Genomic DNA, 45,986 nt, shown 5'->3' on the forward strand with positions numbered 1-45,986 from the left:
ACTGGTGTGGCCGCCTCCGGGATACTGCGCGCTGAAGATGTCTATTCCAATTCCATAAAAGCTTCAGCGTCCAAAATTCGGGAGATCCAACTCATGCTGCGCAACACTTTACTTGTCCTCGCCATCGCGTCCGCCCTGGCCGCCTGCGGCAAGGAGGCGAAAGACCCCAAGGCCCAGGCCAAGGACAATAAACCGAGCCAGCTGCTGGTTGCGCCCCAGGATTTGCTGACGGTGCAGAGCGATTCGCTTGCCTCCGGTCCGGTGATCACCGGCTCGATTCAGCCGGAACGCCGCGCCGACCTGCGCGCCGAAGTATCCAGCGTCGTGCTGCAGGTATTGAAAGAAAACGGCGACCCGGTCAAGCGCGGCGACCTGCTCGTGAAACTCGACGAAACCGCGATCCGCGACAGCCTGCTGTCGGCGGAGGCCGGCGTCAGCGCCGCAAGCCAGGCGCTCGACCAGGCCAACCGCCAGCTCGAGCGCCTGAAAACCCTGCGCGCCTCGGGCATGACCTCGGCCGCGGCCCAGGACGAAGCCGAAGTGCGCCGCAACAGCGCCCAGAGCGAACTGTCGGCGGCGCGTTCGCGCGCGGCCGCCGCGCGCCAGCAGATCTCGCGCACCCAGGTGCGCGCACCCTTCGACGGCATCGTCAGCGACCGCAAGGTATCGAACGGCGACACCGCCACCCCGGGCAAGGAACTGGTCAAGGTGATCGACCCGACCAGCATGCGCTTCGAAGGCCGCGTCTCGACCGACAAGATCGCCACCGTGAAGGTGGGCCAGCCGGTGCGCTTCCACATCAACGGCTACGGCAGCCAGGAATTCACCGGCGTGGTCAAGCGCATCGACCCGGCCGCGAACGACATCACGCGCCAGGTCGAAGTGCTGGTGGGCCTGACCGGCGAGCAGCCGCGCGTGGCCGGCCTGTATGCGGAAGGCCGCATCGACGCCGCCAGCTCGAACGTCCTGATGCTGCCGGAAAGCGCCATCGTCAAGGCGGGCGACAAGAACTACACCTGGCGCGTGAAGGGCGGCACCCTGGGCCGCGTCGACCTGCAGGTCGGCAGCCGCGACCAGCGTACCGGCAACATCGAGATCAAGACCGGCCTGGCTGCCGGCGACACCGTGCTGCGCAATCCGAGCTCGAACCTGAAGGATGGCCAGAAAGTGGAACTGACCGGCACCGCGCCACGCGTCGCCAGCGCCGCCGCGCCTGCCAAAGGAAACTAAACCATGTTCCTTTCCAATTTCTCGGTTAAAAAACCGATCGCGACGATCGTGCTGATCGTCGGGATGATGTGCATGGGCCTGCTGGCCCTGTCGAAGCTGCGCGTCAACCAGAATCCCGACGTCGAACAGCCGGTGATCGTTGTCAACATCCCGTATCCGGGCGCTTCGCCGGAAACGAGCGAGCGCGAGATCGTCGACCGCCTGGAAAAACAGCTGCAGAGCGTGCAGGGCGTGGACGAGATCGAGTCCTACGCGAACGAAGGCAGCGCCACGCTCGTGCTGATCTTCGACTTCGGCCGCAACATGATCGAAGCCTCGGACGACGTGCGCAACGCCATCTCGGCGGTGCGCTACAAGCTGCCGGTCGAAATGCGCGAGCCGATCCTGCGCCGCGTCGACCCGTCGGCGCAGCCGATCATGAACCTGGCGCTGTCGTCCGACGGCCAGAGCCATGCCGAGCTGTCGCGCCTGGCCGAGGACGACCTGGCCGACCGCTTCCGCGCCATCGACGGCGTCGCCACGGTGAACGTGAACGGCGCCCTGCGCCGCGAGCTGTCGGTCTTGCTGCGCGCCGAGAAGCTGCGTGAATACAATGTCTCGGTCAGCGAAGTGGCGGCCGCCCTGCGCAACCAGAACACCAATGCGCCGGTCGGCAAGGTGCGCGGCCAGATGGACGAGAAGGGCATCCGCCTGATCGGCCGCATCGAGCGTCCGGAAGACTTTGCGCAGATCGTCGTCAAGCGCAGCGGCGACACCATCGTGCGCCTGAACCAGGTGGCCGACATCCAGGACGGCTTCGCCGACATCGACAGCGCCTCGATCCGCAACAGCAACCCGAACGTCGGCATCTCGATCATCCGCGCCCGCGACGCCTCGACGGTGTCGATCGCCAACAAGGTGCGCGAGGAAGTCGAGAAGATCAACAAGGAGCTGCCGAAAGGCACGGTGGTGGGCATCACCCGCGACGGCGGCAAGGAAGCCCAGAGCAGCCTGAACAACGTGATCGAGTCGCTCGTGTTCGGCGCGGTGCTGACCGTGTTCGTCGTGTATGCCTTCCTCAACTCGTGGCGCTCGACCCTGATCACCGCGCTGTCGCTGCCGACCTCGGTGCTGGCCGCCTTCATCGCGGTCTGGCTGTGCGGCTTCACCCTGAACTTCATGACCCTGCTCGGGCTGTCGCTGGCGATCGGCGTGCTGATCGACGACGCCATCGTGGTGCGGGAAAACATCGTGCGCCACATGGAAATGGGCAAGGACCGCCGCACCGCGGCCCTGGTCGGCACGTCCGAAATCGGCATGGCGGTGGCCGCGACCACCTTCTCGATCATGGCGGTGTTCATCCCGGTCGCCTTCATGCCGGGCATCTCCGGCGAATGGTTCCGTCCGTTCGCGCTGACCGTGACCTGCTCGGTGCTGGTGTCGCTGTTCATTTCGTTCACGCTCGACCCGATGCTGTCGGCCTACTGGGGCGACCCTCCAGGCCACCACCATGCGCCGAAGAAGGGCATCACCAAGGTGCTCGGCCGCTTCAACGACTGGTTCGACCACCAGGCCGGCCGCTACGGCAACGTGATCGCCTGGGCGCTGCACCACCGCCGCTGGATGGGCTTCATCGCCCTGGCCAGTTTCGCCGGCGCCATCGCCTTGCAGGCGAGCTTCGGCGGCACCAGCTTCCTGCCCAAGGGCGACGGCAACAAGATCATGATCGAGGTGCGTACCCCGGCATCGTCGAGCCTGCAGTACGCCCGCCTGAAGATGGAGCAGGCGGCGACGCTGGCGCGCACGATAAAGGAAGTGCGCGACACCGACGTCTTCGCCCGTCCGAGCGGCGGTTCGATCTACGTCGAGATCGGCAAGAAGAACACCCGGGACCGCAGCGCCGCGGAGATCGCTACCGAACTGCGCGGCAAGATCGCCAGCCTGGTCGGCGCCGAGTACACGGTGCTCGATGACCTGAACGGCGGCGGCAAGCCGGTCCAGATCGAGTTCACCGGCGCCGACTCGCGCAAGCTGATGGAACTCACTTCGGCTTATATGGAAAAACTGCGCCAGGTACCGGGCGCGGTCGACGTCACCCTGTCGCAGCAGGACCCGAAGAACGAGCTGCAGATCGAGCTCGACCGGGGTCTCGCGAACTCGATGGGCGTGTCGGTGGGCGACGCCGCCACCGCGCTGCGCGTGGCCTTCGCCGGCATCGAAGTGGGCGACTGGGTCGACCCGACCGGCGAGACGCGCGACGTCGCGGTACGCCTGCATCCGGAAGACCGCGTCAACATCGAAAACATCGAGCGCCTGCCGATCATGATCGCCGGCACCAACACCATGGTGCCGCTCGAGCAGATCGCCCGTATCAGCATGGGCAAGGGACCGTCGGAGATCAAGCACAAGAACGGCAAGCGCGTGATCACGGTGTCGGCCAACGCCCAGGGCCGCTCCAGCGGCGAGGTGACGAAGGACGCGATGGCCCTGGCCAGGAGCTTCGACTTCCCGCCAGGCTATGGGCTGGACCTCGGCGGCGCCGGCAAGGACCAGCAGGAGTTGTTCGGCGAGATGACGACCGCGCTGCTGGGCGGCATCGGGCTGATGTACCTGATCCTGGTGATGCAGTTCGGCTCCTTCACCGCGCCGCTGGGCGTGATGATGTCGCTGCCGCTGTCCCTGATCGGCGTGGTGCTGGCGCTGCTGCTGACCGGCGGCACCCTGAACCTGATGAGCTTTATCGGCATCATCATGCTGATGGGCCTGGTGGCGAAGAACGCGATCCTGCTGCTCGACGCCGCGCGCGCCTTGGAAGCGGAAGGCTACGACCGCGAGGAAGCGCTGATGAAGGCGGGCCGCATGCGTCTGCGCCCGATCCTGATGACGACCTTCGCGCTGATCGCCGGCATGCTGCCGGTGGCCCTGGCGCTCGGCCCGGACGGCAAGTTCTACCAGCCGCTGGCGGTCGCCATCATCGGCGGCACGATCACCTCGACGCTGCTGACCCTGCTCGTGGTGCCGACCTTCTACGACAGCATCGAGATCGCCCGCGACCGCATGGCGGCCAAGTTCCACCGCCGCGCCGAGCGTTACCACGCGCTGCCGGCCTTCCTCATGACCTTCGTCGAAGCGGTCCTGACGCTGACCTTCGTGCGCCTGGTCTACCGCGTAATCATGAAGGGCGTCGGCTACGCTACCGGCCGCGGCCGTGCGAAACCGGTGCCGCTGGCGAAAGCGCCGGTGGCCAAGGTGACCGAGGGCGTCTGATTCGGACGCTGGCCTTAGCCTGTACGAAAAAGCCTGCGCGAGCAGGCTTTTTTATTTTTCATCGTCACGGCTCGCTGTTACGGCTTGCTGTTACGGCGTGGGCTGGCACGGCTTGCCGCCAGTGCCGGTCGCGCGTTGCCGCCGGGCCGCCGGATCAGCGGCCGGCGTCGGTCTTGGTGGATGCGGGACCGGTGCCGGTCGTGTCGCCCGTGTGGCCGCTCGCCTTCGTGCCCACGCCGCGCGCCTGGCCGGTTTCGGGGCTCGGCGCCGCGCCCGGCGTGGCGCCGGCCTGGGGCTTGGTGTCGGCGCGGGTCGAACCCGGGATCGAGCCGGTGGCGCCCGGCGTCTGGCCTGCCAGGGGAGAGGCGCCGGTGCCGGTCGCACCGGTACCGCCCGTGCCCGAGGTGCCGTTCGCGCCGGGGCCCGCCTGGTCGGGCGCGACCATGTCGACTCCGCTGGCGCCGCCCGATGCACCCAGGCTCTTCTTGTCCGTGCTCTCGTTTTCGCCGACGGTGCGCGGCGTGATGTTCGTGTTGTATTCGGTCGAGGACAGGCCCGCGTTGCCGGTATTGCCGGTGCCGCCGGCGACGCCGGCGGCCGAGCTGTTCCCCTCTCCCAACTGTCTCTGCTCGACGGAAGCGGCATCGCCATCGCCGCCGATGCCGGAATCCTTCTTGGTGCAGGCGCCCAGCGTTGCGGCGAGGAAGGCCGCGCTCAGGACGATTTTCGGTAATGCTTTGATGGTGTGCATGGTGGACTCCTTCGTTATTCGATGGCTTGCCGCCGCCGCGTTCACGCGGCGGCAGCTCGAGGCTAGGCTTGATTGTGTCAGGAGTTTGCAGGGGAGACTGTGCGCTGTTTGACAGAGTGCAAAGCCCCCAGACGCGGGGCGGATGCCAGGGCACAGCAGAAACGAAAAGCCGGCGATAGTCAGTGCCCCTGCATGAATGCCATCTGGCCGAGGCCAGACGGTCAGGCTGCGCAAAGGTTTCAAAACGCGTGGAGTCAGGAGGCTCGGCGCCCCCCCTCACACCCTACAAATCGCTCCAGCCGTAGGGGTGGAGGAGGCCAGTGGCCTCCTCCACGGCTTCACCGGAGTCCCGACTCCACGCGTTCACCGCCACGGAACTCGCTGCAATAGGAAACAACGCGACATCGACGAGAACGCGACAAAAAACCGCTCCAATGCGAGTCGACGTGAACTTTCAACCGGTGAGTCGCCTCTCGGCCGTAGCTGGAACAAATGCGGACAGCGTCAGAAACGACATGCCGGGCACACAGGGGCAAGGGAGACAACAGAAAGGACGAGAGAAGGGGAGAGAAAGGAAGAGCGTAAGAACGACAGAGGGGATAGCAGAAGCAAGGGCAGAAGTAACGATCAAACGAACTACAGCACGGACAAGCGCTCAAGCGCTCAAGCGCAGGCCTCCCCAATGACAACCAAGCTGTCAGACGCCGGCATGGAAGTGCCGGCGAGCACAAATGCGGAGCCCTCGTTGTGGGGCTCCGCTTTTGGGCGACAAGGACCGATTAGCGGCCAGTGCCCGAGGTGCCGGTGGTGCCGGTGGTGCCAGTGCCGGTGCCCGACGAGTCGGTGCTGCCGGTGGTGCCGCCAGTGCCGGTGGTGCCGGTCGTGCCCGACATGCCGCTGGTGCCGGTGCCGGTGGTGCCGGTTGCGCCCGTGCCGGTGGTGCCGGTCGCGCCCGTGCCGGTGGTGTCGCCGGTGGTGCCCGTAGCGCCGGTGCCGGTGCCCGTGGTGCCGGTGCCGGTTGCGCCGGTGCCGGTATCACCCGTGGTGCCGGTGGTGCCGCTAGTGCCCGACGTCGAGCTCGGCGACGTTGCCGAGGTGTCGCCGGCGGTGCCGGTGGCGGTGTCGTTCTTCTTGCATGCGCCCAGCATGGAAGCCAGGAGGGCGGCGGTCAGCAGGATTTTTGGTGCTTTGGTCATTGCGTTCATTGTTAAACTCCTCGTTCACGTCTATCTTGTGCCGTAATTTCCAGGTGAGGCTGCTGGAAGGCTTACGACGCCAGTTCAGCTCCACCATGAACCTCTTGAGAGCGGATGCCCTCGTCCGTGTTCATTGGTGAAACCATCAGGGAACCGACGCAACACGCGGCCCCGTATAGCGCACGAATTCAACGGTAAAAATTTAGACTGCCGTGACTACCGCCAGTTCGTCGAATTGTGCGCTTCTTGCTTTATTCCGCGGTGCAGCTTGCGGATTTTGATACCGGTCAAACGGATTTCCGTTCTTCCCGGCCCACCGGTGTTGCCCGGATGGTCTTTGCGTCGCCCGCTTCGCGGCCGGCGACTGATTCGAGTAGCGCAGGGATCTCGTCGGGGATCTCGCGCGCGAGGTAGCCCAGCACGCCCATGCGTTCGGCGAGGCGCTCGCCGGCGCGCGCATGCAGCGCGACACCCCAGCAAGTGGCCTGTTCCAGCGTGGCGCCGCGTGCGGCGAGTCCTGCGATGATGCCGGCCAGCGTGTCGCCCGAGCCGGAAATGGCCAGGCCCACATTGCCTCCCTCGTGCTGCCATAACGCGCCACCTGGCGAAGCGATGACAGTGCGCGCGCCTTTCAGGGCGACGACGGCGTTCCATTCGGCGGCCGCGGCCCGCGCCGGCTCGTCCGGGCCGGACGCGATGTCGGGCTTGGCCATGCCGGTCAGGTGCGCCATTTCTCCGCAGTGCGGCGTGATGATGACCGGCTGCTCGAAGCGGAAGGCCGCGCCCGGCGCACTGCCCGCCGGCGCATGCAGCAGCGTGCCCATCGCGCAGGCGTCGAGCACGACGGTCGTGTCGCTGCCCTGCATGCGGGCGAGCAGGCCATGCACGAGTTCGGCGGCGGCCGCTTCGTCCTGCATGCCGGGTCCGATGAGGATGGCATTGACGCGGTCGGCCAGCGGGTCGAGGCGGGCGATCGCTTCCGGCAGGAAGCCGCCGGCCTCGGTTTCGGCCAGGCCGATCACGCGCGCCTCGGGCATGTTCGAGGCCACCAGCTGGGCCACGCTGGCGCCGGTGGCGACCGTCAGCTTGCCGGCCCCGGCGCGCAGGGCGGCGGTGGCGGCGAGAATCACGGCGCCCGGCATTTCGCGCGAGCCGCCGAGCACCAGCACATGGCCGCGTTCTTCCTTGTCGCCGTCAATGCCGGGCATGGGCAGGGGCCAGTCGCGCAGCAGTTCGGTGGTGACATCGATCGTCGCGGGCAGGGCGTGGATGGCGTTCATCGTGTGCGGCCTCACGCCTTGGGCGCCGTCGGCACGTCTTTGCCGACGGTGACCGGAGTGCCGCTCGCCTCGAGCGGAGCGACGAAGTTGACCAGGCGTACCATGAGGGCGCCATGCTTGCCTTCCTCGGGGTCGAAACGGTAGGAGGTGACCGAACAGTTCGGCACGTCGCCGGCGCGGTCGAAGGCGAGGATGCTCGCTTCGTCGAGGCGCTCGATGAGGTAGCGGAAGCAGTTGACGATCACCTGGTGGGCGACGATCACGACGCGCTCGTTGCAGTAGTCGCGCGAGAGCGTGTCGAGCACGCTGCGCAGGCGCAGGATGACGTCGCACCAGCTTTCGCCGCCGGGCGGGCGGAAATAGAACTTGCCGACGTGCTGGCGCTGGGCGTACAGGTCGGGGTATTTGTGGGCAATGCCGTGCGTGGTGAGGCGGTCGAGGATGCCGAATTCCTTCTCGCGCAGCCGCTCGTCGGCGTTGACCGCCAGCAGCGATTCGCGCTCGAGGCGGCGGATCAGGATCTTGGCGGTCTCGGCCGCGCGCACATAGGGCGAATGGAGGACGACGTTGGGGCGCTCGTCCTGGGGCAGGGCGGCGAACCAGGAAGCGAGGGCTTCGGACTGGCGGATGCCGAGCTCGGACAGGGGCACGTCGACGTCGCGCTCGGCGATGTCGATCTCGTGCCCGGCGGCGGCCTCGGCGAGATCACGCGCGACGTTGCCCGCACTTTGCCCGTGCCGGATCAGCCAGAGTTCCTGAGGCCACTTTTGTTCCATCACCCGCCCGTCGTCGATGTTGACATGACATCATCATAGACGGATTCGTCAGGGGGTCCGCGCACGATTCCGTGCGCAAACAATCAGCAGTGGCGCGGGTTTCAGGCAGCGTGTTCCCCGGCGTCCAGAGGGATTTCCGCGTCGCTATTAAATACTTGGAGATCGGTCTCGCCGAGGATGCGCGAGGTAACCGTGCCGGCCGTAATCGACCCGCTCACGTTGAGCGCCGTGCGGCCCATGTCGATCAGCGGCTCGATCGAGATCAGCAGGCCGGCCAGCGCCACCGGCAGGTCGAGCGCCGACAGCACGATCAGTGCCGCGAAGGTGGCGCCGCCGCCGACCCCGGCCACGCCGATCGAGCCGAACACGACGACCGCCAGCAGGGGCAGCAGGAAGCTTGCCGTCCACGGATCGATGCCGACGGTCGGCGCGATCATCACGGCCAGCATGGCCGGATAGATGCCGCCGCAGCCGTTCTGGCCGATGTTGGCGCCGAAGGAGGCGGCGAAGTTGGCGATGCCCTCGGGCGTGCCCAGGCGCGTGGTCTGGGTGGCGACGCTCATCGGGATCGAACCGGCGCTGGTGCGCGAGGTGAAGGCGAAGACCAGCACCGGGAAGATTTTCTTCAGGTAGCGTCCCGGGTTCAGGCCGGCCAGGGCGACCAGCGCCAGGTGCACGCAGAACATCAGGACGATGGCGCTGTACGAGGCAAGCACGAAGCCGAGCAGGTTGACGATGCTTTGCAGGCTGGACGCGGCGACCACCTTCGTCATCAGCGCGAACACGCCGTACGGGGTCAGGCGCAGCACCAGCGTGACCATGCGCATCACGATGGTGTGGGCGACCTGCACGAAGTGGCTGAACGAGGCGAATTCGTTCGGCTTCTTCGCCGCGATGCCGGTAGCGGCAATGCCGACGAACACCGAGAAGAACACGACCGCGATGGTCGAGGTCTTGCGTGCGCCCGTCATGTCGAGGAAAGGGTTGGCCGGAATGAAGGAGAGCAGCATCGAGGGCAGCGAAATCTCCTGCGCCGTCGACAGCGAACCCTGCAGGTATTCGCCGCGCGCGACCTCGGCGGCGGAGGCCGTCAGGCCCACGGCGGAGAGGCCGAACAGCTTCGCCATCAGGATGCCGATGCAGGCCGCGACCGCGGTGGTGGCGATCAGGATGCCGATGGTGAGGGCGCTGATCTTGCCGAGCGCGGCGGCATCGCGCAGCTTCAGAATGGCGCCGATGATCGAGACCATGATCAGGGGAATGACGATCATCTGCAGCAGTTTGACGTAGCCGCTGCCCACCACGTCGAGCCAGGCATTGGTCTGCGCCACTTCGCTTGACGCCGCGCCATAGAGGTACTGGAAGGCCGCGCCCAGCAGCACGCCCAGGCCCAGGCCGCTGAAGACCCGCTTCGTAAACGACGCGTGGGCCGCCTGCATGCGGTAGAGAAGGAAGCAGGCGAGGAGCGCGACGGCCAGGTTGAGGAGCACAGGAAGGTTCATGACGGCCTTTTTTTTGGGACAAATGTGATGCGTAAACTAATCGCAGCATTTTATAGGCAAACCGGTTGCTTCGCAGGAAGATAAGCCGGCGCGACGGCCCCGCGTCACGCTGGTCGAGGACTGCTTTCTTTCCTGCAAGTGGCTTGAGGAAAATCAATTTGCGTCACTGCTGCGTTTGCGCAGACTCGTACGGTGTGCGCACGCTACGCTCCCTGCATCGACCACTCTTCCAAGGAGCATCCGATGCGTCCCTCTCTCTTTGCGCGCCTGGCCGCCTGCCTGTTGCTGGCCTTGCCGGCCCTGGCCTCGGCCGTTCCGCGCTACACCGTCACCGTCCTTGCTGGCGAGGGCAGCCGCGCCTGGGACGTCAACGCGTCCGGCCAGGTGGTCGGCGAATCCGGCGGCAATGCCTGGCTGTATTCGGGCGGCGCGTTCACCCTGCTAGGCAGCGGTGCGGCATTCGGCATCAACGACCGCGGCCAAATCGCCGGCACCTCCGGCGACAACGGTTTCCTCTACAGCGACGGCCGCATGACCTTGATTACCGGCTGGGGCGGCACCACGGCTTACGGCATCAACAACGACGGCACGGTGGTCGGCATGGCCGAGTACCCGGCCGAGGAGGCGCCGTTCGAGCGCCATGCGTACAGCTACCGCGACGGCGTCATGACCGACCTCGGCACCCTGTACGGCCGCCACAGCCATGCCAATGCCATCAACAACCTCGGGCACGTGGTGGGCGCCAGCGACGTCGGCGGACCGCCGAACTGGCCGCTCACGCCCTTTCTCTACCGCGACGGCACCATGGCCGACCTCGGGCCCTTCTGGGGCCCATGGAGCCAGGCGCTGGCCATCAACGACCTCGACCAGGTGGCCGGCTACTACGGCTACGCATCGGTTGGCGGCGACCTGTACCCGACCAGCGCCTTCCTGTGGGACGACGGCACGCTGCTCGACCTCGGCGAGCTCTCCGGGGCTGTCTACAGCTATGCCGCCGGCATCAACAACCTCAGCCAGGTTGTCGGCTCGTTCGGGGACGGTGTCGCAAGCAGCGCTTTCCTCTACGAGAACGGCACGCTGCTCGACCTGAACACCCTGATCGATCCGGCCTCCGGCTGGGTGCTGTCCGAGGCCAGGGCCATCAACGACCTGCAGCAGATTGCCGGCCGGGCCTGCCGTGCCGGCGCCTGCCATGCGGTGCGGCTCGACCTGGTGTCGGCGATTCCCGAACCGGCCACCTGGGGCATGCTGCTGGCCGGCGGCAGTTTGCTGGGTTGGCGGCGGCGCGCGTGGCGGATGCGAGCCTGAATCGTTGCCGCCCTGGCCGACTCGTGCCGTGTTATTGCTTGTGTGACTTGCCGTGACCCCGGTTCGCCTGCCGCAAGTGGGAAGACAATCCGGGCGAATGGAATCGCCCGGATTGTCAGGCCGGCTGACGGAACGGTCACCGGCCGCGCCAGCTGCGTTCGCCAAGGCGCACGCTGGCAGGCAGTTCCGGATGCTGGATCAGGATCTGCTCGATCGGGCCGTCGGGCATGTACTGGACCGTCAGCCTGCCGTCGCGCGAGGCCAGCACCTTGTCGCCGACAGGGAGCAGTTCCCGGCGGAAGGCGCGGTTCAGGTCGAGGTAGAGCTTGTCGTCGATCATGCTCAGCCGCACGTCGCGGCCGTTCTCGAGCCGGTACTGTCCGGCGACGTCGCGTTTCAGGTCCATGGCGTCGCCGCTGCTGATCGGGGCGGCGGCGAAGGCGCTCGAGGCCAGGGCGGCGGAAATGAGGGCAAGGCAAGGCAGTACACGCATGGTCTTCTCCTTCATCGAAAGTGAGTGGTTCGCTGGGTAGTCACTGACTCGGCCACTGAGCGGCCACCGAGTCGGTCACCGAGGTCATCACTGCGTTGGTCGCTGCAGTGCCGGCTGCAGCGCTAACGCTCGTTCGAAAGGTTGGACAAGGCAGTTTTTAACAATGCTTCGCGTATGTATCAAATTTCTCTACTGAAGTATTTCCTGCTGGATCGCAGCAGTTGCCGCCATTTGCCGGCAGAGCGGGAAGGGGTCGGCGGGGCGTCTATCTGTGGCGCATAAGGCACAGTCCGCTCGCACGATTGGGATTGCAAACCGGATCGGGGTGGAAGCAAGCTAACCTGTAACAATCCGACAACCCCCGAAAGGCTGTGCCGTCATGAAAATTACGTTCGTTGGACACGCCTCGATCCTGATCGAGACCTGCGGCATCAGCATCCTGTCCGATCCGTGGTGGCGCGGTCCCTGTTTCGGCGCGCAGTGGTGGGTCTATCCCGCCCCGGCCGTCGACACGCTCAAGGACGTCAAGCCCGACTACATCTACATCTCCCACGGCCACCACGACCACCTGCACCCCGGCACCCTGAAGCAGTTCGGCCGCGAGACGACCATCCTGGTGGCGCAGTCGTCGAACATGGCCGCCTTCATCCGCGACATGGGATTCACGGTGATCGAAGTCGGCGACGAGGCGATCGCCCTTGGCGGCGGAGACGTCAGCTGCCGCATCGTGCCGACCTATTCGGACGACACGCTGATGGCCATCAGCGACGGCCGCGAAGTCTGCCTGAATATCAACGACGCCTTGCATTCGGCACCCCTGGCGATCCAGGAATCGGTTGCCGCCAGGCTGAAGGCGCTGTATCCCGTGATCGATTACGTGTTCTGCGGTTACGGCACGGCGTCCCACTTCCCGAACTGCTACGTCATTCCCGGCAAGAACAGCGCCGCCACCGCCGCCCACCGCCAGACCTATTTCAACCGCCAATGGGCGAGGCTGATCGACCGGCTCGCGCCGAAATACGGCTTCCCGTTCGCGGCGGACGTGGTGTTCCTGGAAGAGGACCTGCAGTGGGCGAACGAGCCCATGCACAACGGCGAGCGCCCGGTCGCGGCCTTCCGCGAGCTGTTCCCGGCGTCGCCGGTATCGGTGGTCGACATCGCACCGGGTTATGTCATCGAAGACGGGCTCACGCGCCATGCCGCACTGTGGAAGCCGCTGTCCATCGACGAGCTGCGCGCCGACCTGGCCGAGCAGATCGCCCGCGCCAACCGCTATGGCAGCGTCACCGGCGAGGCCATCGACGAAGTCCTCACGCTGCTGCAGAAAACGATCGACACCCACCACGACTATTTGCTGAGCTACGAGGGCAATTACCGCTTCCTGATCCGCTTCCGCAACAGCGAGGCCGCGGTGCTGATCGAAAAGCGCGGACGCCACCTCGACCTGCAACGCGTCGATACGGGGGAGGGCAAGCTGCCGGCTTTCGACGTCATGTACACGACGCGCCTGCAATACCTGCGCAACAGCCTGGCGCAACGCTATGGGAATGAAATCCTGTTCGTCGGATCGGGAGGGATTTTCGAATACGCCGACCGCGAAGCGGCCAGCAGGAACCTGCACCGTGAGTTCCAGGTTTTGCTGAGGAAGCCAGGCAAGACCCGCTTGCGCCGCTACGGCAACTCTTCGAAGCCCGTGTACAAGCTGAAGCAGGCCGTCAAACGCATGCTGGGCCACAAGAGCGAGAACCTGTACGACCTGAATGCCTGGACGGTGTATGCGAACCAGGCGCCGCCGCATGCGCACCCGCCGGCGGCGCACTGACTGTCGCCATCGGATCGACGCAACAAGTGCAAAGAGCGCAACGAGCGCAAAGAGCGCCGCAGAATGCAAAAAGCCCACGACCGTAGCCGTGGGCTTTTTACTTATTCGTGGTAGGCCGTGCGGGATTCGAACCTGCGACCAACGGATTAAAAGTCCGCTGCTCTACCAGCTGAGCTAACGACCCGAAAGAAGCAGGATTATAGGGCGCTGCCGTCGTGCTGTCAAACGTGCAGCGCCTGAATGTTGCCCGACAGTCTTATTTCAGGACGGCCAGCCGGTCTTTCGCGGACTGGGCGGCCTGGGTGCCGGGGAACTTCGACACCAGGGTCTGCAGGGTTTTCTTGGCTTTCACTTTATCCTTCAGCTCGGCATAGCTGGTGGCGATGTTGAGCATCGCGTCCGGCGCCTTCGGGCTGCTGGCGTAAGTCGTGGTGACGACTTCCTGGGCGGCGATCGCGTTCTTGTAGTCGCGCTGGGCGTAGTAGGCGTTGCCCAGCCAGTATTGGGCGTTCGAGGCGTAGGCCGATTCCGGATAGCGCTTGACGAAGTCCTGCAGGGCGGTGGCGGCACGCTTGTAGTCGCCGGTCTTGAAGACTTCCATCGCGCTGTCGTAGGCCTGCTTTTCGGACGGGAGCACCTCGGCGGTGGCGCCGTCGATGGTTTCCTGGCGCGGCTCGAGTTTCTTGATGCGCGCATCGAGGTCGGCGTACAGGGTGCGCTGGCTGTTCTGGGCCTTGGTCACTTCGTTGGCCAGCACTTCGATCTGGCCGCGCAGTTTCGCGATCTCGGCCAGCATCTGCTCCTGGTGGTTGAGCATGTCAAGCGTGGCGGTCTTGTCGGATTTGGCGTCGAGACGGGTGGTCAGGTTGCGCGTGATGTTATCCACTTTGGCGCGCAGATCGAGGATGGCGCGGCGCGCCTCATCGTCGTCCAGCAGGCCGGCGGACGCCTGCAGCGGCAGCAGAAGCGCCAGCAGCAGGGGGGCAAAGCGGGACGGGGACAGTTTCATCATGTCGTACTCTTTCTAAACCGGTGTTCCAGATTGAAAAACGGGGCGGTAGCAGTCTGCACTGCCCCCGCCCCCCTGTCAATCCGCGCGACTAACAGACCCCCCATGGCGGCGTTGCAGCGTCTTGCCGTACTTGCGTACTGTCTGCGACGCTGCGCCTTGCCCTGGGGGCTCTGTTAGCCGCGCGTAACGGCTGACAAATTACTGGTAAACGATGTCCGCACGGCGGTTTTCCGCCCAGGCGGCTTCGCCCGAACCGGTTGCCTTCGGCTTTTCTTCGCCCAGCGACACGGCTTCCATCTGGGTCTCGGCCACGCCCAGCGCTGCCATCGAGCGGCGCACGGCTTCGGCGCGCTTCTGGCCCAGGGCCAGGTTGTACTCGGTGCCGCCGCGATCATCGGTGTTGCCTTGGATCAGGATCTTGCGGCCCTTGTTCTGGTTCAGGTACTGCGAGTGGTTGGCGACGACTGGCTTGCCGTCTTCACGCACCACGTAGCTGTCGAAGTCGAAGTACACGCTGCGGTTGGCCAGTACGCCTTTCGGATCGTTCAGCGGATCGACGGTTGCCTGCTCCACTGGACGGATGTCGCGGGTGTCGGCGGCGACCGGCGCTTCAGGGGTCTTCTCGACGACTGGCGGCGGGGTGACCGGCGCTGGGGATTTGCAGGCTGCGAGCAGGGCTGCAGTGGCGATGATGAAGCTGACACTCTTAACGTTGCGCATGGGTTTTTCTCCTGGTCTTGGTTAGTGATTTACTACATTTACTTCATGAAGGGACCCCAGCTGGGCTCCCGAATGTTTCCCGCTTTCGTCGTCAAACGCTGCTTGACCCGTCCGTCCACCGATACCACGGCCAGCGAGGTACGCCCGCCGCCCTTGATCGCGTACATGATGTACTTGCCGTTCGGCGAAAAACTCGGTTCGGAGGCCCCATCGGCCAGGCGCAGCTCCTGGCCGCTGGCCAGGTCTTTCGCGTAAAGGGAGAAACCGCCATCGCGCTGTGCAATCCAGGCCAGGGTCTTGCCATCTGGAGACACGCGCGGGCTGATGTTGTAATTGCCGCTGAAGGTGACGCGGGTGGCCGGGCCACCCGACGCGCTCATCTTGTAGATCTGCGGACCGCCGCTGCGGTCGCTGGTGAAATAAATGCTCTGGCCGTCGGCCGAGAACTGCGGCTCGGTATCGATGCCGTTGGAATTCGACAGGCGGCGCAGGCCGGAACCGTCCGCGTTCACGATGTACACCTGGTAGCTGCCCGACTTAGACAGGGCAATGGCCAGCTTGCTGCCGTCCGGCGACCAGGTCGGCGCCGAGTTGCTGCCTTTTTCATTGGCGATCACGCGCCGCTTTCCCGAGACCAGGTCCTGCATGTAGATGACCGGCTTGCGGTCTTCGAAGGACACATAGGCTACCTTGCCTCCGTCCGGCGACCAGGACGGCGAGATGATCGGCTCGCGGCCGCTGACGGCGACGATCTCGTTTTCGCCGTCGGCGTCGGCCACCGCCAGCGCGTACTGGCGGCCGGCGCGGTTTTCCTTCACGTAGGCGATGCGGGTCGAGAAGATGCCGCGGGTGCCGGTCAGCTTTTCATAGACGTCGTCGGCGATGCGGTGGGCCTGCAGGCGCGTGTAGCGCGGCTGCACTTCGCCGCCCAGCTGCGACAGCTGGCTGCCTTTCACGGTGTCGTACAGCTTGTAGCGGACGGCGAAGCGGCCGTCCGGCTGGCGCTGCACGCTGCCGACCACCAGGGCGTCGGCGCCGCGCGCCTTCCAGCTGCTGGCGTCGATGCTGGCGCTGTCGCTGATGACCTGGCCGGCGTCGATCACCTTGAAGACGCCGCTGCGCTCGAGGTCGGCGCGGATGATGTCCGAAACGTCGGCCGGGGCGATGCCTTCGTCGGCAAAGGCAGCAACCGCGACCGGGATCTGGTTGCTGCCGACGCCTGCGATTTCCACTTGTAGCTGGGCATGGGCCGCCGACCCCAGCATCAGGGTGGCGCTAAATAACAGGATATGAAGTTTTTTCATGCGTTCTCTTCTCGGCAAAGATTGTTCAGCTCAGTGTTCAGCTGTGTTCAGTCCAGGTCTTTCATGGAGAAATTGACCACGATAGTGCGCTCCACCGTACCATCTTTCTTCTTTGGAAGCGGTGACGATTTGTTAATGCCGCGCTCCACGGCTTCGTCGAACTGCGGCACGCCGCTGCTCTTGGTCAGGCGAACCGACAGGATCTCGCCCGTCGGCAGCTGGTCGACCTTGAAGACGGCCTTCGGGTTGCCCGGCAAGCCGGCGTCTCCGGCGTAAACCGTATTACTCTTTACCTTGGCCGCGATGGCCGCCTGGTAGCCGGCGTCGATCTTCGGCGCGGTCGATTTCTGGGCGCTGCCGGTGCTGCCTGCGGCGCCCATCATGCGCTTGAGCTCCTCGTCGCGCATCTTGTCGAGCTTGGCCTGCTCTGCGGCTTCGGCTTTCGCCTTCGCGGCCTTTTCGGCGGCGAGCTTCTTCTTGTCGGCTTCCGCCTTGGCGTCGGCGAGCTTCTTCTTTTCGAGTTCTTTCTTCTCGAGTTCCTTCTTCTCGGCCAGCTTCTTCTCGGCTTCTTCTTTCTTCTTCAGCTCCGCCAGCTCGCGCTCGCGTTCCTTCTTCTGTTCCAGTTCGCGCTTCTCGAGCAGCTCGCGCTGCTTCTTCTGCTCGGCGAGCTTCTTCTCGCGCTCCAGGTTGATGTCGGGCGCGGCCGGCTTGACCGGCTCCGGCTCGACGGCCTTCGGCGGTGGCGGCGGCGTCGGGGTCGGTTCGGGACGCGGCTCGGGTTCCACGACTTCCTGAGGAGGCGGCGGCAGCGGCGGCGCGGCGGCGGACTCCACCTTCATGTCCCACACTTCCGCCTCGACGGCCGGCGGCTCGGTGTTCTGCCAGCTGATGCCGATCCACAGGAAAGCCAGCAGCGCGGCGTGCACCGCCAGCGCCAGCAGGATCGCCGGTACGCGGTTCGGTTCGGGCGGCACCGTGTAGGGGGCACCGCTGGTGGCTGGCATCGCTGGCTTCATTGCGGACATGGCGTTACTGCGTGGCGAGGCCGACGCGGTTAATTCCTAGCTTTTTCGATTCAGAAATCAGCTCGATGACTTCCGCGTACTTGCTCTCGCGGTCGCCCGAGATCATGACCGGGTAATCCGGGTTCTCGTCGTGCAGGTCGCGCAGGCGCTCGAGCAGGGCGGCGCGGTTCGGCATCGATTCGGCGGCCACCGTCTGCTTGCCGTTTACGCCGATGGAGAGCGTGGCGTCGGGCTTGACGGTGATGTGGATATAGGTGTCCGGTGGCAGGGCGGATTTTTCCGCGCTCGGCAGGTTGACCACGTTCGGCGTCTGGTTGGCCGGCACCGCCATGAAAATGATGAGCAGCACCAGCATCACGTCGATGTAGGGGACGACGTTGATCTCGGACTTGAACTTGCTGCGGCGTCCGCCGCGCATGCTGCTGGAAAAAGCCATGTTCGATCCTCCGCTCAGCGCGACTGGCGCTGCAGGATGTTCGAGAATTCTTCGACGAAGCTCTCGAAGCGGGTTGCCAGGCGGTCGATGTCGTGCGTGAAGCGGTTGTAGGCCACGACCGCCGGAATCGCCGCGAACAGGCCAATGGCGGTGGCGATCAGCGCTTCGGCAATGCCGGGGGCGACGATGGCCAGGGTTGCCTGCTGCACGCTGGCCAGGCCGCGGAACGCGTTCATGATGCCCCAGACGGTGCCCAGCAGGCCGATGTAGGGCGAGACGGAACCGACCGAGGCCAGGAAGTTCAGGTGCAGGTCGAGGCCGTCGAGTTCGCGCTGGAAGGCGGCGCGCATGGCGCGACGCGAGCCGTCCAGCACCGCGCCCATGTCGAGGGCGTCGCGCGAGGCCTGCTTGCCCTTGATGAATTCACCCATGCCGGCTTCGAAGATGCGCGCCAGCGGGCCGCTCTGTTCACGCTGGGCGGAAGCGCTCTGGTGCAGGGTATGCAGGTTGCCGCCGGCCCAGAAGCTGCGCTCGAACTGCTCGGTCAGGCGCCGCGCGGCGCGGATCGCAAAGACCTTGCGGAAGATGTACGACCAGCTGACTACCGACAGCACGAGCAGCAACAGCATGATGAGCTGCACGATGATGTGCGCGTTGCTGATGAGGGCGAGGAAAGATAGGTCGTGGGTCGGTGTCATCGGTTATGCAATATTGTTGAATGGGTCAAGCGGCACGCATTTTATCAGCCACTTCGATGGGGAGCGAGCGCGGGCGTACCGTGGCGATGTCGACGCAGCCCACTTTCACGCTGGCGGCGGCCAATAAACGCTCGCCGCAGTACGCCTGCTGGACGAACTGCACCGAGGCGCGGCCGAGCTTTTCGATCGACAGGGTCAGGGTCAGCTCGTCGTCGAGGCGGGCCGGGGCGTGGTAATCGATCGTCGCGCTGCGCACGACGAAGGCGACACCCTCGCGGTCGATCAGGTCCTGCTGCCTGACGCCAGCGGCGCGCAGCCATTCGGTACGCGCACGCTCGAAGAATTTCAGGTAATTCGCGTAGAACACGATACCGCCGGCATCCGTGTCCTCGTAGTAGACCCGTACTGCCCAGGTGAAAACGGAAGGCATGTCAGTTTGCCATAAATGATAATTGGAAACATTTTACGCCATTCGCGCATATGTTCGCTAGCGAACACCCGGGCCGGGCAGGGGACCGGGAGCTCTTGCTCAGCCTGTTGAGCGCGCACTAGTAGACGAGAGACAACGCTGTCAGGACAATAACTGTAACACTTTCTCACAATTATCGAATCCGGGGCGCACGGTGTGATGCTCTGGGAAATTATCTATTGACCCGTAGGGTGGACGGGTTTCCCGTCCACGCGTTCAAACAGGGCAACATCAGCCGAGCAGGTGTTGTAGACGTGGTTTGAACGCGTGGACGGCGAAGCCGTCCACGCTACGAAAACCGGTCAGCTGCGCTTGATATTGAACGGCGAGAAGCCCTGGCAGGTCGGCATCAGCTCGATGCTGTTCACGTTCACATGCGGCGGCAGCGTTGCGATCCAGTAGGCGGTGTCGGCGATGTCCTTGGCCGTCAGCGGTGTCGTGCCTTCATACACCTTGGCCGCCGCGGCGTCGTTGCCCTTGAAGCGCACGTTCGAGAACTCGGTGCCGCCGCACAGGCCCGGCGCCAGGTTGGTGGCGCGCACGCCGGTGCCGACCAGGTCGGCGCGCAGGTTCAGCGTGAACTGTTCCACGAAGGCCTTGGTGGCGCCGTAGACATTGCCGCCGGGGTAGGGGTAGTGGCCCGCCACCGAACCGAGATTGATGACCAGGCCGCTGCCGCGCTCGACCATGCTTGGGAGCAGGGCGCGCGTCATCGTCACCAGGCCCTGGCAGTTGGTCGCGATCATGGTTTCCCAATCGTCGAGCGGCGCCTCGTGAGCGGGAGCGGTGCCCAGCGCCAGGCCGGCGTTGTTGATCAGGACGTCGATCTGGCGCCAGGATTGCGGCAGCAGGGCCAGCGCTTCCTCGATCGACGCCTTGTTGGTCACGTCCATCTCGACCGGCAGCGCCGATTCGCCCAGTTCCGCGGCAAGCGCTTCGAGGCGTTCCTTGCGGCGCGCGGCCATGACGACCTGGTGGCCGTTGCGAACGAAGGTGCGGGCCATTTCGGCGCCGAAACCGGCTGAGGCGCCGGTGATGAAAACGATCATGATGGAGTTCCTCGGTTGGCAGAAGCTCCATGATTGTAGCCGAAATGACCATCTTGCCTGACCGGTCGGGGCAGTTGCCAGCCTGGCACGGCTTTCCTTGCCCTAAGCGGGCAGTTCCCATTACAATCCCGAGTCCATTTACGTCTCACGTGACTGGCGAATCCGTGACGCAAGCGAATCAGCGGCGTTACGGGAAAGGTGGATATACCACCGGGGAACGTGAGATTTCATCCGCCGTTCGCCTGGGCAGCCGACAATGGTTCGCGTGCATTTTTGCGTCGCGGCTGGCTGCTTCCTGGCCTTCTTGCCGATCCAACACTGCCGTTGTCCGGTTCTCTTATCGATTGGAGTTTTGTTCATGTTTGCAAAAGATCACACGCTGGCCAAGGTCGACCCGGAATTGTGGGACGCCATTCAGAAGGAAAACACCCGTCAGCAAGATCACATCGAGCTGATCGCGTCCGAGAACTACACCTCGCCGGCCGTGATGGAAGCCCAGGGCTCCCAGCTCACGAATAAGTACGCCGAAGGCTATCCGGGCAAGCGCTACTACGGCGGCTGCGAATACGTCGACGTCGCCGAGCAGCTGGCGATCGACCGCGTCAAGCAACTGTTCGGCGCGGAAGCGGCCAACGTGCAGGCGAACTCGGGTTCGCAGGCGAACCAGGGCGTGTTCTTCGCGATGCTCAAACCCGGCGACACCATCATGGGCATGTCGCTGGCCGAAGGCGGCCACCTGACCCACGGCATGGCGCTGAACATGTCCGGCAAATGGTTCAACGTCGTTTCCTACGGCCTGACCGAGCAGGAAGACATCGACTACGAGCAGATGGAGCGCCTGGCGCGCGAGCACAAGCCGAAGATGATCATCGCCGGCGCCTCGGCCTTCGCGCTGCGCATCGACTTCGAACGCTTCGCGAAAGTGGCGAAGGAAGTCGGCGCCTACTTCATGGTCGACATGGCCCACTACGCAGGCCTGATCGCCGCCGGTGAATACCCGAACCCGGTGCCGTACGCCGACTTCGTCACCTCGACCACGCACAAGTCGCTGCGCGGCCCGCGCGGCGGCATCATCCTGATGAAGGCCGAGTTCGAGAAGCAGATCAACTCGGCGATCTTCCCGGGCATCCAGGGCGGTCCGCTGATGCACGTCATCGCCGGCAAGGCCGTCGCCTTCAAGGAAGCGCTGTCGCCCGAATTCAAGGCCTACCAGCAGCAGGTCGTCAAGAACGCGAAGGCCCTGGCCGACGCCCTGATCGCGCGCGGCCTGCGCATCGTCTCCGGCCGTACCGAAGCCCACGTGATGCTGGTCGACCTGCGTTCGAAAGGCCTGACCGGCAAGGAAGCGGAGGCGATCCTGGGCCAGGCGCACATGACCTGCAACAAGAACGGCATCCCGAACGACCCGCAGAAGCCTTTCGTCACCTCGGGCATCCGCCTGGGGAGCCCGGCGTTCACGACCCGCGGCTTCAAGGAAGAAGATGCGACCAAGGTGGGCCACCTGATCGCCGACGTGCTGGACAACCCGCACGACGCCGCGACCATCGAGCGCGTCAAGGCTGAAGTCAAGGTGCTGACCGACAAGTATCCGGTCTACGCAGCCTGAGCGGAAACAGCTAGCCAGCAACAAGAGTAGGATCGAGGGAACGGTAGCCCGACAAGCCGGGGTGCCGTTCCTTTTTGCTTTATTATTACGCCATGAAATGTCCGTTCTGCCAGCATGAAGACACCCAGGTCCTCGATACCCGCGTATCCGAGGAGGGCGACGCCATCCGGCGCCGGCGCCGCTGCGGCAAATGCGACAAGCGCTTTACCACCTACGAACGCATCGAATTGTCGATGCCGATCATCGTCAAGAAGAACGGCAGCCGTACCGAATTCGCGTCCAGCAAACTGCGCGGCAGCCTGATGCTGGCCCTGAGGAAGCGCCCGGTCGCGGCCGAGGCGATCGACGCCGCCGTCGCCTCGATCGAGGAAAAGCTGCTCACCAGCGGCCGGCGCGAAGTCGATACCGGCTATGTCGGCGAACTCGTCATGCAGGAGCTCAAGCGCCTCGACGAAATCGCGTATATCCGCTTTGCTTCCGTCTACAAGGACTTCAAGGACCTGGCCGAGTTCCAGCAGGCCCTCGCCGAAGTCGGCCATCCCCGAAAGTAAATTTCCCCGTACACCGCTCCGGCACCCACTCCGCGCACGCTTGAGCCATCGCAGGCTCGGCCGAAAGCGCGCTGATAACTTCGCAGCTCGCGCAATCCTGCGCTTGAATCGTGGAGGTGTCCCGTGCAGCGGTCTCGCTTGCAGTGCCGGCAATGCGGCGGCTTTACGCTGCTCGAAGTGCTGGCGGCCATGTTCGTACTGGCGGTCGGCGCACTCGGTGCAGCCGGCAGCCAGGCCGCGAGCGCGCGGCTGCGCCAGCAGGCGGCGCTCGAATCCGAGGCCGTGGCGCTGGCCGCTTCGCTGGCGGCGCGCATGCGCGTCAACACGGCGCAGATGGCGCTGTCCGACGCCGTCAATCCCTATCTCGAGCTCGATTACGACGCCGCCGGCGGGGCGCCGTCCGCGCCGTCCGTGCACTGCTTCGGCGGGGCCGCATGCGACAGCGCCCAGCTGGCGCGCTTCGACCTGCATGAAGTCGCGCAGGGCGTGCACGATGCCTTCCCGGGCGGACGCATCGTGCTCTGCCGGGACGCCGCCGCGACGAGCGGGGCGCTCGAGTGGGCCTGTTCGGGCGCCAGTTCTGCGCCGCTGGTTGTCAAGATCGGCTGGCGCCGGCCGGGCGACCCTGGCCAGGCGACGCCCTTCGTCGCCATGGTGGTGTCGGGATGAAGCTGCATCCTTCGCTGCGCGAGTACGGCATGACGCTCGTCGAGCTGCTCGTCGCGCTCGCGCTCGGCCTTGGCCTGCTGCTGGCGGCCTCGATGCTGCTGGTGGGCGCGAACCGGTCGCATGAGGCGCAAGCCGATGCCGTCGGCCTCGACGACAGCGGGCGCTATGCGCTCTCGCTCATCGGGCGCGCGGTCGGGCAGGCCGCTTTCGTCGACTGGGAGCGGGTCGGTAATGCGCCCATCGATACCATGCCGGCGCCGGTCTCCGGGCTGGACGGGCGCACGCTCTCGAAAACGGCCGCCGGCATCCAGGCTTCCTTGCCCGACGCCGTCCACGGCAGCGACGTGCTGGCCCTGCGCTATCCCGGCGCAGGCCATGCCCCGGATGGCGACGGCAGCGTCCTCAACTGCGCCGGCTTTGCCGTGCATGAAGCCGAGGAGGGCTGGAGCATCTTCTACGTCGCACGGGACGCCGGCGGCAAGGCTGAGCTGCGCTGCAAGTACCGCGGCGCGAGCAACTGGAGCGCCGACGCCCTGGTCAAGGGTGTCGACGGTTTCCAGGTGCTGTACGGGATCGACACCGACAGTCCGGCCGACGGCATTCCGAACCGCTACCTGAACGCGACCGCCGTCGACGCGCTGGACGCCGCCCTCGGCGTGGTGGGCACGCCTGAGCTGAACAAGAAAACCTGGTGGAAGCGCGTGACCAGCATCCGGGTGTCGCTGCTGCTGCACGGCGACCGACGGTCTGCCGCACCGATCCAGCCGGCGGCCTGGACCCTGTTCGGTCCTGCCTACGATGGCGGCCTTGATCCCGGCACGCGGCTGGCGGCGAGCGAGCTGGACGGATCCGGGCCGGCGCCCGGGCGCCGCCTGTTCAGCGCCGTGTTCGCCGTCGGCGCGCCGCTCCAGTAGGCCGCCATGCGCGCCCGACCGCCATCGCGCCAGCAGGGCGCAGCCCTCGCGACCGTACTGTTCCTGATGCTCGCCGTCCTGATGATGTCAGCCTCCAGCATGCGCGCCGCGCTCTCGGCATCGAAGTCGGCACGGCACGAACGCGACCGCCAGGTGGCGCTGGCGGCGGCCGAGGCGGCGCTGCTGGACGCCGAGCGCGACATCGACGGCGCGGCCGGCCCGGCCTCGCCGCGCACGGCGATCTTCGCCGCCCAGGATGCCGGCGCCTTCATGGAGCGCTGCACGGGCGGCGCCGAGCGCAGCGGGCTGTGCAGCCTGAACGGACCGTCCGGCGCGCCCGCCTGGCAGGCGGCGGACCTGGCGGGCGACCAGGCTGTCGAGTACGGGCGCTTTACCGGGCGGTCGATGCCGACCGGCGCCGGACTGCTGCCCGCGCGTCCGCCGCGCTACCTGATCGAATTGCTGCCGGCGCCGGCGCACGGAACTGCGCCGCGCTACCGGATCACCGCCATCGGCTTCGGCGCCGAAGCCGCCACCGTCGTTGTCCTGCAGGGCACCTACCAGCGCGCCGCCGGCACGGCGACTCCCGGCCGCCGCCTGGGACGGCGCGAAATCGCCAACTGGCCCGAGCTGCACCGGGCCGCTTCCTGAACAGCCTGATTTTTCAAGAGGAGCAAACCATGAACCGCCGCAAACGGCTTGGTGCCGGCTTTACCCTGATCGAAATGCTGGCCGTGCTGCTCATCCTGTCCGTGCTGGCGGCGCTGGCCTACCCGGGGTATGCCGGCTATATGACGAAGGCGCGCCGCACCGAAGGGCAGGTGGCGCTGCTGAACGCGATGCAGCAGCAGGAGCAGCACCGTGCACTCCACCATACCTATGTCGCCTTTTCCAGCGCCGCCCCCATCCAGGGCATGCCCTGGTGGTCGGGCAGCCGCGCCGAAGGCAGCGCCTACGAGCTGGAAGCGCAGGCCTGCCCCGGCGCCGCCCTGCGCGACTGCGTGCAGCTGCTTGCACGCCCCGGCACGGCCAGGGTCGACGCCCGCTTCAGCGACCCCGAATGCGGCACGCTGACCCTGTCGAGTACGGGCGAGCAGAGGGCGGGAGGCACCGGCAAGCGGTGCTGGCCATGAAGCGCCGGCTGCCCGGCTTTACCCTGGTCGAACTGCTGGCCGTGCTGGCGATCGGCGCGGCGCTGCTGGCGGTCGCCTTGCCCGACCTGAATGCGCTGGTGCGCAATCAGCAACTGCGCGCCGCCAGCAGCGACTTGTTCGAGGCGATCGGGCTGGCGCGTGCGCAGGCGATCGCCCGCAACGAACGCATCCGGCTGGCGCCGCGCGACCCGGCGGGCAGCGACTGGGCCCAGGGCTGGACGGTCTTCGCCGACCGCGACGGCGACGGCGCGGCCGGTCCCGGCGACGACATCATCGCCGTGCATGGGCCGCTGGCGCCCGGGTTTGCCTTCGACTATGCCTTCACCGGCCCTGCGCTGCCGCAATACATCGCCTACAATGGCGCCGGGCGCAGTTGCAGCGGCACTAACGGCAGCGCGGCGCGCCCGGGTACGCTGTCGCTGTTTCATGGCGGCGCGATCCGCCGTATTAAAATCAACATGCTGGGCCGGGCGCGCATCTGCAACCCGGCGCGCGAGGACAATTGCGAGGGCGCCGACGCTCCCTCTTGAAGCGCGTTACCGACACCGACGAAGACCATTTTGCAGATCAAGACCGATACCGAGGGCATGGCCCTGGCCCTGGAGTGGGCCGCGAAGGGCATGTACATTACCGCGCCCAACCCGCGCATAGGCTGCGTGATCGTGAAGGACGGCGAGGTGATCGGCGCCGGCCACACCCAGCCCGCCGGCCAGGCCCACGCCGAAGTCCAGGCGCTGCGCGACGCCGCCGCGCGCGGCAAGGACGTGCGCGGCGCCACCGCCTACGTCACGCTCGAACCGTGCAGCCACTACGGGCGCACGCCGCCGTGCTCGAAGGCGCTGGTCGAAGCAGGTCTGGGCCGCGTGGTGGCGGCCATGGGCGACCCCAATCCGCTGGTGGCGGGGCGCGGCATGGCCCAGCTGGAGGCGGCCGGCATCGAGACCGCGTCCGGCCTGCTGGCCGAGGCTGCGCACGAACTGAATATCGGCTTCTTCTCGCGCATGCAGCGCGGCCGGCCCTGGGTGCGCCTGAAGACGGCGGCCAGCCTGGACGGCATGACGGCCCTGAACAGCGGCGAGAGCCAGTGGATCACGGGGCTGGACGCCCGCGCCGACGGCCACGCCTGGCGCGCCCGCGCCTGCGCCATCCTGACCGGCATCGGCACGGTGAAGGCGGACGACCCGCAGCTGACGGTGCGTGGCGTGGAGACGCCGCGCCAGCCGCGCCGCGTGATCGTCGACAGCCGGCTCGACATCGACCTCGGGGCGCGCATCCTGCAGGGAGAACCCTGCTGGATCGTGGCGGCCGTGCCCCATCCGGAGAAAGAGGCCAGCCTGCGCGCGGCGGGGCACGAGATCATCCTGCTGCCGAATGCCGGCGGCAAGGTCGACCTGCCCGCGCTGATGCTGGAACTGGGCCGGCGCGAAATCAACGAAGTACACGTCGAGGCCGGTTCCAAGCTGAACGCCTCGCTGGTGCGCGAAGGCTGCGTCGACGAACTGCTGGTGTACCTGGCCCCGAGCCTGATCGGCGCCGGGCAGGGCATGTTCGCGCTGCCGCCATTGGACAGCCTGGCCGGCCGGATCGCCCTGCGTTTTCACACCGTGAGCCAGGTCGGCAGCGACTTGCGTATCCTCGCGCGTTTCACCCCTACAGAATCACATTAAGGAACAGATCGTATGTTTACTGGAATCGTCGCCGCCGTCGGCAAGATCAACTCCGTTGTGCCGCTGGCCGGCAGCGATGACGCAGGCGTGCGCCTCGAGATCGACGCCGGCGGCCTGCCGCTGGCCGACGTCGTGCTGGGCGACTCGATCGCCATCAACGGCGCCTGCATGACCGTGGTCGCCAAGACCGGCAGCGCCTTCGCGGTCGACGTCTCGCGCGAGAGCCTGAGCAAGACCGTGGGCCTGGACGCGCCGGGCGAAGTCAACCTGGAAAAGGCGCTGACCCTGGCCGAGCGCCTGGGCGGCCACCTGGTGTCGGGCCACGTCGACGGTCTCGGGACCGTTCACAGCTTCGAAGCCGTGGGCGAGTCGCGCGAGCTGGTCATCGACGCGCCGTTCGAGCTGGCGAAGTTCCTGGCGTATAAAGGTTCGGTGGTGGTCAACGGCGTCTCGCTCACCGTCAACCGCGTCGAGGACCTGGCACTCGATGGCGGCAAGGTGTGCCGGTTCTCGATCAACCTGATTCCGCATACGATCGAGGTGACAACCCTGAAGCACCTGCAGGCCGGGTCGAAGGTCAACCTGGAGATCGACCTGATTGCGCGGTATGTCGAGCGGATGCTGTCGGCTGCGAAGGCCTGAGGTTTTCGGGTTAACGTTTCTGCCGCGGGTTCTGCGGGCGTAGCAAGGCGTGGAGTCCTGACTCCACGCGTTTCAGAAGCGTGAACAGCTTCACCGGGTGGCTCAATCTGGATTACTGAAATGGAGCGAACTGCTCCCGCCCCCGTCGGGCGCCGGTGAATCCTGCACAGCCGGCGCCTCGTGCACAACCCCGAACCGCGCCATGTAATCGGTGGTGGACGGGCAGTGCAGCGCCACCAGCTTGTGGGCGATGTCGCCGATCGAGTCGTACAGGCCGGTGCGCAGCAGGCCGGCCGCCGCCTCCAGCGCCGGTGCGTTTTCCAGCGACTTGTTCATCCTTTCGATGAACTGGTCGGTCCTGATGACCTGCGAGGTATCGAAGCGGCGCGGGCGGTCGATGCGGGTGCTCGGCGCCACCACCACCCAGGATTCGATCGGGCAGTCGCCCAGTCCCAGCTTGTCCAGCGCCCGCCGCAGGACCGGCACCCGCGCGGCGTTCTGCGCCAGCGGCGAGGGTATGCTGTCCCAGGTTTTCGCGGACTCGTTCCAGCGCAGGAATTCGCCGGCCTCGGTGATCTTCAGGGCCTGCGAAAAATGCTTGGTGTCGAGCAGGTGGAAGCGGCGCGTGCGCTGGATCAGCAGGTGGTCGATCTGCGCCACTTCACCGCCGCCCAGGTCGAGCCGCAGATCGTGCACGACCGCCGTGCGCGTCGCGTCCTTCAGGTAGACATCGATCAGCCAGGCCGCCTCGCGCTCGCCCTTGAGCCCGGCGCGCATGGTGCGCAGCTGGCGCTCGATCAGCGCGCGCTTGTCGGGACCCGCCAGCGCGAGCATGCGTTCGAGTATCGTGACGACCGGTTCCTTGTTATCGCAGTCCTTGTAAATCATCCTCAACTCCCGCCCAGTTCGAACCTCCAGTCTAGCGGTGCGTCAAGGATCTGCCACCGAATTTCATGCATCTAGGCAAGATTACCCTTGCTGCATGGTTTTTGTTGCGCACCCGACGCACCCGAATCCGCGTAGACTGCGCGCTGCAAATCAAACATGAGTTCGCCCACAATCGCAGTGTCGATGCAGGGCGGCCGAGGACGAGGAGAAGAGATGAAACACGATGAGGGACGGGTGGGAGCCGGCGCGACGGCGTATGCGCTCGGGCTGGCGTTGCTGCTGGCTGCAAGCGGCGCCGCAGCGGCGCAGATGCGCGAATACCGGTCGGTGGCGATCAGCGCCGGCGGCGAGCGGATCGCCGCGATCGAGTCGCTGGACCCGGGTGTGCCGGGCCGCAGGGCGCATGCGCGCATCGTCGTGCGCGATGCCGCCAGCGGCCGGATCACGGCCGAGTACGACCCCTGCGCCAGCTGTTCCTACGATTTTCCGTCGTGGTCGCCCGACCGCGAAGGGCTCGCCTTCATTGCCGCCGATCCGTTGGGAGGCGTCGCGACGCTGTGGGTGGCGCGCGCTGGAAAGACGACGCCGCTCGGCGCCGTCAAGGGCGTCGCCAACACGGCGCGCTGGTCGCCCGACGGCGCCAGCATCGCGCTGCTCGCCACGGTCGGTGCCACCAAGCAGACCGGCGCCGTGGAAGCGGGCGCGCGCCAGGTCGGCGAGATCGGCGTGAGCGAGGATGCCCAGCGCATCGCCGTCGTCCCCAGCGCCGGCGGCCAGCTGCGGCTGGTGTCGCCGGCCGACACCTACGTCTACGAATACGGCTGGACGCCCGACGGCAAGGGTTTCGTGGCGACTAGCGCCAAGGGTAATGGCGACAACAACTGGTGGGTCGCCACGCTCGGCCACGTCGACGCCGCCAGCGGCGCCCTGCGCGTCATCGCCGCGCCGAAGATGCAGGTCAGCCTGCCCCAGGTGTCGCCGGACGGGCGCACGGTGGCTTTCGTGGGCGGCCTGATGAGCGACTTCGGCTCGGTCGGCGGCGACATCTTCACCGTGCCGCTGGCGGGAGGAGAGCCGGTCGACGTCACCCCCGGCTACGCGGGCTCCTTCAACGGCCTGGCCTGGAAGGGCGCGCAGCTGGTCGCCTCCAGCCTGCAGGGCGCCGAGATGGCGGTGGTCGCGATCGATCCCGCGACGCGCGGCACGCGCACCCTGTGGTCGGCGCCGGTGGCGGCGAACGGCTCGCGCGACGGCCGCATCGTCTTCAGCCGCGACGGCGCCAGCGCGGTCTCGGTGATCGAATCGTTCGAGGCGGCGCCGCACATCCATGCCGGCCGGCTGCCCGAGCTGAAGCCCATCACGGGCGACAACGAGGCCTTTGCGCCGCAGGTGCTGGCGCGCAGCATCGGCTGGACCAACGAGGGTTTCAGGAGCCAGGGCTGGCTGGTCGGGCCGCGCCAGGTGCCAACCGGGAAAAAACATCCGATGGTGGTGATCGTCCACGGCGGGCCGGCTTCGGCGGCCATGCCGCGTTTCGTCGCGAGCGGCGAATTCGGCAACCCGCTGGTGCGCGAGCTGGTCGAGCGCGGCTACTTCGTCTTTTACCCGAACCCGCGCGGCAGCTTCGGCCAGGGGTTGGCCTTCACCCAGGCCAACCGGCGCGATTTCGGCGGCGGCGACTGGCGCGACATCCTGGCCGGGGTCGACGCGGCGATCAAGGAAGCGCCGATCGACGGCGCCCGCCTCGGGCTGATGGGCCACTCCTACGGCGGCTTCATGACCATGTGGGGCGTCACCCACAGCGACCGCTTCAAGGCCGCGGTGGCCGGCGCCGGCATCGCCAACTGGATCAGTTATTACGGCCAGAACGGCATCGACCAGTGGATGGTGCCCTTCTTCGGGGCCGCCATGTACGACGACCAGGCCGTGTACCGGCGCGCCTCGCCGATCGAGTCGATCAGGAACGCCCGGACGCCGACCCTGCTTTACGTGGGCGAGCGCGACGTCGAGACGCCGGCCGTGCAGTCGATGGAGTTCTGGCACGGCCTGCGCGCGATCGGCACGCCGACCACGCTGGTGATCTACGACGGGGAAGGGCATGCGATCCGCAAGCCGGAGCACCAGCTGGACCAGCGCCGGCGGACGGTGGAGTGGTTCGAGAAGTACTTGAAATAGCGTAGGGGTTGTCGAGGCCAGTGGCCTCGACAACGGGTTCACCGGACGGCTTCGCCGTCCACGCGTTCAACCAATGCGAGATCAGCGGAGCAGACATTCACACGTGATCTGAACGCGTGGACGGCAGAGCCGTCCACCCTACGGTTTAACTTGCCGGCTGGGCTGCCTCTTCCTTCTTCGCCTCCGCCTTCTGCGGATACAACACCACCTGCACATAGTTGTTGTTGTCCAGGTAGCGCCGCGCCGCTTCCTGGACTTCCTGCGCGCTGAGGGCCTGGACGCGGGCCTCGTGGGTCAGGATGGTGTGCGGGTCGGTGCCGTCCATCAGCGAGGACTGGATGCGTCCCAGCCAGTAGCCGTTTTCGCGCAGCGCCTTGCGGTAGTTCTGGATCCAGTTCTGCTTCACCTTGGCCAGGTCGGCCGGCTGTGGGCCTTCGCGCTTGAGGCGTTCGAATTCCTCGAAGGTGGCGGCGAGCACCTTGTCGACGCTTTCCGGCCCGGTCGGCAGGGTGAGCGAGAGCGAGTAGTTCCCGTAGGGGACGCGGCTGATGCCGCCGCCGGCGCTGCCGCCGTAGATCAGCGAGAGTTTTTCGCGCAGCACTTCGATGATGCGCAGGTTGAGCACTTCGATCAGCGCCTGCATGCGCATCTGTTCGAGCTGCGAGAACTCGGCCTTGCCGGTGAAGGTAAGCGAGATCGTGCTTTTCGGCTCGGTGCCGCTGTAGACGGCGCGCTTGACCACGCCCGTCACCGGGCGCAGCCCGACGTCGCGCCAGCCGACCGGGATGTCCGGCGTCGGCAAGCTGCCGAGATAGGTCGCCAGCAGCGGTTTCAGCTTGACCGGGTCGAAGCTGCCGACCAGCACGAAGGTCAGTCCCTTGGCGCTCGAGAAGCGTTCGCGGTAGATCGCGATGCTGCGGTCGAGGTCGATCTGCGCGTATTCCTCGGGACGCAGCGGTCGCGGCGCGCGCGGATGGTTGTTGTACAGGGTCGCGATCACGGTGTCGCCGAAGCGTGCGCCCGGCTCGCCGAGGCGGTTGCGCGCGGCTTCGGCCTGCTTGCCGATGAAGGATGTGAACAGGTCTTCGTCGCGACGCACGGCGTCAAAGCGCAGCCAGAGCAGCTGCAGCATCGTTTCGATATCGCCCGCTCCCGACGAGGCGCCGATCACCTCGCTGTAGCCGGCCATGCCCATCGTCACGGCGGCGGACTTGCCGGCCAAAACCTTGGACAGGTCGAGCGGCGAGTAGTCCTTCAGGCCCATGGCGGCGACGATGCTGCTGGCGTAGCGCGTGTTGAGGATGTCGCCGATCTCGTACAGGCTCTGGCCGCCGTAGCGCGCGGCGCTCATCACCACCTGGTCGTTGCGGAAGTCGGTGGGCTTGAGGATGACCTGGACGCCGTTCGACAGGGTCAGGTGGGTCAGGCCCAGTCCCCGGTCCTCGGTTTCAAGGACGATCTGGCCGGGCTTGGGCGGCTGCGCCATCAGCTGCGCGCCCAGCGCCTTTTCCTCGTAGGGCGCCACCTCGGCCTGCTCGGCGCGGGCGAGGGCCGCCAGCAGGGCGGGACCCTCCGGCGGCGGCATGTCGTCGCGGGCGATGCCGGTATAGATCACCAGCTTGCCCGATTCGGCGGGAATGGTGCGGCGCGCGTAGGCGTTCATCTCCTCGAGCGAGATCCCGGGCAGCATCTCCTGCACGTAGCGGTACTCGCGGGCGATGCCGGGGATCGGTTCCTGCTGCAGGAAGTTGCGCATGTACTCGGCCACGTAGACGGCGGAGTTGGTCTTGTCGCGCTCGCTGTAGGTGCGCTCGAAGTTGCGCATCATGTCCTTCTTGGCGCGCTCGAGTTCGGCCGCGGTGAAGCCATGGCGGCGCACCCGTTCGTTCTCGCGCACCAGGGCGTCGATCGCGGCCGGCGCGCCGCCCTGGCCGATGACGGCGCTGGAATTGAAGGATTTATAGAAGGGTGTGAGCTTGCCCAGGCCGCTGCCGCCGCGCAGGAAGGGCGGCTCGGGCAGCTGCGACAGCGCGTGCAGGCGGTCGCCCAGCATGTCGCCGAACAGGCCCTCGACCAGCTGCTCGCGGTAGCCGCGCACGGTATCGGGCTCGCGTACCGGCTGCACCGGGTAGCGGATCAGGACGCCGTTGCCGCCGGCTTCCCGGTCGGTCACGACCACCGCCTCGGTCGTTTCGCGCGCCGGGATCTCGGCGTAGACGCGCGGGCGCGACGGCGACGGGTTCTTCAGCTTGCCGAAGTGGGTGCGCACCAGCTTTTCGATGAGCTTGGGATCGGCGTCCCCGACGGCGACCACCGCCATCAGGTCGGGCCGGTACCAGTCGCGATAGAAGCGGCGCAGCGCCTCCGGGCGGAAGCTGCGCAGCACTTCTTCCTTCCCGATCGGCAGCCGCTCGGCATAGCGCGAGCCGTTGTAGATCTTCGGATACAGCTGCTTGCCGATGCGGTCGGCGGCGCCTTTGCCGAGCCGCAGCTCTTCCAGCACGATGCCGCGCTCCTTCTCGACCGTCGCCTCGTCGAAGGTGATGCCCTGCGCCCAGTCTTCCAGCACCTGGAAGGCCTTGGTCAGGTGTTCGGGGCGGTCGGCCGGGATCGGCAGGATGTAGACCGTTTCATCGAACGACGTGTAGGCATTCAGGTCGGCGCCGAACTTGACGCCGATCGACTGCAGGTAGTCGACCAGTTCATGCTTCTTGAAGCGCGCGGACCCGTTGAAGGCCATGTGCTCGACAAAATGCGCCAGGCCCTGCTGGTCATCGTCTTCCTGGATCGAGCCGGCTTTCACCACCAGGCGCAGTTCCAGCCGGCGCTCGGGGCGGCCGTTCTTCTGGATGTACCAGGTCAGGCCGTTGGGCAGCTTGCCGACCTTGACTTGCGGGCCGACCGGGATCGGGGCGTCGAGCTTGAGGGCGGCGCCGGCAACGAAAGGCTGGACGAGGAGGAAGGCAAAAAGAGTACTGCGAAGGAAGCGCATGGGATTCATCGAGGTTCCGGCGAAAAGACGTCGAGCGGCCATTGTAAAGGCCGCTCGTTGGCTTGTGCGTCCGAATGCCTCAGACCACAACGCGTCCCTTGCGCAGCAGGCTCTCCATCTCGCGCGCCGGCAGCGGCTGGCTGTACAGGTAACCCTGCAGCACCTGGCAGCCGATCCGGCCCAGGAAGTCGCGCTGGGCGAGCGTCTCGACCCCCTCGGCGACAACGCGCAGCGAGAGCCCGTCGGCCAGGGCGATCGTGGCCTGGGCGATGGCCGCGCTGCGCGGGTCGGTCGTGATGTTGCGCACGAACGCCTGGTCGATCTTCAGCTTGTCGAGCGAGAAGCGCGACAGGTAGCCGAGCGAGGAGTAGCCGGTGCCGAAGTCGTCGAGCGAGAGCGACACGCCCATCGCGCGCAGCTCGGCCAGCTGCGCTTCGGCGGCGGTGGTATCGCCCAGCATCACGCTCTCGGTCAGTTCGACCTCGAGGTAGCGTCCTTCGAGGCCGGATTCGAGCAGGGCCGTGCGCACCACCGCCGGGACGGTGCCGGCCTTGAACTGGTGCGCCGACACGTTAACCGCTACCGGGACGCGCGGCAGGCCGGCGTCCTGCCAGGCCTTGTTCTGCAGGCAGGCCTGGCGGATTACCCAGTCGCCGATCGGCAGGATCAGGCCCGTGTCTTCGGCCAGCGGGATGAAGTCGGCCGGCGAGACCCGCCCCAGTTCCGAACTGTGCCAGCGCAGCAGGGCTTCCATGCCGAGCACGCGGCCGTCGCCGGTTGCCACCTGGGGCTGGAAGTGCAGCGCCAGCTCGGCGCGCCCGATGGCGCGGCGCAGGCGCGTTTCCAGCGCCAGCCAGCGCAGCGCCTGGTCGTTCATCTCGCCCTTGAAGAAGCGGAAGCCGTTGCGGCCAGCGTCCTTCTGGTGCGCCAGGGCGGCGTCGGCCGCCTTCAGCAGGTCGCTGGGCGCGTCGCCGTCGCGCGGGAAGACGCTGATGCCGATGCTGCCGGTGACGACCACGTCGTGGCCCTCCACCGATACCGGTTGGGCGATGGCGTCGATCAGGCTGCGCGCGACCAGGATGATGGCCTCGGTGTCCTCGCATTCGGTGAGCAGCACGAATTCGTCGCCCGACAGGCGCGCGACGGTATCGGCGGGGCCGGCCACCAGGCCGGCGCGGCGCGCCACTTCGCGCAGCAGGGCGTCGCCGGCCGCATGGCCCAGGCTGTCGTTGATGCGAGACAGACGGTCGACGTTCACCAGCAGCAGCGCCAGCTGGGTGCCGTCGCGGCGCGCGGCCGCGATCGACTGCTGCAGGCGGTCTTGGAACAGCGAGCGGTTCGGCAGCAGGGTCAGGGCATCGTGGTTCGAGAGGAAATCGAGCTGGTTGTGGGCCGCTTTCAGCGCCGACAGGTCGGTCGAGACCGAGACATAGGCGGTCAGCTTGCCGGCATCGTCGTGCACGGCGCTGATGCTCGTTCTTTCCGGATAAATCTCGCCGTTCCTGCGGCGGTTCCAGAGCTCGCCGCGCCACTGGCCGTGCTCTTCCAGGTTCGCCCACATGCAGCGGAAAATGGATGCGTCGTGACGTCCCGAAGACAGGATGCGCGGGTTCTTGCCGATGACTTCCCATTCGCGAAAGCCGCTGTTCTGCTCGAAAGCCGGGTTGACCGCCACGATGTTGGCGCAGGCATCGGTCATGATGATGCTTTCCTGGGTGCTGTCGAACACCTGGCGCGCCAGCTCGAGCCGGTGCTCGCTCTCGCGCAGGGCGGCGTCGGCCTGGGCGCGCGCGGTCGCTTCCAGCTGCAGCTGGGCGGCATGGCGCTGGACAACGCCGTACAGGTTCAGGTTTTCGTAGGCGACCGCCAGCTGCGCGGCCAGCGCCGAGGCCCAGCCGGCGTCGTCGGTGCCGAAGGCAGGCGCGCCCGCTGCGCGGCCGAAGACGATCCAGCCATGCAGGTGGTGCTGGTCGCGCACGGCCAGGCCGAGGAAGGCGCCGGCGCGCGCCAGGTCGGCGGGCAGGGCGGCCAGCAGCGGCGCGCCCTCAAGCAGCAGCAGCGGCTGGCGCGCGTCGAGCAGGGCGCCGGGCAGGGCGCCGGTCAGCCGGGTGCGCACCGCCTGCGGCAGGATGGCGGCGGCGTCGCAGCCGCTGGCACCCAGGTGGCGCACGCTGCGCTCGTCGCTGTCGAGCAGGCACAGCGCCATCCGGTCGGCGTCGATGATGCGTCCGGCCGCGCGCAGGAAGGCATCGGCCAGGCCCTCGACCTTGCGTTCGCCGGCCAGCTGCAGCGACAGGTCGCGCAGCCGGGCCAGGCGCGCGTCGGGCTCCTGGACGCCGGGCTGGGACGGCGGCGGAAAGTCGCTGGCGGCCGGCCCCGGCCGGGCCTCGTGCGGGACCGCGGTCGCCAGGCCCAGCTCGGCGTTGACCGCCTGCATGATGTCCTGCGGGTCGGAAGGCTTGCCGAGCACGGTCTGCACGCCGCAGCTGCGCGCCATCGCGATGGTCTCCCTTTCGGCGTAGACGGCCGAGTAGAAGATGACCCGGGTCGCGGCCAATGCACGGTCGGCGCGCAGGCGCTGCACGAACTCGTAGCCGTCCATGGTCGGCATCAGAATGTCTGTGATGATGAGGTCGGGACGCTCGCCGCGCACCAGCGCGAGGGCGGCGGCGCCGTCTTCGGCCTCCAGCAGGCGGTGTTCGGTGAAGCCGAGCAGGGCGAGCAGATAGGCGCGGTTGCTCGGCCGGTCGTCGACGATGAGGATGGTGGCCATCAGTGCGTCTCCCGGGCTGCAGCGGTGCACTGACAGATGAAGTTCGGTACCAACATGACTACTCCATAAAGGCCCCGGCGGCAGCACGCCGGGACGTCGGACATCAGACCGGATTGTCGGAAATCATAATCCAGCCTGCATACTGAAACACCCACAAGGTTTCATAGTAAAACATAACGTTTAACAATTGATTGCGAACATGGTTATTTTAGTTGCGTGTGTGCAACATGATGTTTTTCGGCGTCTGTACGCGGATTGCATTTCTCCTGCCGAGTTCGCCCCTTGGGCCGGCCGGAAGCTGGTAAATCCTTTAAAATAGCGGATTACGCACGACGCGTCACCGTTTGAGGAAATCTGCATGTCCATCTCCAGCACCCAGGAAATCGTTGCCGAATTGCGCGCAGGGCGCATGGTCATTTTGGTCGACGAAGAAGACCGCGAGAACGAGGGCGACCTGGTGCTGGCGGCCGATTTTGTCACGCCCGAAGCCATCAACTTCATGATCCGCCACGCGCGCGGCCTGGTCTGCCTGACGCTCTCCGAAGAGATCTGCGACCGCCTGGCGCTGCCGATGATGACGACCCGTAACGGCACCTCCTTCGGCACCAACTTCACGGTCTCGATCGAGGCGGCCGAAGGCGTCACCACCGGCATCTCGGCGGCCGACCGCGCACGCACCATCCAGGTCGCCGTCAACAAGGGCGCACGGCCCGACGACCTGGTGCAGCCTGGCCACATCTTCCCGCTGCGCGCGGTCAAGGGCGGCGTCCTGATGCGCGCCGGCCATACCGAAGCCGGCTGCGACCTGACCGAGATGGGCGGCCTGACCCCGGCCTCGGTGATCTGCGAGATCATCAACGAAGACGGCACGATGGCGCGCCTGCCGGACCTGCTGGAATTCGCGAAGGAACACAACCTGAAGATCGGCACCATTGCCGACCTGATCCACTACCGCAGCCAGAACGAGAGCCTGGTCGAGCGCGTTGCCGAGCGCACGCTGTCTACCGCCCACGGCGACTTCCACCTGATCGCCTACCGCGACAAGCCGAGCGGCTGCGCCCACCTGGCGATGGTGCACGGCGAGGTCAAGCGCGAGAACGAAACCCTGGTGCGCGTGCACCAGCCGGTCTCCATCCTCGACGTGCTGGAGCACAAGGCCACCACCCACTCGTGGACGATGGCCTCGGCGATGGCGGCGATCAAGGCGGCCGACTCCGGCGTGCTGGTGCTGCTCAACTGCGGCGAAAGCGCCGAGCAGCTGTTCGCCCAGTTCGCCTCGATCGATGCACCGGGCGCGCGTCCGAGCGGCCGCGCCGCGACGATGGACCTGCGCACCTACGGCATCGGCGCCCAGATCCTGAAGGAACTCGGCGTGGGCAAGATGAAACTGCTGGCCAATCCGCGCAAGATGCCGTCGATGACCGGCTTCGACCTGGAAGTGACGGGCTATATCGCCAATCCTGCGGCCTGACGCAGGCGCATCGACTATATTTACCAATACGAACACACAAGAAGAGGGCAGCCATGACCGTAGGAACTTATGAAAGCAACATGACAGGCGAAGACCTGCGCATCGGGATCGTGCAGGCGCGCTTCAATGCCGACGTCGGGCATGGCCTGCTGTCGGCCTGCCTGGCGGAACTGAAGCGCCTGGGCGTGGCGGACGAAGACATCCTGCACGTGACCGTGCCGGGCGCCCTCGAAATCCCGCTGGCCCTGCAGAAGATGGCCGAGACCCAGCAGTTCGACGCGCTGATCGCACTCGGCGCGGTGATCCGCGGCGAAACCTACCATTTCGAGCTGGTCTCGAACGAATCGGGCGCGGGCATCACCCGCATCGGCCTGGACTACGGCATCCCGATCGCCAACGCCGTGCTGACCACCGAGACCGACGAGCAGGCCGAAGTGCGCATGGCCGAGAAGGGCGCCGACGCGGCCAAGGTCGCGGTCGAGATGGCCAACCTGCTGCTGGCGCTCGAAGAGCTGCACCCGGAAGAAGACGAGTAACAGAAAGAACGACATGACCGACAAGACCACCCACGCCAACCCGAGCAAGAACCGCACGCCGCGCCACCGCGCGCGCGAGTTCGCGCTGCAGGGCCTGTACCAATGGCTGCTGAATAACGAGCCATCGAGCCAGGTGGCCAACAACATCCGGGGCGCCCACGGCTTCGACAAGGCCGACGGCGAGTATTTCTCGTCGCTGCTGAACGGCACGATCACGACCTCGGTCGAGCTGCGCGAATCGATCGCCCCGCTGATCGACCGCGGCATCGCCGAGCTGTCGCCGATCGAGCACGGCGTCCTGCTGCTGGGCGCCTACGAGCTGAAGAACCACCCGGAAATCCCTTACCGCGTCGTCATCAACGAAGCGGTCGAGCTGACCAAGTCCTTCGGCGGCATCGACGGCCACAAGTACGTCAACGGCGTGCTGGACAAGCTGGCCTCGACCCTGCGCCCGGAAGAAGTCGGCGCCGACGCGCGTCGCTGATCTATATAGAACGCGTTCGACGCGAAGCCACCGTTGCCCTCGGCACGGTGGCTTTTTTGTTGCCCGCGCTATCGGCGGCAACGTTCTCCGCACGCGTCTGCCGCGAGGGCCGTAGGGTGGTCGGCTCCACCCGGGAATGAGAAAACACGGGGCTCGTGCGCCGCCCACGCGTTCAACAGACGGTCGATCTGGCGCGAGGTTTCCGGGACTGGTTGAACGCGTGGACGGCGTGCAAGCCGCTGGCCAGCATGCATGTGGGTGGAGCCGTCCACCCTACGTTGAGCCGCCGAGGCCCATAAAAAAAGCCACCGCGAAGGTGGCCATGAGGAGTGATCGGTACGGTTTGCCTTACAGGTTGGCGGCCAGCGCTTCGGTGTGTTCGGCGGCCGGCTCGGCCTTCGGTGCGGCAGGGGCGGCCGGTTCGGCCTTGTTGACGACCATCTGCGCCGGGGCAGGGGCTGCCGGCGGCGTGCGGTGCGGAACGTTCTTGCCGCTGGCAACCTGCTTCAGGCGGCGGTATTCGGCGATCACCTTGGCGCCGTAGCCCTGGTCGCTGTCCATGTCGGCCGCGCCGACATAGGTCTTCAGGCCGCCTTCGACGGAACCGGTGCGCTTGACGTAGTCCTTCAGGATCTGGGCACCGACGCGGATGTTGGCGACCGGGTCGAGGGCTGCCTTGGCGCCGCCGACTTCCTCGAACTTGTCGTGGTGGACCTTGGCCATCACCTGCATCAGGCCCTTGGCGCCCATCGGGCTTTCCGCAAACGGGTTCAGGCCCGATTCGATCGCCATCACCGCCAGGATCAGGAGCGGGTCGAGCTTCATCTCGTGGGCCGTCGTATAGGCCGTCGAGACCAGCATGTTGGCCGCGTCGCCCGCCACGCGGTAGCGCTTGGCAAGCCAGGAGGTGACGTGCTGCTGCTGCTTGCTGCTGCCCGGCGCCTTGGCCTGGCTAGGGGCCGGTGCGGCCGTGGCGGCGATCGCGGCAGGCGAGGCCTTGGCCGGTGCAGCGGCGACGACGATGGCGGCTTCGGGAGCGGCGGATTCAGGGTAGAGCAGTTCGGAAACCTTCTTCGCGGCATCCGGGTTGGTGTAGAGCAGGGCCAGTACTGCCACTGCGGAGAGACCGAACACGGTCAGTGTGTGCTGCATGGTGGTCAACAAACCACGCGCCGTTTTGCTCACTTGTGCGAACGTGACTGGCTGGCTGGCCATCTGGACGAACCTTGCGCTCGTACCGAACAAACGATTGATCATCGAAGTCCCCTTTGTCGCGGCGAAAAGGATCCCGTCGCGGCGCTATGGGCGCTGCGGAGGTACCAATGCCGTGCATCAGAAAAATCGTCAGGGCTTCCAGTGCGGAAGACCAAAACGCCGTCATTGCTTTGCTTCAGCTGGACGCGGGTCCCAGTGGGGAGGGTCCAGTGGCTCAACAACTGTCTCGGGGGTTTAGGCAGACGCCTAGTGAAAACACTCCTTAAAATGTCATTTGGGGCCCCGACCCCGTGAAGTTATGAGAACGGCTACAATCTGGTCAAAACCCGGCCGCCTCATCAAGTAGGGCAGATTGTAGGAGGTCGTTTATACCAAGTCAACCCTAGCACGACTGCGCGTTATAACTTTTAGATCTGACATTTGTCGGCCTAGCTCAGCAATATCTTGCCAAATCAAATACTTGGCCGCGCTACTTGATTAACCGCAAGCAATCGAAAAAACAAGCAAAACTTGATGAAATATTCAGATCTTCGGGATTTTATGTCCCAACTGCAACTAAATGGCGAGCTACAGCGCGTAACTATCCCGGTATCGACGCATTTGGAGATGACCGAAGTCTGCGACCGCACCTTGCGCGCCGGCGGTCCGGCCTTGCTGTTCGAAAACCCGACCACCGCCGGCGGTGCCGCGCACAAGATCCCCGTGCTCGGCAACCTGTTCGGCACGCCGCAGCGCGTCGCCCTCGGCATGGGCGCGGACAATGTGGGCGAGCTGCGCCGCATCGGCCATGTGCTGGCGCGCCTGAAGGAGCCCGAGCCGCCGCGCGGCTTCAAGGACATCATGGGGCTCGGCTCTCTGGTCAAGGCCGTGTGGGACATGGCGCCGAAGGAAGTGAAGGGCGCGTCCTGCCAGGAAATCGTGTGGGAAGGGCAGGACGTGGACCTGGCCCGGCTGCCAATCCAGCATTGCTGGCCGGGCGACGTCGCGCCCCTGATTACCTGGGGCCTGGTGATCACCAAGGGACCGAACAAGAAGCGGCAGAACCTGGGCATCTACCGCCAGCAGGTGCTGGGGCCGAACAAGGTCATCATGCGCTGGCTGGCGCACCGCGGCGGCGCGCTCGACTTCCGCGAGCATGCGATCGCCAACCCGGGCCAGCCGTATCCGGTGGTGGTGGCGCTGGGCGCCGACCCGGCCACCATCCTCGGCGCGGTGACGCCGGTGCCCGACAGCCTGTCGGAATACCAGTTCGCCGGGCTCCTGCGCGGCCAGCGCACGGTGCTGACGAAAGCCATCGGCAGCGAGCTGCGCGTGCCCGCATCGGCCGAGATCGTGCTCGAAGGTCATATCTATCCCGATGCGAACCACCCGTCGGGCTTCGAGCACGCCATGGAAGGCCCTTACGGCGACCACACCGGTTACTACAACGAGCAGGACAGCTTCCCGGTCTTCACGATCGACCGCATCACGATGCGGCGCGACCCCATCTATCACTCGACCTATACCGGCAAACCGCCGGACGAGCCGGCCGTGCTGGGCGTGGCGCTGAACGAAGTCTTCATCCCGCTGCTGCAGAAGCAGTTCAGCGAGATCACCGACTTCTACCTGCCGCCGGAAGGCTGCAGCTACCGCATGGCGGTGGTGCAGATGAAGAAGCAGTACGCTGGCCATGCCAAGCGCGTCATGTTCGGCGTCTGGAGTTTCCTGCGCCAGTTCATGTATACGAAGTTCATCGTCGTGGTGGACGAGGACGTCGACGTGCGCGACTGGAAGGAAGTGATCTGGGCCATCACCACGCGGGTCGACCCGACGCGCGACACGGTGCTGGTCGATAACACGCCGATCGACTACCTCGACTTCGCCTCGCCGATCAGCGGACTCGGCAGCAAGATGGGCATCGACGCCACCAACAAGTGGCCGGGCGAGACCAATCGCGAATGGGGTACGCCGATCGCGATGACGCCGGAGGTCAAGGCGAAGGTCGACGGGATCTGGCAGCAGCTGGGTTTATAAGCGTAGTTGCGTGCGTCGCGCCTGGCGCGGCGCGGGTAGACTCGGCTTCCGACCACTTACATAGGACAAGGAGGCCCGATGAAGATCCTGATGGTGCTGACCTCGCACGACCGCCTCGGCGACACCGGCAAGAAAACCGGTTTCTGGCTGGAAGAGTTCGCCGCTCCCTATTATGTGTTCAAGGACGCCGGCGCCGACATCGTGCTGGCCTCGCCCAAGGGCGGGCAGCCGCCGCTCGACCCGAAGAGCGACGAGCCCGACGCCCAGACCGAGGCGACCCGGCGTTTCCGCGAGGACCCGGCCGCGCAGCAGGCGCTGGCCAACACCGTCCCGCTGTCCGGTATGCAGGCCGAACAGTTCGACGCCGTCTTCTATCCCGGCGGCCACGGTCCTCTGTGGGACCTGGCCGAGGATGCCGATTCGATCCGCCTGATCGAGGCGATGGCTACAGCGGGCAAGCCGGTCGCGGCGGTCTGCCACGCGCCGGGCGTGCTGGGCCGCGTGAAAGGCCCGGACGGCGCGCCGCTGGTGAAGGGCAAGCGGGTGACGGGCTTCACCAACACCGAGGAGGAAGCCGTCGGCCTGACGCAGGTCGTGCCTTTCCTGGTCGAAGACATGCTGGTGAAAAATGGTGGGCAGTACAGCAAGGCAGGGGACTGGGAGCCGTATGTGCTCACCGACGGCTTGCTCGTCACGGGGCAGAATCCGGCCTCGTCGGAGCCGGGCGCCCACGCCTTGCTGGCCTTGCTGAACAAGCGCTCCTAGGCTGCCTGCAAGAACCGGCCCCAAAACCAACGGGGTCGGGTATAATGGCCGCTGGCGGGCCCCTGCGCATTGTGGCATGGTTTACCTGGTCAGGTCGGGAACGAAGCAGCCAAAGCCGTTCACCGCAAGTGCCGCAGATCAGGCTCGCCTCCTTCGTTTTCCTCGTTCCGCGCTCTCACTTTCCCACGTTCGTTTGATCCGCTTGCTCCTCAGGGCAGGGTAACTGTCGCTTTCGGCATTTGTTTGTATATACGAACAATTGTTTGAAATCGTCAATTCCGGCAGTTGTACCGGCAATGACCCGCTAATATTTGCCGGATCGTCCAGTATTTGCCCTGTCTTGCGATAATATTGCCGCCAATCAATAAAATCGATAATTCGAGGGCGGTTATGGCACATCACGAAGTGGAACAAACCTTGCGCGCGACCTGGCGCCGCGCGGACCGCCTGATGGTCGTGATCTTGTGGGCGATGTTCGTAGTCGCGCTGGCCATTTCAGGCCTGCACGATACGCTGGCCTGGGCGCTGCTCGTCGGCATCCCCGCGGCGCTGATTCCTACCGTGCTGGCGGTGACCGCCGGCGGGACGCGCCCGACCCGCATGGCGATCGCCGTCGCCCTGATCGCCATGTGCGCCCTGCATATCCACCAGGGCGGCGGGCGCGACGAACTGCATTTCGGCCTGTTCGTCGCCCTGGCTTTCCTGCTGTGCTACCGCGACTGGACGGTGATCGTCCTGGCCGCCACGGTGACGGCCCTGCACCACCTGAGCTTTAACTACCTCCAGGAGCTGGGGTTCGGCGTGCGCTGCCTCGTCACCCCCGGCATCGGCATCGTCCTTGTGCACGCGGCGTATGTCGTCGTCGAGACGGCGGTGTTGTGCTTCCTGGCCCTGCAACTGCAGCGCGAAGCCTTGCGTTCGGCCGAGCTGCGCGCGAGCGTCGCCACGCTGCGGGGAGCGGACGGCACCATCGACCTGCGCGCCGACCTGCCGGCGATGAGCGACAGCGGACGCGCTTTGCAGGACGTGGTGCGCCTGCTGGGGCATGCCCTCGCCAGTGTCCAGGCCAGCGTCCATGCGACCAACGCCGCCTCGCACCAGATTGCCCATGGCAATGCCGAACTGTCCCTGCGCACCGAGCGCCAGGCCGGCGCGATCCGCGGCACCGTCGCTTCGATGGCCGAACTGACGGCCACGGTACGCCAGAATGCCGAGCACGCGCGGCAGGCCGATGCGCTTGCCGGGTCGGCATCGAAGGTGGCCGCGCGCGGCGGCGAAGTGGTGGCGCAGGTGGTCGAGCGGATGGAGGCCATCGATGCGTCCTCGCGCCGCATTGCCGACATCATCGCCGTGATCGACGGTATTGCCTTCCAGACTAATATCCTCGCGCTCAATGCGGCGGTCGAGGCGGCGCGCGCGGGCGAGCAAGGCCGTGGCTTTGCCGTCGTCGCAGGGGAGGTACGCAACCTGGCCCAGCGTTCGGCATCCGCCGCGCGCGAAATCAAGACCCTGATCGAGGAGTCGGTGGCGCAGGTCAGCGCCGGCAGCACGCTGGCGCAGCAGGCCGGCCGCACGATGGACGAAGTCGTCGGCAGCGTGCACCGGGTGTCCGGCATTATCGGCGAGATCAGCCGCGCCAGCGGCGAGCAGGCCCAGGGCATCGCCGCGATCAGCGAGGCGATCGGGGCCATGGACCGCGACACCCGCGACAGCGCGGCGATGGTGCGGGAAGCGGCCGTGGCGGCGGGCTCGATGAAGCAGGAAGCCGATCGCCTGGCCGAGGTCGTCGCGGTGTTTCATCTCGACAACAGCGTGGTCTCCCGCACGCTCCCGGCACTGGCGGCACGCTGAGCTCGAGCGGGCGCGTCACGCCCATGCGTTCTCAGCCGGGAAAGTTCGCGCCGGCGCCCAACTGCGGTAAAATCCCGGTATGTCCTATCAAGTCCTCGCCCGCAAATACCGCCCCAAGAATTTCGAAACGCTGGTCGGCCAGGAGCACGTGGTGCGCGCGCTCACGCATGCGCTCAACACGGGCCGGCTGCACCACGCCTACCTGTTCACGGGCACCCGCGGCGTCGGCAAGACGACGCTCTCGCGCATTCTTGCCAAGTCGCTCAACTGCACCGGTCCGGACGGGCAGGGCGGGATCACGGCTTCGCCCTGCGGGCTATGCGAAGCCTGCCGCGCGATCGATGCCGGCCGCTTTGTCGACTATATAGAGATGGACGCGGCCTCGAACCGCGGCGTCGACGAAATGGCGCAGCTGCTCGAGCAGGCCGTCTATGCGCCCAGCAATGCACGCTTCAAGGTCTACATGATCGACGAGGTGCACATGCTGACCAACCACGCATTTAACTCGATGCTGAAAACGCTCGAGGAACCGCCCGAGCACGTCAAGTTCATCCTCGCCACCACCGACCCGCAGAAGATCCCGGTCACGGTGCTGTCGCGCTGCCTCCAGTTCAACCTGAAGCAGATGCCGCCCGGCCACATTGTCGGCCACCTCGAGAACATCCTCGGCCAGGAAGGCGTGAGTTTCGAGCAGCCGGCGCTGCGCCTGCTGGCCCAGGGCGCCCACGGTTCGATGCGCGACGCGCTGTCGCTGACCGACCAGGCCATCGCCTACGCTGCCGGCGCCGTCACGCTCGACGCTGTGCAGGGCATGCTGGGCGCGCTCGACCAGTCCTACCTGGTGCGCCTGCTCGACGCGCTGGCGAACGAAAACGGCGCCGACCTGCTGGCCGTGGCCGACGAGATGGCCAGCCGCAGCCTGTCGTACAACGGCGCGCTGCAAGACCTCGGCACCCTGCTGCACCGGATCGCGCTGGCACAGTCGGTGCCGGCCGCGGTGCCCCAGGACCTGCCGGAACTGGCCGACATCCTGCGCCTGGCCGGGCTGTTCGACGCGCAGGAAGTGCAGCTGTATTACCAGATCGCCGTGCACGGCCGCAACGAGATCGGCCTCGCGCCGGACGAGTACGCAGGCTTCACCATGACGCTGCTGCGCATGCTGGCCTTCCGCCCGGGGCAGGGCGGCGCCGAGCGCACCGCCGCGCCGGCTGCGACGGCCGCGCCGCGCGCGATGGCGCCGGCGGCACGGGCCGCATCGGCTGCTTCCGCCGCCACGGCCAGCCAGGCCGCCGCCCCGGCTCCG

At 66.2% G+C, this 45,986-nt stretch carries 39 protein-coding genes, 1 tRNA gene, 1 other RNA gene and 1 riboswitch; of the genes, 22 read left to right on the forward strand and 19 right to left on the reverse strand.

Annotated elements, in window-relative coordinates; genetic code table 11:
* Positions 1-93 precede the first annotated feature (93 nt).
* The gene (locus ACWCIA_RS09870; RefSeq protein WP_454162822.1) at positions 94-1,230 is read left to right on the forward strand and encodes an efflux RND transporter periplasmic adaptor subunit; all 1,137 of its coding nucleotides are present in this window, start codon (positions 94-96) and stop codon (positions 1,228-1,230) included.
* A 3-nt stretch (positions 1,231-1,233) separates the two neighbouring features.
* On the forward strand, positions 1,234-4,476 hold the full coding sequence (locus ACWCIA_RS09875; protein WP_454162823.1) for an efflux RND transporter permease subunit: 3,243 nt from the start codon (positions 1,234-1,236) through the stop codon (positions 4,474-4,476).
* A 154-nt stretch (positions 4,477-4,630) separates the two neighbouring features.
* Here ACWCIA_RS09875 and ACWCIA_RS09880 read toward each other — a convergent pair whose 3' ends face one another.
* The 5 genes from ACWCIA_RS09880 to ACWCIA_RS09900 all read right to left on the reverse strand — a co-directional run bounded on the left by ACWCIA_RS09880 (position 4,631) and on the right by ACWCIA_RS09900 (position 9,981).
* Entirely contained in the window at positions 4,631-5,227 is a 597-nt protein-coding gene (locus tag ACWCIA_RS09880) for a hypothetical protein (RefSeq protein ID WP_454162824.1), read from the reverse strand.
* 779 nt (positions 5,228-6,006) lie between these two features.
* Positions 6,007-6,432 carry a hypothetical protein gene (locus ACWCIA_RS09885; RefSeq protein WP_454162826.1) on the reverse strand — a complete coding sequence of 142 codons (426 nt, stop codon included), beginning with the start codon at positions 6,430-6,432 and terminating at the stop codon, positions 6,007-6,009.
* Positions 6,433-6,710: 278 nt separating this feature from the next.
* Positions 6,711-7,703: an NAD(P)H-hydrate dehydratase gene (locus ACWCIA_RS09890; protein ID WP_454162828.1), complete on the reverse strand. Its 993-nt coding sequence runs from the start codon at positions 7,701-7,703 to the stop codon at positions 6,711-6,713.
* Between the two features lie 11 nt (positions 7,704-7,714).
* Positions 7,715-8,479 (reverse strand): histidine phosphatase family protein, encoded by a 765-nt coding sequence (locus ACWCIA_RS09895; protein ID WP_454162830.1) that lies wholly within the window; start codon positions 8,477-8,479, stop codon positions 7,715-7,717.
* Positions 8,480-8,580: 101 nt separating this feature from the next.
* A complete protein-coding gene (locus ACWCIA_RS09900) occupies positions 8,581-9,981 on the reverse strand; it encodes an L-cystine transporter (RefSeq protein ID WP_454162832.1) in 1,401 nt (466 codons plus the stop codon).
* 243 nt (positions 9,982-10,224) lie between these two features.
* Between ACWCIA_RS09900 and ACWCIA_RS09905 the strand changes: the two genes are divergently transcribed.
* Entirely contained in the window at positions 10,225-11,289 is a 1,065-nt protein-coding gene (locus ACWCIA_RS09905; RefSeq protein WP_454162834.1) for a PEP-CTERM sorting domain-containing protein, read from the forward strand.
* 136 nt (positions 11,290-11,425) lie between these two features.
* On the opposite strand, the gene ACWCIA_RS09910 is transcribed toward ACWCIA_RS09905, so the two are convergent.
* The gene (locus ACWCIA_RS09910) at positions 11,426-11,782 is read right to left on the reverse strand and encodes a hypothetical protein (protein ID WP_454162835.1); all 357 of its coding nucleotides are present in this window, start codon (positions 11,780-11,782) and stop codon (positions 11,426-11,428) included.
* 379 nt (positions 11,783-12,161) lie between these two features.
* Here ACWCIA_RS09910 and ACWCIA_RS09915 point away from each other — a divergent pair, with 379 nt between their 5' ends.
* Positions 12,162-13,604: an MBL fold metallo-hydrolase gene (locus ACWCIA_RS09915; protein WP_454162836.1), complete on the forward strand. Its 1,443-nt coding sequence runs from the start codon at positions 12,162-12,164 to the stop codon at positions 13,602-13,604.
* Between the two features lie 108 nt (positions 13,605-13,712).
* Here ACWCIA_RS09915 and ACWCIA_RS09920 read toward each other — a convergent pair.
* From ACWCIA_RS09920 to ACWCIA_RS09960, 9 genes are all read right to left on the reverse strand, one after another.
* Positions 13,713-13,788 (reverse strand) — tRNA-Lys (locus tag ACWCIA_RS09920).
* Between the two features lie 72 nt (positions 13,789-13,860).
* Complete coding sequence (gene ybgF, locus ACWCIA_RS09925; RefSeq protein WP_454162838.1) at positions 13,861-14,616, reverse strand: tol-pal system protein YbgF; 756 nt, start codon at positions 14,614-14,616, stop codon at positions 13,861-13,863.
* A 198-nt stretch (positions 14,617-14,814) separates the two neighbouring features.
* Positions 14,815-15,336, reverse strand: coding sequence for a peptidoglycan-associated lipoprotein Pal (pal, locus tag ACWCIA_RS09930; RefSeq protein ID WP_454162840.1), 522 nt, complete (start codon positions 15,334-15,336; stop codon positions 14,815-14,817).
* 38 nt (positions 15,337-15,374) lie between these two features.
* A complete protein-coding gene (tolB, locus tag ACWCIA_RS09935) occupies positions 15,375-16,640 on the reverse strand; it encodes a Tol-Pal system beta propeller repeat protein TolB (protein WP_454162841.1) in 1,266 nt (421 codons plus the stop codon).
* Positions 16,641-16,687: 47 nt separating this feature from the next.
* Positions 16,688-17,644 (reverse strand): cell envelope integrity protein TolA, encoded by a 957-nt coding sequence (gene tolA / locus ACWCIA_RS09940; RefSeq protein WP_454162843.1) that lies wholly within the window; start codon positions 17,642-17,644, stop codon positions 16,688-16,690.
* A gap of 25 nt (positions 17,645-17,669) precedes the next feature.
* Positions 17,670-18,101 (reverse strand): biopolymer transporter ExbD, encoded by a 432-nt coding sequence (locus tag ACWCIA_RS09945; protein WP_454162845.1) that lies wholly within the window; start codon positions 18,099-18,101, stop codon positions 17,670-17,672.
* A 14-nt stretch (positions 18,102-18,115) separates the two neighbouring features.
* Entirely contained in the window at positions 18,116-18,799 is a 684-nt protein-coding gene (tolQ, locus tag ACWCIA_RS09950; protein ID WP_454162846.1) for a protein TolQ, read from the reverse strand.
* A 25-nt stretch (positions 18,800-18,824) separates the two neighbouring features.
* On the reverse strand, positions 18,825-19,229 hold the full coding sequence (gene ybgC / locus ACWCIA_RS09955; RefSeq protein ID WP_454162848.1) for a tol-pal system-associated acyl-CoA thioesterase: 405 nt from the start codon (positions 19,227-19,229) through the stop codon (positions 18,825-18,827).
* Positions 19,230-19,570: 341 nt separating this feature from the next.
* Positions 19,571-20,317, reverse strand: coding sequence for an SDR family oxidoreductase (locus ACWCIA_RS09960; protein ID WP_454162849.1), 747 nt, complete (start codon positions 20,315-20,317; stop codon positions 19,571-19,573).
* Positions 20,318-20,456: 139 nt separating this feature from the next.
* Positions 20,457-20,572, forward strand: a riboswitch (ZMP/ZTP riboswitch).
* A 103-nt stretch (positions 20,573-20,675) separates the two neighbouring features.
* Between ACWCIA_RS09960 and glyA the strand changes: the two genes are divergently transcribed.
* From glyA to ACWCIA_RS10005, 9 genes are all read left to right on the forward strand, one after another.
* Positions 20,676-21,923, forward strand: coding sequence for a serine hydroxymethyltransferase (glyA, locus tag ACWCIA_RS09965; protein WP_454162851.1), 1,248 nt, complete (start codon positions 20,676-20,678; stop codon positions 21,921-21,923).
* 92 nt (positions 21,924-22,015) lie between these two features.
* Positions 22,016-22,474 carry a transcriptional regulator NrdR gene (gene nrdR, locus ACWCIA_RS09970; protein WP_454162852.1) on the forward strand — a complete coding sequence of 153 codons (459 nt, stop codon included), beginning with the start codon at positions 22,016-22,018 and terminating at the stop codon, positions 22,472-22,474.
* A gap of 123 nt (positions 22,475-22,597) precedes the next feature.
* Positions 22,598-23,143, forward strand: a complete 546-nt coding sequence (gene pilV, locus ACWCIA_RS09975; protein ID WP_454162854.1) for a type IV pilus modification protein PilV — start codon at positions 22,598-22,600, stop codon at positions 23,141-23,143.
* On the forward strand, positions 23,140-24,057 hold the full coding sequence (locus ACWCIA_RS09980) for a PilW family protein (RefSeq protein WP_454162855.1): 918 nt from the start codon (positions 23,140-23,142) through the stop codon (positions 24,055-24,057). Before pilV ends, ACWCIA_RS09980 begins: the two co-directional genes overlap by 4 nt.
* A gap of 6 nt (positions 24,058-24,063) precedes the next feature.
* Positions 24,064-24,708: a pilus assembly PilX family protein gene (locus ACWCIA_RS09985; protein ID WP_454162857.1), complete on the forward strand. Its 645-nt coding sequence runs from the start codon at positions 24,064-24,066 to the stop codon at positions 24,706-24,708.
* 29 nt (positions 24,709-24,737) lie between these two features.
* Complete coding sequence (locus ACWCIA_RS09990; protein ID WP_454162859.1) at positions 24,738-25,190, forward strand: type IV pilin protein; 453 nt, start codon at positions 24,738-24,740, stop codon at positions 25,188-25,190.
* Entirely contained in the window at positions 25,187-25,741 is a 555-nt protein-coding gene (locus ACWCIA_RS09995; protein WP_454162861.1) for a GspH/FimT family pseudopilin, read from the forward strand. Before ACWCIA_RS09990 ends, ACWCIA_RS09995 begins: the two co-directional genes overlap by 4 nt.
* Positions 25,742-25,771: 30 nt before the next feature.
* Positions 25,772-26,878: a bifunctional diaminohydroxyphosphoribosylaminopyrimidine deaminase/5-amino-6-(5-phosphoribosylamino)uracil reductase RibD gene (ribD, locus tag ACWCIA_RS10000; RefSeq protein WP_454162863.1), complete on the forward strand. Its 1,107-nt coding sequence runs from the start codon at positions 25,772-25,774 to the stop codon at positions 26,876-26,878.
* Between the two features lie 12 nt (positions 26,879-26,890).
* A complete protein-coding gene (locus ACWCIA_RS10005) occupies positions 26,891-27,520 on the forward strand; it encodes a riboflavin synthase (RefSeq protein WP_454162865.1) in 630 nt (209 codons plus the stop codon).
* 102 nt (positions 27,521-27,622) lie between these two features.
* On the opposite strand, the gene ACWCIA_RS10010 is transcribed toward ACWCIA_RS10005, so the two are convergent.
* Entirely contained in the window at positions 27,623-28,408 is a 786-nt protein-coding gene (locus ACWCIA_RS10010) for a nuclease-related domain-containing protein (RefSeq protein ID WP_454162867.1), read from the reverse strand.
* 213 nt (positions 28,409-28,621) lie between these two features.
* On the opposite strand from ACWCIA_RS10010, the gene ACWCIA_RS10015 reads away from it, so the two are divergent.
* Complete coding sequence (locus ACWCIA_RS10015) at positions 28,622-30,583, forward strand: S9 family peptidase (RefSeq protein ID WP_454162869.1); 1,962 nt, start codon at positions 28,622-28,624, stop codon at positions 30,581-30,583.
* A 145-nt stretch (positions 30,584-30,728) separates the two neighbouring features.
* On the opposite strand, the gene ACWCIA_RS10020 is transcribed toward ACWCIA_RS10015, so the two are convergent.
* A complete protein-coding gene (locus ACWCIA_RS10020) occupies positions 30,729-33,575 on the reverse strand; it encodes a M16 family metallopeptidase (RefSeq protein WP_454162871.1) in 2,847 nt (948 codons plus the stop codon).
* 79 nt (positions 33,576-33,654) lie between these two features.
* Positions 33,655-36,348: a two-component system response regulator gene (locus ACWCIA_RS10025; RefSeq protein ID WP_454162873.1), complete on the reverse strand. Its 2,694-nt coding sequence runs from the start codon at positions 36,346-36,348 to the stop codon at positions 33,655-33,657.
* A gap of 358 nt (positions 36,349-36,706) precedes the next feature.
* On the opposite strand from ACWCIA_RS10025, the gene ribBA reads away from it, so the two are divergent.
* Genes ribBA through nusB form a run of 3 tightly spaced genes read left to right on the forward strand, consistent with a single transcriptional unit; the run spans position 36,707 to position 38,839 of the window.
* Entirely contained in the window at positions 36,707-37,819 is a 1,113-nt protein-coding gene (gene ribBA, locus ACWCIA_RS10030; RefSeq protein ID WP_454162875.1) for a bifunctional 3,4-dihydroxy-2-butanone-4-phosphate synthase/GTP cyclohydrolase II, read from the forward strand.
* Positions 37,820-37,872: 53 nt separating this feature from the next.
* Entirely contained in the window at positions 37,873-38,355 is a 483-nt protein-coding gene (gene ribH, locus ACWCIA_RS10035; protein WP_454162877.1) for a 6,7-dimethyl-8-ribityllumazine synthase, read from the forward strand.
* A gap of 13 nt (positions 38,356-38,368) precedes the next feature.
* The gene (nusB, locus tag ACWCIA_RS10040; protein ID WP_454162879.1) at positions 38,369-38,839 is read left to right on the forward strand and encodes a transcription antitermination factor NusB; all 471 of its coding nucleotides are present in this window, start codon (positions 38,369-38,371) and stop codon (positions 38,837-38,839) included.
* Between the two features lie 348 nt (positions 38,840-39,187).
* Here nusB and ACWCIA_RS10045 read toward each other — a convergent pair whose 3' ends face one another.
* Positions 39,188-40,054, reverse strand: a complete 867-nt coding sequence (locus tag ACWCIA_RS10045) for a transglycosylase SLT domain-containing protein (RefSeq protein ID WP_454162893.1) — start codon at positions 40,052-40,054, stop codon at positions 39,188-39,190.
* A gap of 513 nt (positions 40,055-40,567) precedes the next feature.
* On the opposite strand from ACWCIA_RS10045, the gene ubiD reads away from it, so the two are divergent.
* From ubiD to dnaX, 5 genes are all read left to right on the forward strand, one after another.
* Complete coding sequence (ubiD, locus tag ACWCIA_RS10050; protein ID WP_454162881.1) at positions 40,568-42,067, forward strand: 4-hydroxy-3-polyprenylbenzoate decarboxylase; 1,500 nt, start codon at positions 40,568-40,570, stop codon at positions 42,065-42,067.
* 78 nt (positions 42,068-42,145) lie between these two features.
* Positions 42,146-42,832, forward strand: coding sequence for a type 1 glutamine amidotransferase domain-containing protein (locus tag ACWCIA_RS10055; protein WP_454162883.1), 687 nt, complete (start codon positions 42,146-42,148; stop codon positions 42,830-42,832).
* A 53-nt stretch (positions 42,833-42,885) separates the two neighbouring features.
* An RNA gene (gene ffs / locus ACWCIA_RS10060) (signal recognition particle sRNA small type) lies at positions 42,886-42,984 on the forward strand.
* 238 nt (positions 42,985-43,222) lie between these two features.
* Complete coding sequence (locus ACWCIA_RS10065; RefSeq protein WP_454162885.1) at positions 43,223-44,683, forward strand: methyl-accepting chemotaxis protein; 1,461 nt, start codon at positions 43,223-43,225, stop codon at positions 44,681-44,683.
* A 79-nt stretch (positions 44,684-44,762) separates the two neighbouring features.
* A partial coding sequence (dnaX, locus tag ACWCIA_RS10070; RefSeq protein WP_454162886.1) for a DNA polymerase III subunit gamma/tau occupies positions 44,763-45,986 on the forward strand: 1,224 nt, incomplete at its 3' end.

The sequence above is a fragment of the Massilia sp. SYSU DXS3249 genome, from assembly GCF_053668055.1.

Excerpts from the sequence above, each read along its gene's own strand:
- ACWCIA_RS09915 (WP_454162836.1), top strand. The coding sequence starts at position 12,162 with ATGAAAATTACGTTCGTTGGACACGCCTCGATCCTGATCGAGACCTGC.
- ACWCIA_RS09900 (WP_454162832.1), bottom strand. The coding sequence starts at position 9,981 with ATGAACCTTCCTGTGCTCCTCAACCTGGCCGTCGCGCTCCTCGCCTGC.
- ribH (WP_454162877.1), top strand. The coding sequence starts at position 37,873 with ATGACCGTAGGAACTTATGAAAGCAACATGACAGGCGAAGACCTGCGC.
- ACWCIA_RS09885 (WP_454162826.1), bottom strand. The coding sequence starts at position 6,432 with ATGAACGCAATGACCAAAGCACCAAAAATCCTGCTGACCGCCGCCCTC.
- ACWCIA_RS09870 (WP_454162822.1), top strand. The coding sequence starts at position 94 with ATGCTGCGCAACACTTTACTTGTCCTCGCCATCGCGTCCGCCCTGGCC.
- pal (WP_454162840.1), bottom strand. The coding sequence starts at position 15,336 with ATGCGCAACGTTAAGAGTGTCAGCTTCATCATCGCCACTGCAGCCCTG.
- tolB (WP_454162841.1), bottom strand. The coding sequence starts at position 16,640 with ATGAAAAAACTTCATATCCTGTTATTTAGCGCCACCCTGATGCTGGGG.
- ACWCIA_RS10005 (WP_454162865.1), top strand. The coding sequence starts at position 26,891 with ATGTTTACTGGAATCGTCGCCGCCGTCGGCAAGATCAACTCCGTTGTG.
- ACWCIA_RS09880 (WP_454162824.1), bottom strand. The coding sequence starts at position 5,227 with ATGCACACCATCAAAGCATTACCGAAAATCGTCCTGAGCGCGGCCTTC.
- tolA (WP_454162843.1), bottom strand. The coding sequence starts at position 17,644 with ATGCCAGCCACCAGCGGTGCCCCCTACACGGTGCCGCCCGAACCGAAC.
- ACWCIA_RS09875 (WP_454162823.1), top strand. The coding sequence starts at position 1,234 with ATGTTCCTTTCCAATTTCTCGGTTAAAAAACCGATCGCGACGATCGTG.
- ribBA (WP_454162875.1), top strand. The coding sequence starts at position 36,707 with ATGTCCATCTCCAGCACCCAGGAAATCGTTGCCGAATTGCGCGCAGGG.
- ACWCIA_RS09960 (WP_454162849.1), bottom strand. The coding sequence starts at position 20,317 with ATGATCGTTTTCATCACCGGCGCCTCAGCCGGTTTCGGCGCCGAAATG.
- ubiD (WP_454162881.1), top strand. The coding sequence starts at position 40,568 with ATGAAATATTCAGATCTTCGGGATTTTATGTCCCAACTGCAACTAAAT.
- ACWCIA_RS10045 (WP_454162893.1), bottom strand. The coding sequence starts at position 40,054 with ATGGCCAGCCAGCCAGTCACGTTCGCACAAGTGAGCAAAACGGCGCGT.
- nrdR (WP_454162852.1), top strand. The coding sequence starts at position 22,016 with ATGAAATGTCCGTTCTGCCAGCATGAAGACACCCAGGTCCTCGATACC.
- ACWCIA_RS10010 (WP_454162867.1), bottom strand. The coding sequence starts at position 28,408 with ATGATTTACAAGGACTGCGATAACAAGGAACCGGTCGTCACGATACTC.
- ACWCIA_RS10065 (WP_454162885.1), top strand. The coding sequence starts at position 43,223 with ATGGCACATCACGAAGTGGAACAAACCTTGCGCGCGACCTGGCGCCGC.
- ACWCIA_RS09910 (WP_454162835.1), bottom strand. The coding sequence starts at position 11,782 with ATGCGTGTACTGCCTTGCCTTGCCCTCATTTCCGCCGCCCTGGCCTCG.
- ACWCIA_RS10020 (WP_454162871.1), bottom strand. The coding sequence starts at position 33,575 with ATGCGCTTCCTTCGCAGTACTCTTTTTGCCTTCCTCCTCGTCCAGCCT.
- ACWCIA_RS09985 (WP_454162857.1), top strand. The coding sequence starts at position 24,064 with ATGCGCGCCCGACCGCCATCGCGCCAGCAGGGCGCAGCCCTCGCGACC.
- ACWCIA_RS09995 (WP_454162861.1), top strand. The coding sequence starts at position 25,187 with ATGAAGCGCCGGCTGCCCGGCTTTACCCTGGTCGAACTGCTGGCCGTG.
- ACWCIA_RS10015 (WP_454162869.1), top strand. The coding sequence starts at position 28,622 with ATGAAACACGATGAGGGACGGGTGGGAGCCGGCGCGACGGCGTATGCG.
- ACWCIA_RS09890 (WP_454162828.1), bottom strand. The coding sequence starts at position 7,703 with ATGAACGCCATCCACGCCCTGCCCGCGACGATCGATGTCACCACCGAA.
- ACWCIA_RS09905 (WP_454162834.1), top strand. The coding sequence starts at position 10,225 with ATGCGTCCCTCTCTCTTTGCGCGCCTGGCCGCCTGCCTGTTGCTGGCC.
- ACWCIA_RS09895 (WP_454162830.1), bottom strand. The coding sequence starts at position 8,479 with ATGGAACAAAAGTGGCCTCAGGAACTCTGGCTGATCCGGCACGGGCAA.
- ybgF (WP_454162838.1), bottom strand. The coding sequence starts at position 14,616 with ATGATGAAACTGTCCCCGTCCCGCTTTGCCCCCCTGCTGCTGGCGCTT.
- ACWCIA_RS09990 (WP_454162859.1), top strand. The coding sequence starts at position 24,738 with ATGAACCGCCGCAAACGGCTTGGTGCCGGCTTTACCCTGATCGAAATG.
- glyA (WP_454162851.1), top strand. The coding sequence starts at position 20,676 with ATGTTTGCAAAAGATCACACGCTGGCCAAGGTCGACCCGGAATTGTGG.
- ACWCIA_RS10025 (WP_454162873.1), bottom strand. The coding sequence starts at position 36,348 with ATGGCCACCATCCTCATCGTCGACGACCGGCCGAGCAACCGCGCCTAT.
- ACWCIA_RS10055 (WP_454162883.1), top strand. The coding sequence starts at position 42,146 with ATGAAGATCCTGATGGTGCTGACCTCGCACGACCGCCTCGGCGACACC.
- ACWCIA_RS09945 (WP_454162845.1), bottom strand. The coding sequence starts at position 18,101 with ATGGCTTTTTCCAGCAGCATGCGCGGCGGACGCCGCAGCAAGTTCAAG.
- tolQ (WP_454162846.1), bottom strand. The coding sequence starts at position 18,799 with ATGACACCGACCCACGACCTATCTTTCCTCGCCCTCATCAGCAACGCG.
- nusB (WP_454162879.1), top strand. The coding sequence starts at position 38,369 with ATGACCGACAAGACCACCCACGCCAACCCGAGCAAGAACCGCACGCCG.
- ybgC (WP_454162848.1), bottom strand. The coding sequence starts at position 19,229 with ATGCCTTCCGTTTTCACCTGGGCAGTACGGGTCTACTACGAGGACACG.
- ACWCIA_RS09980 (WP_454162855.1), top strand. The coding sequence starts at position 23,140 with ATGAAGCTGCATCCTTCGCTGCGCGAGTACGGCATGACGCTCGTCGAG.